The following is a 56389-nucleotide window of genomic DNA, read 5'->3' as shown; positions in this document are numbered from 1 at the left end:
GTGCACGACGCGGAGGCCGTGGGCTCGCCGGAGCCGCCGGGCGGGACGTTCAGCGTGGGCTGACGCGGGCCGGTCGCCGGGCGGGCCGGGAGATCAGAGGGTCCGGGGGTGCAGGAGGGTCAGGAGCTCTTCAGGGGCCGGAGGGAGCTCATGATCTTCTTGATGATGTCGTCGGACACCTCGTCCTCGGTGCCCGTGGCGCTGTAGAGGCACCACGTGGCCAGGTCGCCGTTGACGTCTTTGTACGTCACCGTCACGGACTTGGCGCTGGTGGCGCAGTGGTGCTTCTTCGCGACGCCCGTGACCGTGGCCGACGCGGAGGTGCCGCTCAGGCCGTGGTCGCTCTTGAACTCCTTGCCCTTGGAGTAGTTGAACTTGCCGGTCTTCTTCTGGTCGAAGCCCCAGAAGAGCCAGTTCAGCGCCTCGTTCTCGGCGGCGTCGGCCTCGCTCTTGGCGCCCTGGGCGCCCTTGGTGCCGGCGGCGACGGGGGTGGCGTCCTTCTCGCAGCGGTCCTCGTTGAAGTAGGCCACGCCGGACATGGAGATGCCCTTGCCGTTGGGCGGGAAGGAGTGGTCGTCCTCGTCCTGGAAGCCGAAGCTCGTCCCGGGGGAGCCGACCTTCCACTCCTTCGGGACGTCGAAGGCGATGTGCCGCTTGCTGTTGGAGACGACCTTCCAGCCGTCGATCACGGGCTTGACCTCGGCGTTCGCCCGCGGGTTGTCCGCCGGGTCCTCGCTGGCGCTCTGGGGCGGCGCCGCCGAGGAAGCGGACGGGGCAGCGCTCGGCGACTTCGCCGGGTCGCTGTGCGCCACGTTCTCCTTGTCGTCGTCCTTCAGGACGACGACACCGGTGATCACGGCGGCGGCCACCACGGCGACCGCCGCGGTGATCGCGATGATCGTGGTCCGCTTGCGGTTGTCGCGCGGCGGCTGCGGCGCGCCGGGCGGGGCCGGCACCTGCCACTGCTGGCCGCTGCCCGGCTGCCCGGGCTGCGGCGGGCCGGGAGGCTGCTGCTGGTACGGGTTCGCCCCCGGGGCGGCCGGCGGCGGGTAGGCCGGCTGCTGGTACGGGTTGGGCTGCTGGTAGCCCGGCTGCGCGCCGGAGGGCGGGCCCGGCGGCGGGCCCGGCGTCTTGTACGGATTGGAGTCCTGCGGGTTCTGCTCGCCCCCGGGCGGCTGCTGTCCTGGCCACATGGCCGATAACCATAGAGGCAGATGGTGATCCCGGTGAGCCCACCCCTTCCCCGCCGTTGCTACTGGCTGGTAACTTGCGGGTATGTCTGAGACCAGCACCCCGCCCTCGATCGGCGACATGCTCCTGGCCACCGTGCCCATGGCCAAGACCCTCAACCTCGTCTTCGAGGAGGCGGGAGCGGAGCGCGCCGTCGTCCGCCTGCCCGACCAGCCCGACTACCACAACCACGTCGGGGGCCCGCACGCCGGCGCGATGTTCACCCTCGCCGAGTCCGCGAGCGGCGCGATCGTCCTCGCCGCCTTCGGCGACCAGCTCTCGCGCGCGGTGCCGCTCGCGGTCAGCGCCGAGATCGGCTACAAGAAGCTCGCCATGGGCCCCGTCACCGCCACCGCCGAGCTCGGCCGCCCGGTCGCCGAGGTCGTCGCCGAGCTGGACGCCGGCGGCCGTCCGGAGTTCCCCGTCCACGTGGCGATCACCCGCGAGGACGGCGCGGTGACCGGCGAAATGACGGTCGTCTGGACCCTCCGGCCGAACAAGTAGCCGTACCGTCGCAACCCGCGGGCGCCTGAGGGAGTCCTCTCCTCCAGTAGGCTTCCCGGCGTGCGCCCTCGCGGCGCACGCCGGGAAGAGATCGTCAAACCGGGGAGGAACCGGCGTTGCACATCCAGGAGTGGCTCGAAACGGTACCGGCGATCGCCGTCTACCTCTTGGTGGGCGGGGTCATCGGTCTGGAGAGCCTGGGTATTCCGCTTCCCGGTGAGATCGTCCTCGTCAGTGCCACGCTGCTGGCCGCCACCCAGGACCACATCAACCCGTGGGTGCTGGGCGCGTGTGCCGTCGCGGGGGCCATCATCGGCGACTCCATCGGCTATCTCATCGGCCGCAAGGGCGGCAAGCCGCTCCTGGAGTGGCTCGGCCGCAAGTTCCCCAAGCACTTCGGCCCGCACCACGTGGCCACCGCCGAGCGCTCCTTCCAGAAGTGGGGCATGTGGGCGGTCTTCGTCGGCCGCTTCATCGCCCTGCTGCGCATCTTCGCCGGCCCGCTCGCGGGCGTGCTGAAGATGCCGTACTGGAAGTTCCTGATCGCCAACGTGCTCGGCGGCATCGTCTGGGCCGGCGGCACCGTCGCCGTGATCTACTCCGTCGGCAAGGTCGCCGAGGAGTGGCTGAAGAAGTTCTCCTGGCTCGGCCTGCTCGCCGCCGTGCTCTTCGGCCTCGGCTCGCTGGTCGTCATGAAGATGAAGGCGAAGAAGGCCGAGGCGGCCCATGCCGCCGACGCGGCCGAGGCCCGGCCCGAGCCGGTCGGCACCGCCGACTGACGGCAGTCGCTTCTGAGCGAGCAGCCCCCGGATCCGCACGGCGGATCCGGGGGCTGCTCGTTTTAGTGGCCTCTTAGCGAATGAGTGACCTCTTAGCGGCTTCTCAGCCGCTGCGGCTCGCGTCCTGGGTGATGCTGAGGCGGACCAGGTCCGCCAGTGTGGGCGCCGGGCGTTTGGCGCGTATGCGGCGCAGGTAGGTGCCCACGGTGTGGACGCTGATACCGAGTCGCCTGGCCGTCTGGTGGTAGGTGAGCCCCGCGCCGATGTGGGCCAGCACCTGCCGCTCGCGGGGCGACAGGCGCGGCGGTCCTGCCGGGAGGCTGCGGCCGGGCATCTCGTCTCCATGGGGCTGGCGGAGCCGCGCGGCATGGGTGACCTGCGGCCGGCAGCGGGCGGAGTTCCCCCACCCGCGCGACGCTTTAGAGGGATCTAACCACGAACTCTGCTAAATGCAAGCAAAAAAGAGTGACCAGCCGGTCAATATCCCCTTAATCAAAGGCTTGTCGGCTGTCAAGTCCCCAACTTCCGCGGCTCCAGCGCCGCTTCGAACCGGGCGAATGTGAGAGGCGCCGCCGACCGCGGCACACAGCCCGGAGCGACCGGAGGGGGACCGCGCGTGGGGCACTTCCGCCTGCTCGTCGTCGGCAACGGCATCTCGGCGTACGGCAGCTACCTGAACATGGTGGCGCTGAACGTCTTCATCTACCACGTCACCGGCAGCGCGCTCACCGCCGGCCTGTTCATGGCCGTACGCCTCGTGACCAGCGTGCTCGCGGGCTTCGTGGCCGGGCGCCTGGTCTCCACCCGCGACCGCAAGGGCCTGATGGTGGGCGCCGACGTCACGCAGGCGCTCGCCCTGCTCGCGCTGCTGCTCGCCCCGGACGGCGCCCGCGTCGGGCTGCTCTTCGCCCTGGCGGTGATCACCGGGTCCTGCGCGACGCTCTCCCAGGTCGCGCTGCGCAGCAGCGTGCCGGAGATCGTCGGGGCCGAGCACCGGGCCCGGGCCAACGGCCTGCTCGTCACCGGCCGCTCGCTCGCCATGATCGCGGGTTTCGCGTCCTCGGGCCTGGTCGTGGCGCAGCTCGGCTACTCCACGGCGTTCGCCCTGGACGCCGTCACGTTCGTGATCTCCGCGGGCGTCCTGTTCCTGCTACCCGTACGGACCCGGGCGGCCGCCGAGGACGCTCCGGAGGCCGGGTCGGCGGGCGCGGAGGGGGAGAAGGCCGGTGCCGCGAGCGGCTTCGCCCGGATGCTGCTGCGCACGGCGCCCCTGCTCGCGGTGATGATCGCCGTCCGTGCGGTGGACGGGCTGGGCTCCTCGTCCCACAACGTGGCGCTGCCCATCTACTCGGACGGCCTGGATCCCGCTCACCCGGCGACGTTCATCAGCCAGTTCTGGGCCACCTGGGCCATCGGCAACATCGTCGCGCAGCAGCTGTTCGGCCGGGTCACCAAGCGGACCGGCCGCACCCCGGGGGAGCGGGCGTTCGCGCTCGGGGCGTGCCTGATGTCGGCGGCGTTCATCGTCGTCTTCGCGGGCCTGCCCACCGTGCCCACCATCATCGCCGCGCTGGTGGCCGGCATGGCCGACGGCTTCACGGAGATCGTGTACGTCTCCCGCCTCCAGGCCGCCCCCGACGCCGAGCGCGGCCGGCTCTTCGGGCTGTCCGCCTCCGCCGAGAACACCGGCTTCGGCCTCGGCATGATCGTCAGCGCGGCCCTGCTGGAGTCGTTCTCGCCGCTCCAGGTCGTGGCCGCCTTCCACGGGCTGGCCATCGCCCTGTGCGCCGTCCTGCTCGCCGTCCTCCTCGGCCGCGGCAGGACCTCCGCCCGGAGCCAGGACCGGCCCGGCGGCCGGGACGACCGGGCGGCCCGGGACGTATCGACGGCGGAAGGCCGCAACTCATGAGACCCACGCCCCACCCCCATCTCGACCCCCGCCTCCACGAACACGGTGCCGACCGGGCCGTGGCCGTCATCGGGCTGGCCTTCCGGCTGCCGGGCGCGGACACCCCCGAGGAGTTCTGGCGCATCATCCGCGACGGAACGGACTGCATCACCCGCTTCACCGGCGAGGAGCTCGCCGCGGCCGGAGTGCCCGCCGAGCGCTACGAAGACCCCGGCTTCGTCGGCGCCTCCGGGATCCTGGACGGCATCGCCGGCTTCGACGCCCCGCACTTCGGGATGAGCGCCCGCGAGGCGCAGCTCACCGACCCGCAGCAGCGCCTGCTCCTGGAGTGCGCCCAGCACGCCCTGGAGGACGCCGGGTACCCGGACGAGCGCGACGGCGGCAGGACCGGCGTCTACGCCACCGCGGGCTACCACCTGTACACGCTGGAGACCTACCAGCTCAACAACGTCCTGCCGAGCACGCCCGTCACCGACTGGATGGCAGGCATGCAGATCCTGACCGGCAACGCCCCCGACTTCACCGCCACCCGCATCGCCTACCGGCTCGGCCTCACCGGACCCGCCGTCAATGTCCAGACAGCCTGCTCCAGTTCGCTCGTGGCGGTCCAGACGGCCGCGCAGGCGCTGCTCGCGGACGACTGCGACATCGCCCTCGCCGGCGCCACGGCCGTCCACGTGCCCCAGGTCCTCGGCTACCAGTACGTCAAGGGGTCGATCCTCTCGAAGTCCGGCCGGCTGCGCGCCTTCGACGCGGGCGCCGACGGCACCGTCGGCGGCACGGGCGTCGCCGCCGTCGTCCTGAAGCGGCTGGACCGGGCGCTGGCCGACGGCGACACCGTGCGCGGCGTCATCCGCGGCTGGGGCGTCACCAACGACGGCGCGGACAAGAAGGCGTACAGCGCGCCCAGCGCCGGCGGCCAGCGCGCCGCCGTCCGCCGCGCCCTGGACCGGGCCGGCGTCGGCGCGGACACCATCGGCTATCTGGAGACCCACGGCACCGGCACCCTCAAGGGTGACCCCATCGAGTTCGACGGCGCCACGGCCGCCTACCGCGAGGACACCGACCGCGCCCAGTACTGCGCGCTCGGCTCGACGAAGGCCAACATCGGCCACCTCGACGTGGCTTCCGGTCTGGCCGGCCTGATCAAGACGCTGCTCGTCCTGGAGCACGGCGTCATCCCGCCGATCGCGAACTTCACCACCCCCAACCCGCTGCTCGCCCTGGACGGCAGCCCCTTCTACATACCGGCCACCGCCCGGCCCTGGCCGGAGGAGGGCCACCCGCGCCGCGCGGGCCTGACCTCCCTCGGCATCGGCGGCACCAACGTCCACCTCGTCCTCGAACAGGCCCCCGAGCCCGCGCCCCGCCCGGCCGCCGCCGCGGCTCCGCCGGACGTCCTCCTGGTCTCCGGCAGCAGCGAGGAAGCGCTGACCGCCAACGCCCGCGCCTTCCGCGACCGGCTGCGGCAGCGGCCCGGCACCCCGCTCGCCGACCTCGTCACTACCGCCGCGCTCGGCCGCACCCACGGCCGCCACCGGCTGGCCGTCCGCGGCAGCACGCCTGCCGCGCTCGCCGCTGCCCTCGACAGCCGGCTCGCGGGCACGGACTCCGCGGCCGTCACGGCCGGGACGGCCCCCCGGGGCGGCCCGCCCGGCGTCGTCTTCCAGTTCACCGGCCAGGCCAGCCCGTACCCGGGCATGGCCGCGGACCTCTACGAGCGCTTCCCCGCCGTCCGCGACGTGCTCGACGCCTGCGAGCGCCACCACCGCGACCTCGGCGGCGGCTCCCTGCTCGACGGACTCCTCGGCGCCGCCGGAGCGGCCCCCCTCTGGGCCACCGACACCGCCCAGCCCGCCCTGTTCGCGTTGCAGTGCGCGCTCACGCGGCTGTGGCAGGACACCGGCGTCGCCCCCGGCACCGTCACCGGGCACAGCGTCGGCGAGTACGCGGCCCTCCACGCCGCCGGAGCCCTCACGCTGGAGGACGGCCTGCGCCTGACCGCCGAGCGGGGCCGGCTGATGCAGAAGCTCTGCGCCCCCGGCGCGATGGCCGCCGTACCGCTCACCCGCGGCGCGGCCCTCGCCCTCGCCGCCGAAGTCCCCGGCGCGGAGCTGTCCGTGGCCAACGGCGAGCGCTCCCACGTCCTCGCCGGGCCCGTCGCCGCCGTGGACCGGATCCTCGCGCTGCTGGAGGGGCGCGGCACGCCCGGCGAGCGCCTCCCGGTGGAACGGGCCTTCCACACTGCCCTCATGGAGCCGATGCTGGAGGATTTCCGGGCGGTGCTCGGCGAAGTCACCTTCCGCCCGGTCCGGATCCCCTTCGTCAGCGGTATCGACGGGGCGCTCCGGGCGCCCGGCTGGACGCCGGACACCGCCTACTTCCTGCGCCACACCCGGGAGCCCGTGCGCTTCGACAAAGCGCTGCGCACCGTGGGCGCGCGGACGCCCGCGGCCGTGGTCGAGATCGGCCCCCACACCACGCTCAGCGGCCTGGCGCGCCGGGCCCTGCCGGACGCGCGCGCCCTGCCCTCGCTGCGCCGCGGCTCCGGTCTCGGCGCCCTGTGGGCCGCGGCAGCGGGCCTGCACTGCGCGGGCGCGGACCTGGACTGGCGGCCGCTGCTGGCAGGCTGCGGCGGCCGCCGGATCCCCCTGCCGGGCTACCGCTTCCAGCACAAGGACTACTGGACAGGGCCGGAGTTGACGGCCGTACGTACCGGAACACCAGCGACAGATGGAGCCACTGTGGTACAGCACCAGGCAGCGGTCGAGCGGGTCGTCCGAAGCATCGTCGAGTCGGCCGCACGGCACCTCGGGCACGACCCGGACGCCATCACCGGCGAGACCTCCTTCTTCGACCTCGGCGCCGACTCGCTCCAGATGATCAGCGCGCTGCGCGAGCTGGAGCAGGAGTACGAGGTCAAGGTCTCGATGCGGGAGCTGTTCGAGGAGACCGGGACGCCGTTGCGGCTCGCGGAGCTCATCGTGAGCCGGATGCCGGGGGAGGCGGCCGGGGCGGCCGTACCCGCGCCGGAACCGGAACCGGTCGTTCCCGTAGCGCCCGTAGTGCCCGTGGCGCCGGCAGTTCCCGCCGTCCCCGAGCCCGTCGCCCCGGCGGCCGGCGCCCCCGAATACGCCACGCGCCGTGAGCTGGAGGACCTCGCCCACAAGCTCCAGCAGATATCGCAGATACAGCTGCAAATGATGTCCCAGCTCTCCCAGCTGCTGGCCCTCCAGACAGCCGCCGCGACGTCCAGGCTCAACGGCACGGCGGCGGTGTCCCGGTGACCGGCCTCGACGCCGCCTCCGCGGCCCTCGACCAGGACCTCGCGGCCATGGCCGAGCTCTCGCGGCGCATCGCCGAGCAGCTCGGCACCGGCCCGGCGGGGGATTCTCCGGACACGACGTCGCCGGGCGCGGAGGAACCGGCGGCTTCGGGCGAGCCGGCAGCCCCGGCCGGGGCGGCGGCCGCGGAACAGGAAGCCGCCCCGCGCCGCGTGCACGGCCCCCGGGTCACCGTTTCGCGCGCCTCCGGCATGGTCCGGGGCGACGGGCCGCGCGCCCAGCAGGAGCACCTGGCCGACCTCGTACGCCGCTACACCGCGAAGACCCCCACCTCCAAGCAGCTCGCCCAGCGCTACCGCCGCGTCCTCGCGGACAGCCGCGCCGTCGTCGGCTTCCGCAGCGGCACGAAGGAGATGCTCTACCCCATCGCCGGCCGCCGGGCGAGCGGCGCCCGCCTCCAGGACGTCGACGGCAACGAGTACGTCGACATCACCATGGGCTTCGGCGTGCTCCTCTTCGGCCACGAGCCGGAGTTCGTCGGCGAGGCCGTCCGCGAGCACCTCTCCCGCGGCATCCAGCTCGGCCCCCGCAACGCCGAGACCGGCGAGGCGGCCGAGCTGCTGGCCGGGCTGACCGGCCTGGAGCGCGTGGCCTTCGCCAACTCCGGCACGGAGGCCAACTCCGCGGCGATCCGCCTCGCCCGCTCCGCCACCGGCCGCAGCAAGATCGTCACCTTCCTCGGCGCGTACCACGGCCACGCCGACACCGTCCTCGGGCGCCCCTCCGGCTCCCCGGAGAGCCGGCTCACCGTGCCCGTCTCCCGCGGCATCCCGGACAGCGCCGTCGCGGACCTGATGGTCCTCGACTACGGCAGCGACGCCTCCCTGGAGGCCATCGCGCAGCACGCCGGCGACATCGCCGCCGTCATCATCGAGCCCGTGCAGAGCCGGCACCCCTCGCTGCAACCCGTCGAGTTCGTCCGCAAGCTGCGCGAGCTCACCGCCCGCCACGGCATCGTCCTCATGTTCGACGAGATGCTGACGGGCTTCCGCCCCGCGCTCCGCGGCGCCCAGGAGCTGTACGGCGTCACGCCCGACCTCGCGACCTACGGCAAGCTGCTCGGCGGCGGCTTCCCCATCGGGGCCATCGCCGGCCGCGCCGACATCATGGACGGCGTCGACGGCGGCTACTGGTCCTACGGCGACGACAGCTACCCGCCCGCGGACACGACGTTCTTCGGCGGCACGTACATCCAGCACCCGGTGTCGATGGTGGCCGCACGGGCCGTCCTCACCCACCTCAAGGAGCACAGCCCGCGGCTCCAGGAGCGGCTCAACGCGCGGACGGCCGAGCTGGCCGGGACGCTCAACGCCTTCTTCGAGGCGGAGGAGTTCCCGCTGCGGATGAGCCACTTCGGCTCGCAGTTCCGGTTCGACCACCGGGCGGACATGGAGCTGCTCTACCACCACCTGATGCTGCGCGGCGTCCACGTGTGGGAGTGGCGGAACTTCTTCCTCTCCACCGCGCACTCCGACGGCGACCTGGAGTTCATCGCGGACGCGGTCAAGGGCTCCCTGCGCGAGCTCCGCGGGGCGGGCTTCTTCCCGGGCACGCGCGTCGCGGCGCCGGCGGCGCCGAAGGCGCCGGTGCCCGATGACGCGGCAGCGTCCGTGGCGGAGATGGTCACCATGGCCGCCAGAGCGCCGGAACCTGAGCGGCCGTCCGGTCCTCGTACCGCCTCCATGGCCTGGAACGCGGCCGCGGCCACATCGGCCGTGCCGCAGAGATCCCCCCGCACCCCGGATTTCAGCGTCTACTTCTTCGGCGACTACCCCGAGGACGGCGACCAGCAAGGCAAGTACGAACTGCTCATGGAGACCGCCCGGTTCGCCGACCGGAACGGGTTCCACGCCCTCTGGATGCCCGAGCGGCACTTCCACTCCTTCGGGGGGCTCTTCCCCAACCCCGCCGTGCTCGCCGCCGCCCTCTCCCGGGAGACCGGCCGCATCCGCCTCAACGCCGGGTCCGTCGTGCTGCCGCTGCATGACCCGATCCGGGTCGCGGAGGAGTGGTCGATGGCCGACAACCTCTCCGGGGGCCGGGTCGGCATCGGCATCGCCAGCGGCTGGCACGCCAACGACTTCGTCTTCTTCCCCGGCCGCTTCGGCCGGCACAAGGAGACGATGTACGAGCAGCTGGAGCAGGTGCGGCGGTTCTGGCGGGGGGAGCCGCTGCGCCGGGCCACCGGGGACGGCGAGGCGGACGTACGGCTCTTCCCGCGGCCCGTCCAGGACACTCCACCGATGTACACGGCCGTGGTCGGTAACCCGGCCTCGTTCGCGCTCGCGGCCCGCCACGACCTCGGCATCGTCACCAACCTGATGACGCAGAGCGTCGAACAGCTCGCGGAGAACATCGCGCTGTACCGCCGCACCCGCGAGCAGCACGGCCTGGACCCGGCCGCCGGCCGCGTGGCCGTCCTGCTGCACACCTACCTCGCCGCTCGCCACGACACGGCCCGCGCCGAGGCGTACGAGCCCCTGTCGCGCTACATGCGGGCGTCGCTGTCGCTGTTCGGCGGCGTCACCAACAGCCTCGGGCACAACGTGGACCTCTCCTCGCTCAGCGAGGACGACCTCGACGTCGTCTTCCGCCGGGCCTACGACCGCTACTGCGACCAGCGGGCCCTGATCGGCACCGTCGACTCCGTCTCGCCCGTGGTGGACGCGGTCACCGCGGCCGGCGCCGACGAGCTCGTCTCGCTCGTCGACTTCGGCGTCGCGCCCGGCGAGCTGCGCGCGAGCCTCACCCACCTCGACGCCCTGCGCCGCCGCCGTCAGCAGGGTGCGGAGAAGGCCCCCGCACCGGCCGCGCCCGCCGTCCTCACCCCCGCCCCCGTAGAGGCCCCGCTCTCCCCGGGCCAGCAGCGGATCTGGTTCCTGGAGCGCATGCTGCCGGGCCGCACCGCCTACAACGAGACCAAGGCGATCCGCCTCGACGGCCCGCTGGACGTGCCCGCCCTGCGCGCGGCGCTGCGCGGCCTCGTGGCCCGCCACGAGGGCCTGCGGACCGTCTTCCGGGAGACCGGCGGCGAGCCGCGCCAGGTCGTCCGGCCGCCCGCCGAGCCCGACTTCGCAGTCGTGGACGGCACGGGGCGCGGCGAGGAGGCCGTGCGGGAGACCCTGGCTGCCGAGAGCGCCCGCCGCTTCGACCTCGCCGAAGGGCCCCTGTTCGTCACCCGGCTCGTGAAGCTCGCCGACGACGCGCACGTGCTCGTGCTGTCGATCCACCACATCGTCGTCGACGCGGCCTCCGCGACCGTCCTCACCCGCGACCTGTCGGCCCTCTACCGCTCGTGGCGCGACGGCACCGACACCGGGCTGCCCGTCCTCACCTGGTCCTACGCCGAGCACGCCCGCGCGCAGGCCGCGGCTCTGGAGGGCGAGGAGGCCGCGGCCGACCTGGCTTACTGGCGCGAGACGCTCGACGGCGGCCTGCCCGTCCTGGACCTGCCCACCGACCGGCCGCGCCCCGCGGTCATGACGTCCAACGGCCGGGCTGTCTTCCGCACGCTGGACCCCGGGCTCTCGGCGCGCCTGCGCGAGCTGAGCCGGGCCCGCCGCAGCACCTTGTTCATGACCCTGCTCGCCGGGTACGCGGCCATGCTGCACCGCGTCACCGGGCAGGACGACATCATCATCGGCACCCCCGTCTCCGACCGGCCGCAGCGGGCCGGTGACCTGCTCGGGTTCTTCGTCAACACCCTGGCCCTGCGCTTCGACCTCTCCGGGGACCCGTCGTTCGCCACGCTGCTGGACCGGGTGCGCGGCCGCGCCCTCGACGCGTACGACCACGCGGGCGTGCCCTTCGAAGCGGTCGTGCGCGAGCTCGCGCCGCCGCGGGTCACGGACCGCACGCCCGTCTTCCAGGTGCTCGCCGAGTTCCAGAGCAGCGAGCCGTTCCGCTTCGAGCTGCCGGGCGTGGAGGCGACGCCCCTGGACGCGGGGCCGGACAAGTCCCTGACGGACTTCACCGTCTACTTCACCGACCAGCCGCAGGGCATCCGCTGCCACCTGGAGTACAACACCGACCTGTTCGACCCGGAGACCGCCGAGCGGTTCTTCGCCACCTTCCGGGACCTGCTGGCCGCGGCCGCCGAGGCACCGGAGGCCCCGCTGTCCCGGCTCGCCGCGCCGCCCGCGGCCGACGGCTCCGGCGCGGGCGCCACCGCACCGGCCGCGCCCGGCGGCCCCGTACCGGCGCAGTGGGAGCGGGGACCGCGCCGCCCCGTGGAGGACGTCCCCGTCCACGAGCTGGTGGCCCGGCAGGCCGCGACGGCTCCCGGTGCCACCGCCGTCCTCGACGGCGACCAGGTCCTGACGTACGGTCAGCTGGAGGAGCGGGCCGGCCGGCTGGCCGCCGTGCTCCGGGAGCGGGGCGCGGCCGGCACCCCCGTGGCCCTGTGGCTGCCGCGCTCCGCCGGCCTCGTCGTCGCCATGCTCGCGGCCCTCAAGGCCGGCAGCCCGTACGTGCCGCTGGACCCCGCGCTCGGCCGGGCCCGCGCCGAGAAGGTCATCGCCGAGTCCGGCGCCCGCGTCCTCATCTCCCCGCAGGACGGCGCGGCGCTGCTGCGGCTGCCGGAGGGCGTCGCCGTCGTGTCGCCCGGTGACAGCCCGGCGGGCGCCTTCGCCTCCGCCGCCCCCGCCGCCGACGGCGAGTCGCTGTGCTACGTCATCTACACGTCGGGCAGCACCGGCATGCCCAAGGGCGTCGCCGTGCCGCACCGCGCCGTCGCCGACCTCTGCGCGTGGCACCACCGGCGCTTCGGCTTCACCGCCGCCGACCGCAGCGCCGTCGTCTGCAGCCAGAGCTTCGACGCCTCCGTCCTGGAGGTGTGGCCCGCGCTGACCGCGGGCGCCTCGCTGACCGTCGCGGGCGACGCCGTACGCAAGGACCCGCTCGCCCTCGCCCGCTGGTACGCGGCTCAGGGCGTCACGTTCTCCATCCTGCCCACGGCCCTCGGCGAGACGCTGCTCCAGCTCGCGCCGGACGCCCAGCCGCCGCTGCGCCACCTGCTCATGGGCGGCGACGTGATGCGCACCCGGCCGCGGCCCGGCACGCCGTACGAGGTCGCCAACGTCTACGGACCCACCGAGGTCACCGTGCTGTGCACCGTCGAAACCGTCGCCCCGGGCGGCGGGGCCGACGGAGCCGGCGGTTCCGGCAGCGAGCCCGAGGAGATCGCGATCGGCCGCCCCGTCGACAACGTGCGCCTGCGCGTGCTGGACGAGTCGGGCACGCCGGTTCCGGTCGGCGCCGTGGGGGAGCTCCACGTCGGCGGGCCGGGCGTGGCCCGCGGCTACCTGCACCGCCCTGACGCCGACGCCGGGCGCTTCCTGCCCGACCCCGATGGCGGCCCGGGCGCCCGCCTCTACCGTACGGGCGACCTCGTGCGCTGGACCGCGGACGGGAAGCTGCAGTTCCGCGGCCGCACCGACGACCAGGTGAAGATCCGCGGCTTCCGCGTCGAGCCGGAGGAGGTCTCCCGCGCGCTCAACTCCCTGGAGGGGGTGCGCGAGGCCGTCGTCCTGGCGCGCCGCAACGGCCGGGGCGAGGCGTACCTCGCCGCGTTCGCCGTCCCCGCCGACCCGGTGGGGGACGCCGAAGGCGACCGGCAGGCCTTCGCCGACCTCATGGCCGACGCCCTGGCCGAGCGGCTGCCCGAGTACCTCGTGCCGCGCGCCTGGACGGTCCTGGCCGCGCTGCCCGTGACCGCGGGCGGCAAGCTGGACCGCGCGGGGCTGCCCGCCCCCGACCTGGTCACGGCCGCCCCCGCCGCGCCCTCGGTACCCCGGACGCCGGGCGGCGCCGGAACCGTTCCCTCCGGTGACGTCGAGCGGCGGCTCCGCGCGCTGTGGGCCGCCGAGTTCGGCACGGACGCCGGCTCCATCGCGCCCGACGTCTCGTTCTTCGACCTGGGCGGCCACTCGATCACCGCGATCCGGCTGGTCAACCGGGCCCGGGAGGAGTTCGGCAGCGAGTACCCGATGGTGCGCTTCTACGAGCAGCCCACGCTGCGGGCCATGGCCGCGTTCTTCGCGGGCACGCCCTCCGGCGGCGAGGACGCTCCGGATGTTCCGGGTGTTCCGGGCGACGCCGTCGAGCACCGGGTGCCCGCCACCGATCAGCAGGTGCACTTCGCCCGGGTCCAGCAGGGCCACGCGCTGCCGCAGGTGTTCAACGTCGCCATGCGCCTGACCCTCACCGGCGACCTGGACGTGGACGCCCTGCGTACCGCGCTCACCCGGCTCGTCGCCCGGCACGAGGGCCTGCGCACCCGCATCGTCCCCGACGGCGACGACTGGCAGCAGGAGATAGTGCGGGCCCGGCCCGTAAGCCTGCCCATCGAGGACCTGACCGGGCTGCCCGCCGGGGAGCGCGAGGCCTCGGTGGAGCGGATCTCCACCGAGGCCGCCGAGACGCCGTTCGACCTCGCCGCCGGGGCCGGACCGGCGCTGCGCCTGCTGCGCTCCGGCGAGCGCACGTGGGTGCTGCTGTTCGTCCTGCACCACGCCGTGTGCGACGGCTGGGCCGTCAGCCTGATCCTCAAGGAGCTGGCCGCGCTCTACGGTTCGGCCGCCGAGGGCCTGCCCGACGGGCTGGCGGCCGACCCGTGCCAGCCGGGTGCGTACGCGCGCTGGCAGCGCGAGCCGGCCGACCGCGCCGTCGAGGAGCGCAAGCTGGCGTTCTGGAGGCGCGAGCTGGACGGCGCGCCGTTCGGCGTCGCCATGCCGCTCGACCGGCCGCGCCCCGAGCAGCTGAGCGGGCGGGGCGGCGTCGTGATGTTCACGGTGCCCGCCGACGTCCGCGCGGACGTCGACCGGCTGGCGCGGCGCCGCGGGGCGACGCCCTACGCGGTCACCGCGGCGGCGCTGGGCCGGCTGATGGCCCGCGGGTCCGGCCAGTCCGACGTGGTCTTCAACGTCTCCTACGCCAACCGGTGGCGCCGCGAGTTCGAGTCGCTCGTGACCTGTGCGACGTCCGGGTTCGCGCTGAGAGTGCGCGACGGGGAGGCCGCCTCCTTCACCGCCCTGGTCGACCAGGTGGCCCGCACGTCGGTCGCGTGCATCGACGCGTTCATGCCGCCGCGGGACCTGGCCCCGCTGCTGCGGGAGCGGTACGGGGTGGACATGCCGGACCGGCTCGCGGTCGGCTTCGCCTACCAGAACTCGCTGGAGACCGACATCGAGCTGCCGGGCGTGGCCGTGGCGATCGAGGACCTCGCGCCCGAGGCCGCCCGCGCGGAGTTCACCTTCGGTCTCGTCCCGGCGGGCGACGTGCTCGTGGGGATGGCCGAGTACTCCTCCGACCTGTGGGACCGGGCGACGGTCGAAGGCTGGATGCGCGACTACGTCGGGCTGCTGCGCGACGAGGTCCGGGCGGCCCTCGCGGAGTGACCCGCCCGGCCGGCCGGTGGGGTGAAGATCACAGGTCACCCCGGCGGCCGGCCGGCACCCGGCCGACTACCGTGTCCGGGTGCCGAAGAACAGGAACGCGTTCTCTTCCGACGCCTCCGCGGCCCTGCGCGCCTGGGGGCGTCGCGCCGCGTCGCGCGCGGTCCACGGCGGCTGGCGGTGGATCCAGCGGGCCGGCGCGGTGACCGCCGAGCACCCCGGCCCGTACCGCTTCGGCCGCATCGGCACCGCCACGAAGCTGGCGTTCCCGCTCGGTACGGTCTTCGGCGAGCGGTGGATCGAGCTGGGCGACCACTGCATCATCGGCGAACAGGTCACGCTCACCGCCGGCATGATGCCGGGCCTCGACCTCGGGCCCGACCCGGTGCTCCGCCTGGGCAACGGCGTGGTCCTCGGCCGCGGCAGCCACGTGGTGGCTTCACAGCCGGTGACCTTCGGCGACGACGTCTTCTGCGGCCCGTACGTCTACGTCACCAGCGACAACCACTCCTACGACGACCCGCACCAGCCCATCGGCAGGCAGTGGCCCCGCAGCGCGCCCGTCTCCATCGGCTCCGGCAGCTGGCTGGGCACGGGCGCGGTCATACTGCCGGGCGCCCGGCTCGGCCGGAACGTGGTCGTCGCCGCCGGCTCGGTGGTCCGCGGCGAGGTCCCGGACCACGCGGTGGTCGCGGGCGCCCCGGCCAAGCTCGTCCGCCGCTGGCAGCCGGCAACGGGCTGGATCCCGCCCCTACGAACGGCCCCTCCGATACCGATCCCCTCGGAAATGACAGCGGACCAGCTCAAGGCCCTGACAGACCTCCCACCGGAGGCGTCGTAGCCGTAGGGCTGAGCGGGGCTCGGCACGGCCGGATCGCTGTGGGGTGGTGCTCCGCCGTCGCGGCGGGTGGGCGACGCGGCGAGGTCCCCTGACCGGAGACCGGCGGCCGCCCCGGCACCGCCGGGCCGTCACGTGGCCGCGTGCCGAAAAAGATCCCCCGCCGCCACGGCGAGAAGCCACCTCGGCGAGAGTCCGGCGGAATGCTCGGATGCCGGTCCCGCCGTCCCCGTCAGCCCGCTGCGAGCAGCACCGTTCCCACCAGGGCCAGGCCCGCCCCCGCAGCCTGCACTGTCCGGAGCCGTTCGCTCAGAACGCCCCGCGCGGCCAGCGCCGTCACCACGGGGTAGAGCGACGCCAGCACCGCGGCCACCGTGACCGGCCCGCTCCGCGCCGCGAGGCTGTACGTGCCGTTGGCGGCCACGTCCGCGAGGCCGACGAAGGCGAGCGCGGGCAGCGCGGAGCGGATGCCGGCCCAGCCGTCCTCCGGCAGGGCGGGCGCGCCGCGGCGCACGGAGGCGAAGAGCGTGCCCGCGCCGACCGCCACGTTGCACACGCGCTGGACGAACAGGGCGAGGAACAGCCCGGTGAGGTTGTGCGAGGCCTCGGCTATCAGGGCCATCACGGAGCCGAAGCCGACCGCGGCGACGAGGGTGAGCAGCAGGGTCTGCCGCTGCACGGGCGCGCCGCCCATGCTCGGCCCGCTGGCCAGGACCACGCCCGCCACGGCGACCGCGATGCCCGCGAACTGGAGGACGCCGGGACGCTCGCCGAGGACGAGGCCGACGCCGAGCGGCACGGCGACACCGCCGAGCGCGCCGAGCGGCGAGACGACGCCCATCGGGCCCAGGGCCAGCGCCTTGTAGAAGGCGAGCATGGCCGCGGGGCCGACGACGCCGGCGGCGACCGCGTACCAGAGCTGCGGCCCGGCCTCGGACCAGCCGCCCGTGCCGACGACGATCGCCCCGAGGACGCCGACCGCCAGCAGCTGCGAGACCAGGACCACGGTCAGGGCGGGGATGCGGCGGGTGAGCAGCCCGCCGCCGAAGTCGGCCAGCCCCCACAGGAAGCTCGTGGTCAGGGCGAAGACCGCCGTCATGGGAAAACCTCGCAGTACAGTGTGGTGAACAATGCAGTGCAGCACACCGTAGTTCACTATCTTCGACTTCGATATTAAATATATTCGACCTAAGAGGCAGAGATGGCGACGGACCTCGACCGGCTCACCCAGTCGCTCGCCCGCAACCTCAAGCGCTGGCGCGCCGAGCGCCACCTCACCCTCGACGCCCTGGCGGCCCGCTCGGGGGTCAGCCGCGGCATGATCATCCAGATCGAGCAGGCCAGGACGAACCCCAGCGTGGGCACGACCGTCAAGCTCGCCGACGCCCTGGGCGTCAGCATCACCACGCTCCTCGACCAGGATCAGGTCGCCCGTGTCCGCCTCGTGCCCAGGGAAGAGGCGGTGCGCATGTGGTCGACGGAGGCGGGCAGCCACACCACGCTGCTCGTCGGCGCCCAGGGCCGCGGCCCGGTCGAGCTGTGGGACTGGCGCATCGCCCCCGGCGACGCCAGCGCATCCGACCCGCATCCGCCCGGCACGCTCGAACTGATCACCGTCACCGCCGGCGAGCTCACCCTCGTCGTGGACGGCGAGGAGCACGCCGTGCCCGCCGGCACCTCCGCGGCGTTCGAGTCGAGCGTGCCCCACACGTACCGCAACGCCGGCGACGTGCCGGTGGAGATGACGATGGCCGTGGCCATCGCCCCCGCACACTGACGCCCCCGCGGAGCCGGCCGGCGCGCGCCGAGACCGAGGTCGGAAAAAGGTCACGAAAACCGTCGTGGCAGCGATGTCACCGTGGTTTCAAATCCCTCAGCCTCCGCCAAGGTCAGCGTAGGTGCTGGTCAGGGGGTACCCCTTTCGTGTAGGCCCGTCTCACCTTGATCCATTCGTGTCGCGCCGACGACCAGTGCGTGTGGACCAGACGTGGACCAGGAATCTTGTTGATCCGACCGCAACTGCCCAGCTCTGGTGGGACCCTGTGGCCCATGAGGCGTGGGGACATCGGGGGAGTCGTGGCAGCCTGTTCAGCTGCCGTGATATTGGCGGCAGGCTGCTCGGGGCCATCCGATGAAGTCAGAGCGGGACCATCTGTAACCGCAGGGCCGCCCGGCCGCCCCACCGCCGTGGCTGACTGTTTGTGGCACAGGAGCCATTCCGCGGCCAGTCTCGGCTCCCCCGCTGTGCGTTGCCGGCTGAGGAGTCCGAGGCCGGGTACCACGGCACCTTGACGGGGACGGTTGGCCGGGCCATCGTCTGTGCAACCAGACGCAACCGAGTAGGCAGGGGGCAAGGTCATGGCTCTACTGTTCTTCGGTAAGGACCCGAACACCAACGGTGACGACTGCCCGACGGTGTGGGTGGATGGCAAGAGCGCCGATCTCGTGGTTCAGGGGTGGAAGGCCGACGGCGAGACCGAAGAAGAGTGCCGTACGGTGGGCCACATCCCCGACACGGAAGCAGTGATCCGGATTCCGGCGCGTATGGTGCCGCTGATCAGGAAGGCGTGCGATGAGGCCGAACAGCGTTCCGCCGTTCAGTGACCTGATCAAGGAGTGCTACCGGTCGGCCGTTCATCTGGAGCTGCGGGATACGTACAGCGTCGCCTCGGAGGCCGACGACTTCGCGGAGTGGCAAACATGCGGACGGATCACGCCCGAGTCGGTTGAGCGTCGCCGTCCCTGGCATGACCTGGTGCGGGACACGGTGGCGCGCGGTGTGGTGATGCGTCGAGCCCGGGTGGTCTCTGTGCCTGTCAGTGAGTACATCCGCTACGAGCACGCCGGCACGTATCTGAACGTCGAGGCCGGGGAGGCGGTTCGTTGGCTGCCCCGAAGGGACGCGGCCACGCTTGCTCTGCCGGGTGCGGACTTCTGGCTGTTCGACGACCGGCTGATTCGCTTCGGCCACTTCAGTGGTGATGGTGCGTCGGCAGGGCACGAGCTGTGCGACGACCCGGCGGTGCTCAAGCTATGCGCTGAGGCGTTCGAGGCGGTCTGGCAGCGCGCCACACCCCACGAGGCGTTCGCTGTCTAACGGCGTCAGCGGACGAGTCAGCTCATGCCCACGTATCAGTCATCGAGCGTCGAAGCAGCGCGCAAGGCAGTGGCGGCGAAGCTGCGTGAGGTCCGTCTCGACGCCGGGCTGACAGGGCATGAGCTGGCCGTACGTTGCGGGTGGAACAAGTCCAAGTCCTCGCGCATCGAGAATGCGCGTACGCCCCCTTCTGATGCGGACGTCCGGGCCTGGTGCGCGGCATGTGACGCCGACGGCCAGGCGGCGGACATCATTGCGGCGTCGCGCTCTGCCGACTCCATGTACCTGGAGTGGAAGCGTTTGCAGCGCACGGGCCTGCGGCGGTTGCAGGAATCCCGTATCCCGCTCTATGAGCGTACGAAGCTGCACCGCGGCTATGCGTCACACGTCGTACCAGGCTTGTTTCAGACGCCCGCGTACGCGTCCGCGTTGCTGTCGGTCATCCGCCGGTTCCATGGCACCCCGGACGACACGGCCGAGGCTGTGGACGCCCGCATGGCACGGGCGCGTGTCCTCCAAGAGGCAGGGCATCGGTTCACCCTGCTGATTGAGGAGTCGGTACTGAGGTACCAGATCGGCGATGCCGAGACGATGGCCGGCCAGTTGGGGCACCTGCTGTCGGTCATGTCGCTTCCCGCTGTCTCCGTCGGGATCATCCCGTTCACGGCGCGGAGCCGCGGCATGTGGACCCTGGAGGGCTTCAACATCTTCGATGACGAGCGGGTCCACGTGGAACTGCTGACGGCCCAGGTGACGGTCGCTGCACCGGGTGAGGTCGCGATGTACGTCAAAGCGTTCTCCGAGCTGCGGGACCTGGCCGTGTACGGGACGCCGGCCCGAGCTGTGGTGACCGCAGCACTCGACTCACTCCGGTGAAGAACTCGCGTGCAACAACGTAGAACTCGCTAGGGCGGCGGACGTTCGTGCTCCTAGCGTGTCGTCATTCGGACGACGCGAGGAGCGGGGATGTGCACTCGTAGGACGACCATGTCACCGGCCCCCCACCTGGGGTTGCCAACCTTTGAGCCGCCGGACCCGGTGCCCGGCTGTGATGAGTGTGCGAGATTGGCGGGCACCCGGTTGGATGCCCGGACGGCGGGTGACTACACGACCGTTACGGACTGCGATATCCGGATGCGCAGGCACTCGGAGGGGCACCGGTGAGCCGGGTCTTTCGGTTCGTGCCGTACACGATCACGCAGGACGAGGCGGTGTGTCCCGAGTACATCGCGGAGTGCGTGGCCGGCGACGAGGAGGAGTGCGGGGCGCACTCCGGCCGGTTCGTAGATCGCGGTGACGTCGAGGCGTGGATGTTCGGGCATGCCCGGGACTCGGGGCACCGGCCGTTTCGGCGGACGTTCACCGACTTCGCCGACGTCGGCCAGGACCAGGCCGGTGAGGAGGGCCGGGACCGGGGTGAGCGGGCCGGGGGCGTCACGATCGCGCACGGGTTCCCGGTCACGGCCTACGTGCTGATCATGGATCGTCTGGGACGCATGTTGCTGGTGCACCCGGCGAAGGCCGACGGGCCGTGGCATCTGCCGGGCGGGATCGTTGAACCGGGGGAATCGCCCCTCGACGCCGTCCGGCGGGAAGTCCGTGAAGAACTCGGCCTCACCTTCGATACCCACATCTGGCAGTTCCTCGCCGTCGAGTGGCTACAGGCCGCCCGCCCCGAGCGGCGCGACCGGCTGTCCTTCCTCTTCACCGGACCTCGTCTGTACTCCAGTGACGACGGCCACATCGTCCTGCAACGCGAGGAGCTCGATGCGTGGCGGTGGGAGTACACCGGCTCCGCGCTCGAACTGCTCCACCCCCGACTGTCCGCACGCGTCGCACGAGCACTGCGCACCCATCGCACCCATCGCGCTCATCCCGTCAGTTACCTGGAAGCCAGGAACGAGGAGGCCACACCATGACCGACTTCCCCGAACGCACCCTCCGGATCGGCACCCGCAGTTCCCCGATGGCGCTCGCCCAGGTCGAACAGGTCTCCGCCCTGCTGCGCAAGCATGAGCCGGAGCTGACCATCGACGTGGTGCCGGTGACCACGGAGGCCGACAAGTGGCAGGGCGACCTGGCCCAGCTCGGCGGCAAGGGCCTGTACGTCAAAGAGATCGACACCATGCTCCAGCGTGGCGACGTCGACATGGCCGTCCACTGCGTCAAAGACGTCCCCGGCGACCGGCCCCTGCCACAAGGGCTGATCTTCGCCGCCTACCTCCTCCGGGACGACGTGCGTGACGTTCTGCTCTTCCCGGAGGGCTCCGGCCGGCAGACCCTTGATGACCTGCCGCCGGGCTCCGTCGTGGCCACCTCTGCCGTGCGCCGCAAAGCGCAGATCAACCGGGTGCGGCCCGATCTCAGCGTCGTACGGGTCCGCGGCGCGGTCGGCTCGCGGGTCGAGAAGCTCGACGGCAAGAGGAGGGTGGATGCCGAGCTCGACGCGATGGTCCTCGCCACCTCCGGACTGGAGCGACTCGGGATCGCGCACCGCGGGCGCCAGGTGTTCAGCGTGGAGGAGATGCTGCCCGCGGTCGGCGCCGGCACGCTCGGCCTGGAGTGCCGCCGGGACGATGCGGCCGTGGCGGCGCTGCTGGCGCGGCTCAATGACGAGCGGACCATGACCGAGATCACTGCTGAGCGGGTCATGCTGCACGGCTTGCGCGGGCACTGCAACAGCCCCATCGCCGGCCACTGCATCACCGACCCTGATGGACAGCTTTCCCTGCGGGGGATGGTCTTCTCCCGCGATGGGTCGAAGTTCGTTCACGCCCACATCTGGGGTGAGAGCGACAACGACCCCGCCACCCTCGGCACCCGCGTTTGTGCCGAGCTCCTGAGGCAGGGAGCCCGCGACATCATCGAGGGCATCCCGCACTGACCACCCCTCCTGGAGTCTGCGGACCAGGCGCGGACCACGAGCCCCGTTCGAACGGCTCAGACGGCAGGCTGTCCCCGCATCGTTCCAGGTGAATCGATGCGGGGAGAGTTGCCCGAGCGGCCTGAGGGAACGGTCAGGAAAGTCGCGCCCCGCGCTCGTCGCGGAGCCGTAGCGAGTTCAGTTCGATCGCCGGGCAGCGGTCCATCACCATGTCCAGGCCGGCCGCGCGCGTCCGCTCGTACGCCGCCTCGTCGACGACCCCCAGCTGGAACCAGACCGCCCGGGCGCCGATCGCGACCGCCTCGTCCGCGACGGCGCCCGCGAGGCTGCTGTTGACGAACACGTCCACCACGTCGACCGGGAAGGGGATGTCCGCGAGGCGGGCGTAACCCGGCTCGCTGTGCACCGGCTCCGCCTTCGGATGCACCGGCACGACGCGCTTGCCGTGGCGGCGCAGCACCTCGGCGACGCCGTAGGCCGCCCGCTGCCGGTTGGACGACAGACCGACCAGCGCCCACGTGTCGCCGGTCTCCTCGATGATCTTCCGGATGATCCCCGGTTCCGCGTACATGCCCGCTCAACGATCATCCCCCCGTCACCATTCCCCGGCCGGCGCATAGGCTGGCGGGATGACGGAGCAGTACCGGACGGTCGCGCGCGAGGGCGTGCACGAGATCGAGATCAGCAAGTCGCGCTTCATCTGCGCGCTCGCGCCCGCCGCTACGGAGGAGGAGGCGCAGGCGTTCGTCGCGCGCATCCGCAAGGAGCACCCCACCGCCCGCCACCACTGCTTCGCCTACGTGCTGGGCGCCGACGGATCGGTGCAGAAGGCGAGCGACGACGGTGAGCCGGGCGGCACCGCCGGCGTGCCGATGCTCCAGATGCTGGTCCGCCGCGAGGTGCGCTACGCCGTCGCCGTCGTCACCCGCTACTTCGGCGGCGTCAAGCTCGGCGCGGGCGGGCTGATCCGCGCGTACGGGGGCGTGGTCGGCGAGGCGCTGGACGCCCTCGGGACCGTCACCCGGCAGCGCTTCCGGCTCGCGTCCGTCACCGTCGACCACCAGCGCGCCGGGAAGCTGGAGAACGACCTGCGGGCGACGGGCCGCGCCGTGCGCGAGGTGCGCTACGGCGCGGACGTGCGGATCGAGGTGGGGCTGCCCGAGGCGGACGTCGAGGGCTTCCGCGCCTGGCTCGCGGACACCACGGCCGGCACCGCCCGCCTCGAACTCGGCGGCGAGGCGTACGGGGACGCCTGAGCCGCCGGCCCCGCCCCTGCCTGACCCGCGCCCCCGCCTCGGCCCCCCTACGCGTAATCCTCCAGCCGGGCCAGCGCGTAGCCCTGCTCCGTGACCTTGCGCAGCACGGTGCGCAGCATGTCGCACATGGTGCCGCCCCACGCCTTGGGCCCGTTGAAGTGGGTGAGGATGATGTCGCCGGGGTGGAACCGCTGGTCGTCGTGGCGGAAGTCCATCCGGTCCGCGAAGGCCTCCTCGTTCCACAGCGGCGCGGCCCGCGTGCCGCACTCCTCGGCGACGGCGAGGGTGTCGGCGTCGAAGTCGCCGAAGGGCGGCCGGAAGAGCGTCGGCCGGACGCCGATCTCGCGCTCCAGGATGTCCTGCTGACCGCAGATCTCCGTGTACTGCTCGTCCTCGGAGATGTGGTTCATCTGCGGGTGGTGCAGCGTGTGGTTCTGGATCGAGACGCCCAGCGCGTGCAGGTCGCGGAAGTAGCCGTAGTCCTCGGCCGCGGACTCGTCGGTGAGGAAGGCGCTCAGCGGGATCTGGAGGTCCCGCACCATGTCCAGGAACTCCCGGTCCTTCGCCGCCCCGTCGTCGATCGTCAGGAACGCGATCTTCTGGTCGGTCGGCACGTGGGCGGGCGCGGGGATGAGGTCCGGGCCCTGGTCCGCCCACTCCGGCGTGGTCAGCCGGGGCTTCTCCCTCGGCGGGGACGGCGCGACGAGCGGTGCCTGGTCCAGGCCCCAGCGCTGCGCGGCGGCCAGCCGCTGCTCGGGCGTCAGCTTGACCTTCGGCGGCGCCGGTGCCTGCTGCTCCTGGTCCTGCTCCTCCCGCCCTTGCTCCTCACGGCCCTGCCGTTCCTGTCCCTGCTGTTCCTGCCCCTGCCGGCGGGCCTGCCCCTTGAGCTGTCCGAGGCCGGCCGCGTCCTGGCCGTCGCGCGCGCCGGGCAGGGCCGCGTCGCCGCCCGCGCACGCGGCGGCGCCGGCGAGCAGCAGGAGCAGGGTCAGGACGAGGGGGAGGGGGCGGCGTATGCGGTGGTGTGCGCCACGGCCGTGCCGAGCAAGGACATTTCGTATGAGTCGCATATTTCCGGATCTTTTCAGCGGGTCGGGTGCCCCGCCCGTCCGGTACGCCCATCGGGGCGCCGTGCTCGGCCACTCGGGGCCGTGCCCGGCCACCCCTCCGCAGATGGAACACTTGGGGCCCGTGAGGATCCTGCATACGTCCGACTGGCACCTGGGCCGCTCGTTCCACCGCGTGAACCTGCTCGACGCCCAGCGCGCCTTCATCGGCCACCTGGTGCGCACCGTCCGGGAGCGGCAGGTGGACGTGGTGCTCGTCGCGGGCGACGTCCACGACCGGGCCGTCCCCCCGCTCGGCGCCGTCGCCCTCTTCGACGAGGCGCTGCACCGGCTCGCGGACCTCGGCGTGCCCACGGTCATGATCTCCGGTAACCACGACTCGGCCCGCCGCCTGGGCGTCGGCGCCGGGCTCATCGACCGGGCCGGCATCCACCTGCGCACCGACCCCGCGGGCGTGGGCACCCCCGTCGTCCTCGCCGACGCCCACGGCGACGTCGCCTTCTACGGCCTGCCCTACCTGGAGCCCGCCCTCGTCCGCGAGGAGCTGGGCGCGGCCCGCGCCGGCCACACGGACGTCCTCGCCGCCGCCATGGACCGCGTCCGCGCCGACCTCGCCGCGCGGCCCGCCGGCACCCGCTCCGTCGTCCTCGCCCACGCCTTCGTCACCGGCGGCACCGCCAGCGACAGCGAGCGCGACATCACCGTCGGCGGCGTCGCCCAGGTCCCCGCCGCCGTCTTCGACGGCGTCGACTACGCCGCCCTCGGCCACCTCCACGGCTGCCAGACGATCACCGAGCGCGTCCGCTACTCCGGCTCCCCGCTGGCCTACTCCTTCTCCGAGGCGGACCACCGCAAGACCATGTGGCTCCTCGACCTCGGCGCCGGCGGCACCCTCACCGCCGCCGAGCGGATCGACTGCCCCGTGCCGCGCCCCCTCGCCCGCATCCGCGGCCGCCTCGACGACCTGCTCCGCGACCCGGCCCTCGCCCGGCACGAGGACGCGTGGGTCGAGGCCACCCTCACCGACCCGCACCGCCCCGACGAGCCCATGGCCCGCCTCGCCGAGCGCTTCCCGCACGTGCTCAGCCTCGTCCTGGACCCCGAGCGCTCGCCGCAGGACCCCCTCGCCTCGTACGCCACGCGCCTGCGCGACCGCAGCGACCAGGAGATCGCCGAGGACTTCGTGGCCCACGTCCGCGGCGGGCTCGCGGCCGACGACCGTGAACGCGGCATCCTCACCGCCGCCCTCGACCACGTACGGCTCACCGAGAGCTCCGAGGAGGCGGGCGCCCGATGAGGCTGCACCGGCTGACGATCACCGCGTTCGGCCCCTTCGGCGGCACCCAGCACATCGACTTCGACGCGCTGTCCGCCGACGGGCTCTTCCTCTTCCACGGCCCCACCGGCGCCGGCAAGACCTCCGTCCTCGACGCCGTCTGCTACGCCCTCTACAACGAGGTGCCCGGCGCCCGCCAGGGCACCGCCGGCAGCCCGGTGCTGCGCAGCGACCACGCCGGCGACGACACCCTCACCCAGGTCGTCCTCGACCTCACCGTCGCCGGCCGCCGCCTGGAGATCACGCGCCGCCCCGAGCAGCTGCGCCCCAAGAAGAAGGGCACGGGCTTCACCAAGGAGCGGGCCGCGAGCGAGCTGCGCGAGCACCGCGACGGGAAGTGGGAGGGGCTCAGCCGCTCCCACCAGGAGATCGGCGAGGAGGTCAAGCAGCTCCTCGGCATGAGCCGGGAGCAGTTCTGCCAGGTCGTCCTCCTGCCCCAGGGCGAGTTCGCCCGCTTCCTCGGCGCCAAGGACACCGCCCGCGGCGACCTGCTCGGCAAGCTCTTCGACACCGGCCGCTTCGCTGCCGTCGAGAAGCGGCTCGCGGAGCTGCGCCGCGCCGCGGAGACCGGCGTACGGGCCGGCGACGACGGGCTGCTCGCCCTCGCCCACCGGATGCGCCAGGCCGCCGGCGACCCGTCGCTGCCCGAGGTGGGCACGCCGTCGCCCGCCGCGGCGGCCGAGGGCGGTGCCGGCGCACCTGCCGGCCGTACCCGCGGCGGCGTCCCGGCACCCCGCGCCGCGAAGCAGTCCGCCGCCGGGCAGGCCGTCCCCGCCCAGCGCGCCGCCACGGCCCCGCTCGCCCCCGGCGCCCCCGGGCTCGCCGAAGCCGTCCTGGAGTGGGCCGCCCTCGCCCGCAGCGGCGCCCGGGAACGCCGGGACGCCGCCGCCGTCGCCGCGCGCACCGCCGAACAAGCCCACCGGGCCGCCCAGGACCACGCCGACGCCGTACGCGAACTCGCCCGGCTCCAGCACCGGCACGCCGAGGCCCGCCGCCGCGCCGACGCCCTCGCCGCCCAGCGCGACGCGCACGAGGCCGGCCGCGAGCGGATGCGGCGGGCCCTCGCCGCCGACGGCGTCGTCCCCGTCCTGGAGATGCGCGCCGAAGCCGACCGCGCCCACCGCGCGGCGGCCGCCGCCGAGCAGCGCGTCCGCGCGGCCCTCCCCGAGGACCGGCGCGACGCGGGCGCCGGACAGCTCGCCGCCCTGGAGCGGCAGCTCCGCGAGGAGCTCGGCTCCCTGGCCGCCGCCCGCCGCGCGGAGGAGCGCGCCGCCGGAATCGAGGTCCAGCTGCGCGCGCTGGAGCGCGAGGCCCGCGCCGGCGAGGACGAGCTCGCCGAGCTGACCGGCTGGCTCGACGGCTGGGAAGCGCTGCGCGCCGCCTGCGAGCAGCGCGTCGAGACCGCGCGCGCCGAAGCCCACCGAGCAGACCGGCTGGAGGCCGGGACCGGCCCCCTCCGCACCCGCCTGGCCGCCGCCCGCGAACGCGACCGCCTCACCGCGGCCGCCGCCGCGGCGGAGCGGACGCTGACCGGCGCCCGAGAACGGGCCGTCGCCGCTCGCGCCACCTGGCTCGACGTCAAGGAGCGCCGCCTGGACGGCATCGCCGCCGAGCTCGCGGGCGAGCTCGAAACCGGCGTGGCCTGCAAGGTGTGCGGAGCCACCGAGCACCCCGACCCGGCGCGCGCCGCGGCCGGCCGGGTCGACCGCGCCGACGAGGAGGCCGCCCTGGCCGCCTTCCAGCGCGCCGACGGCGTACGGGAGGAGGCCGCCCGCGACCTCCAGGGGCTCCGCGACTCCCTCGCCCGCGCCGAGGCCGACGCGGGCGAGGCCACCGCCGCGGAGCTCGAAGCGCTCGCCGGCGACCTCGGCCGCTCCCTGGCCGCCGCGCGCGCCGCGGGCGCGGACCTGCACGCGGCCCAGGAGGCCCTCCGGCAGGCCGAGCGCGAGCACGACCTGCGCCGCGAGGCCCGGCAGGCCGCCCTGACGCGGGCCGCCGCCCGTACGACCCGCCGCGAACAGCTCGGAAACGACCTGGCCGCCCTGGAGGAGGAGCTGGCCCGGGCCCGCGCCGGCGAGACGTCCGTCGCCCGCCGCGCCGCCCACCTGGAGCGGCAGCTGGACCTCCTGGCCGGCGCCGTCGAGACGGTCCGCGCCGCCGCGGACGCCGCTGGCCGGCTCAAGGAGGCCGACGCCCGCCTCGCCGACGCCGCCTTCCGCGCCGGCTTCGGCAACCCCGCGCTCGCGGAGGAGGCCGTGCTCGGCGCGGCGGCCCGCCGGGAGCTCCAGGAGAGGCTCGACGCCCGGGCCCGCGAGGAGGCCGCCGTCGCCGAAGCCCTCGCCGACCCCGCGGCCGTGGACGCCGCCGCACATCCCGCCGCCGACCCCGGGGCGGCCGCCGCCGCCCTCGACGCGGCCGCGGCGAGGCTCCGCGACGCCTCCGTCGCCGAGGTCGCCGCCCGCACCCGCTGCAAGGACCTGGACCGCCTCTCCGCCGCGGCCCTCACCGACGCCCGCCGCCTCGCCCCGCTCCGCGAGGAGCACCACCGCGTCGCCGAACTGGCCGCGCTCGCCGCGGGCACGTCCACGCGCAACGAGCGCCGCATGCGCCTGGAGTCGTACGTCCTGGCCGCCCGCCTCGAACAGGTCGCGGCCGCCGCGACCGCCCGGCTCCGGCGCATGTCCGCCGGCCGCTACACGCTCGTCCACTCCGACGCCCGGGCCGGCGGCAACGCCCGCTCGGGCCTGGGCTTGCACGTGATCGACCACTGGACGGGCCGGGAGCGCGACACCGCCACCCTCTCCGGCGGCGAGACCTTCTTCGTCTCCCTCGCCCTCGCCCTCGGCCTCGCCGACGTCGTCACGGAGGAGGCGGGCGGCGTACGGCTCGACACCCTGTTCATCGACGAGGGCTTCGGCAGCCTCGACGAGCAGACCCTGGACGAGGTGCTGGACGTCCTGGACGCGCTGCGCGAGCGGGACCGCGCCGTCGGCATCGTCAGCCACGTCGCCGACCTGCGCCGGCGCGTGCCGACCCAACTGCGAGTGGTCAAGGGCCGGTCGGGCTCGACCGTACGGCACGAAATCGCCGGCGGCGCGCAGCACGACTGACCGCACCGCACGGGGCTCCGGCCTGTGGGCGCCGGTGAAGACGGGCCGGCGTCCGATCGGCGCTTCGCGCTCGGCAGGACCGGGAGCAGGACAGGCCGTTCCTGAAGGCCGGGCCTTCAGCGACCGATCGCGCGTCGGGGGAGGGGAGAGGAGTAGACGATGCTGGTGGTCACCGACCCCAGCGCGCCGATCCGGCCCGCGACCTCCTCCAGGTGCCGCATCGACCGCGCCGCGACCTTGATCATGAAGCAGTCGTCGCCGGTGACGTGGTGTGCCTCCAGGATCTCCTGCGTGGTCTCCAGCAGGTCGTGGAAGGGCTTGTAGTTGCCGTTGGGGTAGCGCAGCCGGACGAAGGCGAGGACGGGCATGCCCAGCTTCTCCGGGTCGACGACGGCCGTGTAGCCGCCGATGACGCCCGCCTCCTCCAGTCTGCGCACTCGCTCGGTGACGGCGCTGGAGGACATGTTCACGATCCGCGCCAGCTCGGCGTAGCCGACGCGTCCGTTGTGCTGGAGGGCGTCGAGGATGCGCCAGTCGGTGGCGTCGGGGGAATAGCCGGTCATGGGCGATGTCTAACAGTGAAATCACCGGTAACTCAAGAGTTTTGCCGAGGATTGACGGTTCTGCTCGGTGATCTTGGGCCGTAGATTCACTGCCATGACCACCCCTGCTCCCGCCCCCGCAAGCCGCGTCATGGCCGTGCCGCCCGCGCCCTCCGCCGATGCCGCCGCGTACTTCGCGGCCCGGCTCGCCTTCCACACCGACGTCGCCGACGTGCACGCCGCCCTCGCCGCCGGTGCCACGGACTTCGTCGTCGTGGACTCCCGCTCCACCGCGTCCTGGGACCAGGGCCACGTCCCCGGCGCCGTCCACCTGCCCACGGCGCAGATCCCGCAGCTGGCCCGGCAGTTCCTCGACCCCGCCGTCCCCGTCGTCGTCCACTGCTGGGGCCCCGGCTGCGACGGCGCCACCCGCGCCGCCCTGGCCCTCGCCCGGCTCGGTTACCGCGTCAAGGAGATGCTGGGCGGCATCGAGTACTGGATCCGCGAGGGCTACGCCGTAGAGACCGCCGACGGCACCCGGCAGCTCCCGCCGGACCCGCTGACCGCCCCGCTCGCCGCGGACGACTGCGGCTGCTGACCGGAGGCGGGGCCCCGGAATCCCAGGTCCCTGGGCGCTGCCGATCCCGGCACCCGGCCGGTACCGTGGTGCCATGCCGGCACTCAACATCGAATTCACGGAAGAGGAGCTCGCGGCCATCCGCGAGGCCGCTGCCGCGGACGGCAAGAGCATCAAGGCGTACGTGCACGACCTGTCCGTGCGCGAGCAGCAGCGCCGCCGCTTCGTGGAGCGCGCCGCCAAGTTCTGGAACGAGCACATGGCGGAGTTCGACGCCGCCTTCCCCGAGGAGGCTCCCCCGTCCACGGGCGGTGCCGCCGCCTGATGCCGCTGCTCATCGACCTGCCCTGGCTCCTCGGAGTCCAGGAGCAGAAGCTGTACGAAGAGCCCGCCGTCCACGACTACACCGCCCTCGCCGCCGCCGTCTCCCGGCACGCCTTCGACGTCGCGAAGTTCGACCACGAGCCCGACGCGGCCTGGCGCGCGGCCGCCCTGATGCACACCCTCGTCCGGCTCCAGCCGCTGCCCGTGCGCAGCAGCCTGTACGCCTGCATGGTCGTCGTCGCGTACATGGCCGCGGCGGGCGAGGGCATCGACCCGCCGTACGGGTCGATAGTGGACCTCGCGCGCGACATCAAGGAGTACCGCGTCGACGTCTACGAATGCGCCGACCGCATCCGCACCTGGCGGATCTGACGGCCCGCAAGCGGAAGCAGAAGCGGAAAGGGAGGGGCGGGCCCGGGGGCCCGCCCCCCGCCGTCACAGCACGGACAGCTCGGCCACCAGGTCGTCCAGGCCCAGCGAGCCCTGTGACAGCGCCGCCATGTGCCAGGCCTTCGCGTCGAAGGCGTCGCCGTGCGCGGCGCGGGCCGCGTCGCGGCCGGCCAGCCAGGCCCGCTCGCCCAGCTTGTAGCCGGTCGCCTGGCCGGCCATGCCGAGGTAGCGGACGACCTCGCTCTCCACGTAGTCCGAGGGACGCCCGCTGTGCAGGTCGCAGAACTCCTGCACCAGCTCCGGCGTCCAGCGCTCACCGGGGTGGAAGGGGGAGTCCGCCGGGATCTCCAGCTCCACGTGCATGCCGATGTCCACGATCACCCGGATGGCGCGCCACATCTGCGCGTCGAGGTAGCCCAGCCGGCGCTCGGCGTCCGTGAGGTAGCCCAGCTCGTCCATGAGCCGCTCCGCGTACAGCGCCCAGCCCTCGCAGTTGGCGCTGACCCCGCCGAGGGTGACCTGGTAGCGCGAGAGCTGATCGGCCACGTGCATCCACTGCGCGAGCTGGAGGTGGTGGCCCGGGACGCCCTCGTGGTACCAGGTGGACACCAGGTCGTAGACGGGGAAGCGGGTCTGACCCATGGTCGGCAGCCAGGTGCGGCCCGGCCGGGAGAAGTCCTCCGACGGCTCGCTGTAGTACGCGGCCGCCGCGCCGCCCGGCGGGGCGATGCGGGACTCGACCCGCTTGACCCGCTCGGCCAGCTCGAAGTGGGTGCCGTCCAGTGCCTCGATGGCCTCGTCCATCAGATTCTGCAGCCAGACCCGCACCTCCTCGACGCCCTCGATGTGCGTGCCGTGCTCGTCGAGGTGGGCCAGCGCCTCCCACGGCGTCTTCGCGCCGGGCAGCACCTTCTCCGCCTCGGTGCGCATCTCGCCCAGGAGGCGGTGGAACTCCGACCAGCCGTACGCGTAGGCCTCGTCGAGGTCGAGGTCCGTGCCGTTCCAGTAGCGCGACCAGCGGGCGTAGCGCTCGCGCCCCACGACGTCCGGGGCGCCTTCGACGCCCGGCGCGTAGACGTCGCGCAGCCAGTCGCGCAGCACGACGAGGCTGCCCGTCGCGGCGGCCGCCGCCGTGTCCAGCTCGGTGCGCAGCTCCTCCGGGCCGTCCGCGGCGAAGTCGCCGAACCAGCCGCTGCCGGTGCCGATCCACTCCTCCAGCTGTGTGAGGTTGGCGGCGACCTGGCGCGGGCCGGCGGGCAGCTTGCGCTCCAGGCCCTCGGCGAGCGAGGCCCGGTAGCCCTCCAGGGCCGCGGGCACGGCCCGCAGCCGCTCGGCGATCGCCGCCCAGTCCCCGGCGGTGTCGGTCGGCATCATGGTGAACACCTCGCGCACCGAGTGCAGCGGCGAGTGGATGTTGCTGACGGCGCGCAGGTACTCGTCCGCCTCGTGCACCGCGAGCTCCGCGGTCAGGCGCTCGCGCAGCAGCCGGGCGCAGCGCCGCTCGATGCCCGCGTCCGCGCCGGGCTGCCGCTCGGCCTCGGCGAGGCGGTCGAGCGTGGCGCGCGCGAGGTCGGCGACGGCCCGCGCGCCCGCCGGGGAGAAGTCCGGCAGCCGGGTCGCGGACGCCGGCACCCCCAGATAGGTGCCCGTGATGGGGTCGAGTTCGGTGTACGCGTCGACGTAGGCGTCGGCGACCTGGCGGGGGAGCAGCGTGCTCGTATCGTTCGGCATGCGGACATCCTCGTACGGAGGAGTACGCCGCGTCACCGGGTATTTGCAGGTCCGGCGCCGGCGGGCGGGCGGAATGTCATGGTGCGGGCGGAAGCGCCGGAACGGGGGCCGGGGCGAGCCGGACGGTGACGACGAGCGTGCCCTCCTCGACCTGGTAGTCCAGCGGCAGGTCCAGGGCGCGCATCGCCGCGACCATGCCGGTGTTGGAGGACCGCGTGACGGCGTAGACGCTGCGGCAGCCGTCCGCCACGGCCAGCTCGACCAGGCGGCCCAGGAGTTCGCCGCCGACGCCGCGCCGCTGCCAGTCGTCCTCGACGAGCAGGGCGACCTCCGTCTCGTCGCCGTCCCACAGCAGGTGGCCCAGGGCCACGAGGCGGCCCGTCGCGGTGTACGCGGCCAGGGTGCGGCCGAAGCGCGGGCTCAGCAGGTGGCGCAGGTAGCGGTCGGCGTCGCCGGCCGGGCCGTGGTAGCGCTGGGCGAGCGTCGCGGCGGAGCAGCGCTCCTGCATGGCGCGGGCCGCGGCGAGGTCCTCGGCGCCGGCGCGCCGGATGGTGATCTCGTTGCCTTCGGGCAGGGTCAGGACGTCGGCGCGCGGCGGGACGCGCGGGCCGAGCCGGGCGTCGAGCTCGACGAGGGCGCGGGCCCGGGCGAATTCGGTGGGCGTGAACGGCAGGTACGGGCGCTCGATGGTGATGGTGCCGCCGGAGGGGTCGCGCAGCCGCATCACGGTCTCCTCCCACACCCCTTCCGCCGGGACCTGCCCGGCGGTTTCGCCGCCGCCGCGCGGCGAGCGGGCGGGCACGGAGCGGATCGTGCAGCGGCCGAAGAGCCGGCGCAGTGCGAGCGGGAGTTCGGCGGCGTCGAGCGCGGTACGGGTGGCGAGGTTGAGGACCCGGGTCGGCGCGTCCACGAGGTCGTGGGCGTCGGCCCGCTCCAGCCAGGTCTCGCGGCCGCCGCCCGCGGCCGCGGCGTCGGCCAGGTGTGCGGCGGCCAGGGCGGCGGGGGCCCGCAGGAGGAGTTCGTCGACGACGCCGTCGGCCAGGGGGTGCGTTTGCAGGGAGAGGATGTCGACCTGCTGTCCGGCCAGAGCCGTGCACAGGGCGGCCAGGCTGCCGGGCTCGTCGCGCACGGTCGTGCGCATCCGCCACAGGGTGGTGCCGGTGGCGTCTTCCGCGGCGGGGTCCTGCCGCGGCTGCTCCGGCTGCTCCGGCTGCATCGATTGCTTCGGTTGCTTCGGCTGAGGAGTGCGGCCGCGGCTGCTGGTGCGCCGCGCCCACCAGGTGTGGAAGGCGGTGGTGGCGAGCAGGGCGGCGGCCGAGGAGGCGAGGAGCACGGGTCCGTCGGAGCCGTGGACGACGGTGTCGGCCACGGTGTCGGCGGCGGCGACCGCGGTGAAGAGGGCGGCCAGCTCGACCATGTCCCGCCGCCAGCGATGGGGGCGGTGGGGGTGCGCAGTGGTCTCGTCCGTCATGGGCACCACCCTGACGGAGGGGTGTTGCGTGATCACGAACAGCGCGTGTCCGGTGAGTTAATCGACTCGTTCTCGCCAATTGCCCCATTTTCGGCCATGCGGACAGCGCAACCAGTTGCGTACGGGTCTACGCCCCGTCCGGCATGGACTCCCGCGCGTGGAGGTCGGCAAGTGCGTCCTCGATGCCCCGGTGGAACGTCGGGTACGCGAAGATCATGTGCCGCAGCGTCTCCACGGGCACCTCCGCCTGGACGGCGACGGCCAGGCCGTACATCACCTCGCCGCCCATGGGCCCGGCCGTCGTCGCTCCGACGAGCACCCCGCGGTCCGCGTCCTCGACCAGCTTGACCAGGCCGTCGTTGCCGGCCTTGTGGATCCAGCCGCGCGCCGAGGACGGCACGCGCGACAGGCCGGTGCGCACCCGCAGCCCCTTCTCCCGCGCCTGATGCTCGGTCAGGCCCACCGCGCCGATCTCCGGGTCGGTGAACGTCACCCGCGGCAGGGCGCGGTAGTCGGCGTGGGGGCCGGGTTCGCCGAGGATCGCGCGGATGGCGACCTCCGCCTCGTACATCGCCACGTGCGTGAAGGCGCCGTGGCCCGTCACGTCGCCCACGCCCCACAGCCCGGGTGCGGCCTGCATCCGGCCGTCGACGGCGAGGGCCCGCCCGCCGGGGTCCAGGCCGACGCTCTCCAGGCCCAGCCCGGCCAGGTCCGCGCGGCGGCCGGTGGCCACCAGTAGCTGATCTCCCGTCAGCTCGGTGCCGTCCTCCAGCGCGAGCACGAACCTGTCGCCCTCGTGCCGCACGCCGGCGGCCCGGGCGCCCGTGCGCAGGACGAGCCCCTCCCGGCCGAGCACCTCGGCCAGCAGGGCGCCCGCCTCCGGCTCCTCGCCCGGGACCAGCCGGTCCATGGCTTCCACGATCGTGATGTGCGTGCCGAAGCGGGCGTAGACCTGGGCGACCTCCAGGCCGATCGCGCCGCCGCCGAGCACGAGCAGCGAGCGCGGCGCCTCCTTCGCCGAGACCGCGTCCCGGTTCGTCCAGTAGGGCACGTCCGCGAGGCCCGGCACCGGTGGGATCTGCGGCCGCGAGCCCGTCGCGAGCACCACGCCCAGCCGGGCCTCGAACCGCGAGCCGTCGCCGGTGCCGCCCTCGACCGCCACCCGGCGCGGGCCGGTGAGCCTGCCGCGCCCGCGGACCAGGCGGCCGCCCTTGCCGGTGAGGCGGTCGGCCGCCACCTGGTCGTTCCAGTCGTCGGTGGCCTCGTCGCGGATCCGGGCCGCCACGGGCGCCCAGTCGGGCACGACCTGCCCGGTGGACCCCGCCATGCCGGGCACGCGCCGCGCCTCGGCCAGCAGGTTCCCGGCGCGGATCATCATCTTGCTCGGCACGCAGCCCCAGTACGGGCACTCGCCGCCGACCAGCTCCGCCTCGACGCCCACCACGCTCAGCCCGGCGTCCGCGAGCCGGCCAGCGACGTGCTCACCACCCGGTCCCAGCCCGATGACGACGACGTCCACCTGCTCGGCCATGGCAAGCCACCTTCCGCTCGGGTCGGCCGGACAGCCCCACCTTCCCACCAGCCGCCGACGGCGTCACCCCGTTCCTGCCGTGGAAGCCCCGCCCTCCAGGGCGGGGAGGCCCGGATCGCCATGCCGCTCGGACGAGTAGGGATGTCCGGACGCGCCCTGTTGTCACTGACCCCCGCTACGCTGAACGGGCTAGGACGACGCCGCGGACGGCCGAGGAAGCCGCTGCGGACAGCCGAGATTCCGGGCCCGCCCGGCACGCCTACCGGCTTCGTGCGGTCATTGTCCGACGCGCCCCGGCTGGAGCACCTTGGTGAACAGCACCGCGCCGTCCTCGTCCCGCAGCCGTACGGTCAGCTCGCCGCTGTCGCCCGCGATGGCCACCTCGCCGAAGAACTGACTGCCCTGCCCGGGCGGGACGTTGGCCGTGGCGGGCGCCTTGAGGAACACCTGCCGCGGGCCGAACGTGCCGTCCAGCGCGTTCGCCGGGAAGCCGCCCGCGTTCAGCGGGCCCGAGACGAACTCCCAGAACGGCGCGAAGTCCTTGAACGCCGCCCGCTCCGGCTCGTAGTGCTGCGCCGAGGTGTAGTGCACGTCGGCCGTCAGCCAGACCGTGCCGGTGATCCGCCGGTGCTTGACGTGCCGCAGCAGCTCGGCGATCTGGAGCTCGCGGCCCAGCGGCGCGCCCGGGTCGCCCTGGGCCACCGCCTCGAACTTCTCGGGCCCGTCGGTGACCACGAGGCCCAGCGGCATGTCGGAGGCGATCACCTTCCACACGGCGCGCGAGCGCGACAGCTCCCGCTTGAGCCACTCCAGCTGGCGGGCGCCCAGGATGCCCTGGGTGTCGTCGGGCGTGCGGCCGGGCGAGTTCGCGTTGCGGTACGTGCGCATGTCCAGCACGAACACGTCCAGCAGGGGGCCGTGGCGCAGGACGCGGTAGACGCGGCCGTCGCCGTCCTCGCGCTGGGTGGAGATGGGGAAGTATTCGGAGAAGGCCCGCCGCGAGCGGGCGGCCAGGGCGTCGGCGCTCTTCTCCGCGTAGCGCGCGTCGTCCAGGAGCTGGCCCGGGTACCAGTTGTTGTGCACCTCGTGGTCGTCCCACTGGACGACGGTGGGCACCTCGGCGTTGAAACGGCGCAGGTTGGTGTCCAGGAGGTTGTAGCGGAACGCGCCGCGGAACTCGGCCAGGGTCTCGGCGACCTTCGCCTTCTCCTCCGTGGTGACGTTCCGCCAGATGCTGCCGTCCGGCAGGGTCACGGACGGCGCGATGGGGTTGTCGGCGTAGATGTTGTCGCCGCTGCACAGGAAGAAGTCCGGTGCGAGGCGGCGCATGTGCTCGTAGATGCGGTAGCCGCCGCGGTCGGGGTTGATGCCCCAGCCCTGCCCGGCCAGGTCGCCGGACCACAGGAAGCGCACGTCCGAGCGGCGGGCGGGCGCCGTACGGAAGGTGCCGTGGACCGGGCGGCCGGTGCGGCGCGGGTCGTCCGGGTCCGCGAGCAGCACGCGGTAGTGGATCCGCTCCCCGGGCGGCAGCCCGTGCAGCGCCGTGCGGCCGGTGAAGTCCGTGTCCGGGCCGACGAGCGGGCCCGCTATGCGGCGCACCTTGCGGAACGACTCCGTGGCCGAGGTCTCCACGATCATCCGGGCGCGCCGGTCGGCGCGCACCCACACCAGGCCCGACGAGGACGTCACGTCACCGGTCTGCACGCCCCACCGCGCCTCCGGCCGCCCGGACAGCGCCAGGGCCGGTGCCGTGCCGGCCGCCGCGGGCAGCGCGGTGACCGCGGCGGCGCCCGCCGCGCCCCGCAGGACGGCTCGTCTGCCCACGCCGAACCCGGGCCCGTGCGCCATGGAAGTCCTCCTCTTTCCGTGTTCCTGACGGTGTGTTCCTACCGGCGCGAGGTGCCCGGCGGCCGAACGTGCAGTGAACATGAGGTGCCTTGCGCGGCCCCGGCGTCAACGGGGCACCCCGGCACGTCGTCGTCCGGGGTATATGTCCCGTATCAAAGCGTGGCTACCGGTATCTGTTGGTCTGTGATCCCACGAATCCGGTGGCGCCGCGCCGCCACCGCAGCAGCCCTGTGCCTGTCCGCCGCCCTCGCTCCCGCCGCCGCCCCGGCCTCGGCCGCGCCGCCGCCCGTGCCGCACGACGCGCCGGAGGCCCCCTCGGCGTCCGTCGCCAAGGAGGAGCTGGCCGGGCTCACCGTCGAACTGCCGCACTCGATGGCCGGTTACAGCCGTGCCAAGTTCCCCCACTGGATCAAGCAGATGGGCACCTGCGACACCCGCGAGGTCGTCCTCTCCCGCGACGGCCAGGACGTGAAGACCGACGACCAGTGCCGCTCGGTCTCCGGCCGCTGGCACAGTGCCTACGACGGCAAGGACTTCACGGTCGCCGGCCAGCTCGACATCGACCACATGGTGCCGCTCGCCAACGCCTGGCGTTCGGGGGCCGACTCCTGGTCCACCGACCAGCGCAAGCGGTTCGCCAACGACCTGACCAACCCTCAGCTGTTCGCCGTGTCCGCCGCCTCCAACCGCGCCAAGGGCGACCAGAGCCCGGACCAGTGGCGGCCGCCGCTGGGCGCCTACTGGTGCTCGTACTCCCGCGCCTGGACCCACGTCAAGCACGTGTACAAGCTCAGCGTGACCCAGAGCGAGCAGGACACCCTTGCTGCCATGCTGGACACATGCGACCGATGAGCAGCACGAGCAGCAGCCGGTGACCGGCGAACGGCCCGGCGGGCCCTTCGTGGACCAGGTGACCGCCGGACCGGGCGGGGCGATGACCGATGACGTCGGCGTCATCACCGGCGACCTCACCGTCGCCACCGCCGCCCTGCCCGGCGGAAAGGCCCGCGTCGACGTCCAGTACACCGGGGCCGAGGAGTGGTACACCCTCACGGGCAGCCCGGTGCCCGTCCCCGGGGACGGGCTGGCGGCCCTCCACGGCCGGGTGCTCGCCCGCATCCGCGAGGGAGGCGCCGCGGAAGTCCCCCGCTGAGCCCCCTCGCGCCCCCGCCGGGACCCCCGCAACCCCCACTATGATCACCGTCGGCCGGAAGTGATCATGCTTCCGGGCCCGGACCGGGTCACGGGGAAATGCGGGGGAACACATGCGCAAGACGGTCACCTGGACGGCGCTGGCCGTGACGGCGGCCACGCTGGTGACGGGCTGCGGGACCGGGCTGGGCACGGGCGGGAGCGGCGCCGCCGCCGCGGCACCCCGCCAGGCCGCCGCGGCCCAGGGCGAGCCGGCCGTGCGCCGGGTGACTTTCGAGCTCCTGGGCACGGGCTCCTCCCAGGTCACCTACGTGGCCCGCGAGCGCAACGCCACCGAGCAGGTCTCCCTGCCGTGGACGAAGACCCTCGACGTCATCTTCCGCGACACCGACCCCGAGGAAGGCGTCCTGCTGGCCCTGGTCCCCGGCTCCGTCTACGGCACCGGCCCCGAGCACGACGACAAGTTCGCCACCCCGCCCTGCGTGATCAAGGTCGACGGCAAGCAGGTCGCGGCCGACAAGGGCGGCAGCTCCGTCCGGGGCTGTGAGTACACCCTGAAGCCGGCGCCGTAGCTCGTAGCAAGCTACGAACGAGCCCCGTGCCGGAGTCTGCAACAACCGACAGTAGACTCGGCAGCGTGTCTGTGAAGCCCCGCATCCCCAATGTCCTGGCCGGCCGCTACGCCTCCGCCGAGCTGGCCGTCCTGTGGTCCCCCGAGTACAAGGTGACGCTGGAGCGGCGGCTGTGGCTCGCCGTCCTGCGCGCCCAGAAGGACCTGGGGATCGAGGTGCCGGACGCCGCCCTCGCCGACTACGAGCGCGTCCTCGACCAGGTCGACCTCGCCTCGATCGCCGAGCGCGAGAAGGTCACCCGGCACGACGTGAAGGCCCGCATCGAGGAGTTCAACGCCCTCGCCGGCCACGAGCACATCCACAAGGGCATGACGTCCCGCGACCTCACGGAGAACGTCGAGCAGCTCCAGATCCGGCTGTCCCTGGAGCTCGTCCGGGACCGCTCCGTCGCCGTCCTCGCCCGCCTCGGCAAGCTGGCCGCGGAGAACGCCGAGCTGGTCATGGCCGGCCGCTCCCACAACGTCGCCGCCCAGGCCACCACCCTCGGCAAGCGCTTCGCCACCGGCGCCGACGAGCTCCTCGTCGCCTTCGCCCGCCTGGAGGAGCTCCTCGGCCGCTACCCGCTGCGCGGCATCAAGGGCCCCGTCGGCACCGCCCAGGACATGCTCGACCTCCTCGGCGGAGGACCTGAAGGGACAGCCAAGCTCGACGAGCTGGAGCGGCGCATCGCCCACCACCTCGGCTTCGCGCAGGCCTTCACCTCCGTCGGCCAGGTCTACCCGCGCTCGCTCGACTACGAGGTCGTCACCTCCCTCGTGCAGCTGGCCGCCGCGCCCTCCTCGCTCGCCAAGACCATCCGCCTGATGGCCGGGCACGAGCTGGTCACCGAGGGCTTCAAGCCCGGCCAGGTCGGCTCCTCCGCGATGCCGCACAAGATGAACACCCGCTCCTGCGAGCGCGTCAACGGCCTCATGGTCATCCTGCGCGGCTACGCCTCCATGGCCGGCGAGCTCGCGGGCGACCAGTGGAACGAGGGCGACGTCTCCTGCTCCGTGGTGCGCCGCGTGGCCCTGCCGGACGCGTTCTTCGCGCTCGACGGCCTCATGGAGACCTTCCTCACCGTGCTCGACGAGTTCGGCGCCTTCCCGGCCGTCGTCGCCCGTGAGCTGGACCGCTACCTGCCCTTCCTCGCCACGACCAAGGTGCTGATGGCGGCCGTGCGCGCCGGGGTCGGCCGCGAGGTCGCCCACGAGGCGATCAAGGAGCACGCCGTGGCCTCCGCGCTCGCCATGCGCGAGCAGGGCGCCGAGCGCAACGAGCTCCTCGACAAGCTCGCCGCCGACGAGCGGATCCCGCTGGACCGGGCCGGCCTCGACGCCCTGATGGCCGACAAGCTGTCCTTCACCGGCGCCGCCGCCGCCCAGGCCGGGGTCGTGGTCTCCCGCATCGAGGAGATCGCCAAGCGCCACCCGGAGGCCGCCGCGTACGCGCCGGGGGCGATCCTCTGACACCCGCCGAGCTGGAAGCCGCCCGCGACCGCCTCGTACCCGACGTGGTCGCGGACGGCCTCCGCGTTCTCTTCTGCGGCATCAACCCGGGCCTGATGACGGCGGCCACCGGCCACCACTTCGCCCGCCCGGGCAACCGCTTCTGGCCCGTCCTGCACGCCTCGGGGTTCACGCCGCGGCAGCTGCGGCCCGCCGAGCAGGAGGAACTGCTCGGCTACGGGCTCGGCATCACGAACGTCGTCGCCCGGGCCTCGGCGCGGGCCGACGAGCTGAGCACCGCGGAGTACGTGGAGGGCGGCCGCATCCTCACGGAGAAGGTGCGGCTGCTGAAGCCGCGCTGGCTGGCGGTCGTCGGCGTGACCGCCTACCGCGTCGCCTTCGGCGACAAGCACGCGAAGATCGGCCCGCAGGAACGGACGATAGGCACGACCCGCATCTGGGCCCTGCCCAACCCGAGCGGCCTCAACGCCCACTGGCCGCTGCCGAAGATGGCGGAGGAGTTCGCCCGGCTGCGGGTGGCTGCCGCCGGCGATGCCTGAACGCGGCCTGATCATGTCCGGCACCGCCGGACCGCGCCGTCGTGACCGAGCGCCGTTGCGGCGGAGGGGAGCGTGCGGTCCGGCGCCGGGAGGCAGGCGTCCGGCTCGCCGGGGCCACCTCCAGGGCCCCGCACGGTGACGAGGCCGTCGGTCACGAATCCCGGCGGTGCAGGGACCACCAGCCCGCTGCCGCTGCGAGGGCCGTCCACGTGGCCATCACGGCCATCCCCGACCAGGCCCCGAGCGGGCCCTCGGGGGCGGGGTGCAGGATCTGCTGACCGGCCCGGTCCGGGAGGTACGCCACGAGCCTTCCGATGCCGGACACCCCGGCGAAGACCGGCGAGATCAGGAAGACCACGGGCGTGAGCAGGGACAACGCCCCGACCTGGCTGCGGACGACCGCGGCCACGCCCGCCGAGAACATGGTCAGCAGCGTGAGGTACAGACCGCAGCCGATCGCCGACCGCAGCGCGCCGGGCGCCCCCAGCCCCACCCCGTACTCGCCGAGCAGGCCCTGCGCGCCGAGGAAGCAGCCGAAGCCGGTCGCCAGGCCCACCGGCAGGGCGGCGGCGCCCACGACGAGCAGCTTGCCGCCGAAGAACAGGCCGCGGCGCGGGACGGCGGCGAGCGAGAGCCTGATCCCGCCTCCGGCGTACTCCCCGGCGACCGCCATCACGCCGAAGCAGACGGCGGCGATGTGCCCGAAGTTGAGGCCGTAGTACGAGCCGTACACCGGCTCGAAGTCCGCATGCCTCGCCTCGGCCTTGCCGACCATGGCGTGGACCAGCAGCGTGACGCCGACCGTGCAGATGAAGGCGGCGAAAAGGGCGACGAGCAGGGACCGTACGGAACGGATCTTCACCCACTCGGAGCGGAGGACGGGCGCGAGGGCGGTCATGACGGCGTTCCTTCCTGGTGCGTGAACTCGGTGGAGCCGGCGGTCAGGGCGAAGTAGGCCTCCTCCAGCGAGGCGCTCCCGCCGACGAACTCGTCCAGGGGCGCGTCGGCCAGCAGCCGGCCCCGGCCCAGGACCACGAGGTGGTCGGCGGTCTGCGCCATCTCGCTCATGAGGTGGCTGGAGAGGAGGACGGTCCGCCCCTCCCCGGCCAGGCGCCGGGCCAGCCGGCGCAGCTGGAGGATGCCTTCCGGGTCGAGCCCGTTGGCCGGCTCGTCGAGCAGCACCACGGGCGGGTCGCCGAGCAGCGCCGCGGCCAGGCCGAGCCGCTGCCGCATCCCGAGGGAGAAGGTGCGCACGCGCCGCCGGGCGGCGGTCGCGAGCCCGGTCTCCTCCAGCACCGCGTCGACGCGGCGGGCGGGGATGCGGTTGCTGAGCGCGAGGGTGAGCAGGTGGTCGCGTCCGGTCCGGGCCGGGTGGGCGGCCGAGGCGTCCAGCAGCGCGCCGACGTGCCGCAGCGGCTCGGCGAACGAGGCGTACGGCCTGCCGCCGACGAGGGCGGTCCCGGAGGTGGGCCGGTCGAGGCCGAGGAGGATGCGCATCGTGGTGGACTTGCCGGCGCCGTTGGGGCCCAGGAAGCCGGTCACCCGGCCGGGCCGGACGGTCACGGTGAGCCCGTCAAGGGCGCACACCGGGCCGTACCGCTTGGTGAGTCCGCGAATCTCGATCAAGGTCATGGCTCAAGGCTCGCGCCGGGGCCCGGGCCGGCACTTCCCCCGCGCGTGGGGACCGCCTCCCCCACGCGGGGGAGGGCGCCGCCCGCGGGCCGCTGGAAGGATGACGATCATGATCGCCCTCCTGCGCCCGCTGACCCGAGCGGTCACGTACACCCGCTGGCTGCACCTGGTGATGGCGGCGGTCGTCGCTACCGTCTTCGCGTTCGTGTCGCCCGGGCTCGGCAACGTCAACAGCCCGGCGGCCGCCTGGCTGCTCGCGGTGCCGCTGCCCTTCCTGGTGATCGCGGCCATGGTCCCGGGGGTGCGGCTCTCGGAGGGCATGCAGGCGCAGTTGCTGCTGTTCCCGGCGGGGAGACCGGCAGGGAAGCCGGTGGGGAGGCCGGTGGGGAGGCCGGACGCGGAGCCGCCGCACTTCACCCCCGCGCGCTCGGCGTCCTGGGCGGACCGCCGGCGCACGGCGATGTGGCTGATCGTGCGGTACGAGGCGGGCGTGGCGACCGCGTTCCTCTCGGTCCACGCACCGACGCTGGCGGTGAGGCTCATCGGCGGCGCCGCCGGGAGCGGCCCGGTGCGCGTACCGCCGTGGAGCCCCGCGCCGGGCGGCCACTGGTCGTACGCCGTCCTGGGCCTGCTCGTGGCCGTGCTGTTCGTCGCCTTCGCCGCCCTGGCGGGGGAGTTGCAGGCGCGCGCCGCGCGGGCGCTCCTCGGCCCGTCCGCGGCCGAGCGGCTGGCCGCGCTGGAGGAGCGGACGGAACGGCTGCTGGAGCACAACCGGCTCGCCCGCGAACTGCACGACTCCGTCGGGCACGCGCTCACGGTCGCCGTGGTGCAGGCGGGCGCGGCGCGCGCGGCGGGCTCGCCCGCGTTCACCGAGCAGGCCCTGGCCGCCATCGAGGAGACGGGGCGGCACGCGCTGGAGGACCTGGAGCGCGTCCTCGCGGTCCTGCGCGAGGACGCGCCCGGGCCGGCGGCGGGCCGCCCGGGCCTGACCGACGTCGAGCGGCTGCTCACCGCAGCCCGGGGCTCCGGCGCCGAGGTCACCGCCGACGTCACCGGCGCGCTGGAGGCCGTGCCGGGCCCGGTCTCGCGCGAGGGCTACCGCATCGCCCAGGAGGCGCTCACGAACGTGGTGCGGCATGCGGGCCCCGTGCCGGTCTCACTGCGCATCACGGTCCGCGCGGACGCCCTGGAGCTGGACATCCGCAACCCCCTTCCAGGGGCCGCGGGCCACGCCGTCAGCGGTGCCGTCAGCAGTGCCGTCAGCGGTGGCGGCAGCGGCCTGCGGGGCATCCGCGAACGCGCCGCGCTGCTCGGCGGCCACGCCGAGACCGGGGTGCACGAGGGGGTGTGGCGGGTACGGGCGGTGCTGCCGCTGGGGGCGTAGGGCGCGCCCGGCGGACCGTCAGCGGGACGGATCCTGCCGCCCACTGGCGGGCAGCCCCGGAACCGAAACGTGCTCACTTAGAGTGCCCCCGTGCCGATAACTGTTCTGCTCGTCGACGACGAGCCTCTCGTCCGTGCGGGCCTGCGCGCCATCCTGGAAGCGCAGCCCGGCATCGAAGTCGCGGGCGAGGCCGCGGACGGCGCGGCCGTGGTCCCGATGGTCCGTCAGCTGCGGCCGGACGTCGTCGCGATGGACGTCCGCATGCCGCTGCTGGACGGCATCGAGGCGACCCGCGCCGTCCTGCGCACCGTGGACCCGCCGCCGAAGATCGTGGTCGTGACCACCTTCGAGAACGACGAGTACGTCTACGACGCCCTGCGCGCGGGCGCCGACGGCTTCCTCCTCAAGCGCTCCGCGCCCGCCGAGATCGTCCAGGCGGTCCGCACGGTCGCGGCCGGCGACTCGCTGCTGTTCCCCGCCGCGCTGCGGCGCCTCGCGGCCGGGCGCGGCAACGAGCGGGCCCGGGCGGCCATGGAACGGGCGGCCCTGACCGCTCGCGAGGCCGAGGTGCTGCGCCACATGGCCCGCGGCCTGTCCAACGGGGAGATCGCCCAGGCCCTGCTGCTCGGCTCCGAGACGGTGAAGACGCACGTCAGCGCGGTGCTGGCGAAGCTCGGGGCGCGGGACCGCACCCAGGCGGTGATCGCCGCGTACGAGTCGGGGTTCGTGACCCCCGGCTGATCCTCGGGCTGATCCGCCCGGCCGCCCCCCGGCCGGGTCCCGAGGCTCGCCGCGGGCCACCGCACCGGATACGATCCGGCCAGTAGGCAAAGGACGCGTAAACGCGAGGAGGCGGCGACGTTGGGGCGGCTCACCGGCGGGGACCCGTCCCTGCTGCGGCGGATCAACTCGGCCGTGGTGCTGCACGCGCTCCGTACGGCCGCTTCTCCGGCGTCCCCGCTGGCCGCCGCGCCCACCCTCACGGACCTGGTCAAGGTCACCGGCCTGTCCCGGCCGACCGTGGAGGGCGTGGTCGAGGGCCTGATGGAGTCCGGACTGGTGGTGGAGGCGCCCGCCGAGGACGGCGAGGCCCGCCGCCAGGGCCGGCCCGCGCGCCGCTTCCGCTTCCGCGTCGAGGCGGGCCACCTGCTCGGCATCGAGATCGGGCCGCACCGGATCGCCGCCCTGATGGCCGACCTGAGCGGCCGCGTCATGGGCTCGGCGTCCGTGGACGTCGCGGAGACGGCCCCGGCCGACGAGCGGCTGGACCGCGTGCGGGAGGCCGTCGCCGACCTGCTGGCGCGCTCGGGCGTGCCGCGCAGCGGGCTGCGCGCGGTCGGCGTGGCCACCCCGGGCATCGTCGAGGCCGACGGTACGGTCCGGCTGGGCACGGCGCTGCCCGGCTGGACGGGCCTGCCGCTGGGGGAGCGGCTGCGCCGCTCGTTCCGCTGCCCGGTCCTCGTGGAGAACGACGCGAACGCCGCCGCCGTCGCCGAGCACTGGAAGGGCGCGGCCACCGGCTCCGACGACGTCGTCTTCGTTCTGGCGGGGCTCAGCCCGGGGGCCGGCTCGCTGATCGGCGGGCGGCTGCACCGCGGCTTCGGGGGCGCGGCGGGCGAGATCGGCGCGCTGCACCTGCTGGGGCGCGAGGCCACCCCGGAAGAGGTGCTGTCCACGACGGGCGAGCCGCTGCACCCGCTGGACGAGGCGCAGGTCGCGCAGGTCTTCGCCCTCGCGCGCGAGGGCGACGAGCGGGCCGCCGCGGCCGTGCAGCGCTTCATGCGCAGGCTGGTGCACGACGTGGCCGCGCTGGTGCTGGCCCTGGACCCCGAACTGGTCGTCGTCGGAGGCTGGGCGGCGGGCCTGAGCGGCGTCCTGGAACCGCTCCGCACGGAACTGGCCCGCTACTGCCTGCGGCCCCCGCAGGTGGTGCAGTCGATGCTGGGGGAGGCGGCAGTGGCCACGGGGGCGCTGCGCTTGGCGCTCGACCACGTGGAGAAGCAGTTGTTCGCGGTGGAAAGCACGGTCACCGCGCGGCGGTGAGGTCCCCTCTTCGCCGGGCTGAGCCGCGGTTCGGGGCCGCCGGGACGGCCCATTGCGGATGGGCGCCGGCGCGGCGGCTCCGGTATGCGGGGGTCGCGACCGGCCGGCGAAGCCGTCACAGCAGTGGCTCTGCCGCGGGATCACGGCACTGGCCGGGCAAAGATGCCCGCCGCGACGGCGTCGAGCCACCACGGCGAGGGTCCGGCGGAATCGCAGGCCCGCCGCAACCGGTACGCCGGGCGCGAGCCGCCGCAAGCGCGCCGTCAGCCCGCCGCCAGCAGCTGTACCCCCGTCTCACCGAAGGTGAGCCGGCACGTGTCCGCCCGGTACGTCGCGACGGCCACCGCCGCCGTGGCGCCCTCGGTGAAGTAGCGCGTGGTGACGAGGAGGACGGGCGCCCCGGGCAGCCGGTCGAGCTGCTTGGCGTCCTCGGCGCGGGCCGAGCCCAGCTCCACTGCGCGGTCCTGGCCCTCCAGGGCGAGGCGCTGGAGCTCGCGCAGGACCGTCCGGGCGCGGGCGGCGCCCGACGCGGTGTCGATCGCGGCGAGGCCGGGGACGGAGTGCCCGGGCACGTAGAGCAGTTCGGCGGCGACGGGCTGGCCGTGCGTCCGGCGGATCCGGCGGACGGTGTGGACCGGCCGCCCGGCGGGCGTGCCCAGCAGCCGGGCGACGGCTGCGGGCGGGGCCGCCTCCAGGCAGTCGACGGCCTGCCAGGAGTCCGCGGTGGTGCCGGGCCACGCCTGCTCGGCGTCGCCGACGGCCACGCCCACGCGGGGCGGGGCGACGGTGGTGCCGACGCCGCGGCGCCGCTGCAGCCGCCCTTCGAGCTCCAGTTGTTCGAGCGCCTGCCGGAGCGTGGCCCGTGCGACGCCGAACCGGGCGGCGAGCTCCCGCTCGTTCGGCAGGATCTCACCCACCGCGAATTCGGAGTCGAGCGCCTCGCTGAGGACGGTCTTCAGGTGCCAGTACTTCGGCTCCGGCACCGTGTCGAGCTGCGTGGTCCCCACCCTGATCCTCCGCAAAGCATTTTGCGCGCTTCTTTATTAAAGGTTGTTGCAGTATGGCGACCATAGGACGGTGCCCGGACTTGGTCAAGACCAATGCCCCGATTACCGTACGGGCGGAAGACATCGGAAGACACAGACGAGGGGGACGGGGCGATGGATCAGGTCACGGTGGTCACGGGAGGCGGCCGGGGGATCGGCGCGGCGGTCGCGGTGCGGCTGGCGCGCGCGGGTCACAGCGTGGGCATCGGCTACGAGCACGCGCGCGAGGCCGCCGAGGCGACGGCCGAAGAGGTGCGCGCGGAGGGCGTCCGCTGCGTGGTCGTCCAGGCCGACACCAGCGTGGAGAGCCAGGTCGACGCGCTGTTCGACACGGTGCGCGCGGAGCTGGGCCCGGTCACGGGGCTGGTCAACAACGCGGGCGTGACGGGCCTGCTCGGCCGGTTCACGGAGACGCCGGTGGAGCGGATGCGCAGGGTCGTCGACGTGAACGTGACGGGCGCTCTGATCTGCGCCCGCCGCGCGGCGCTGGAGATGTCGACCCGGCACGGCGGCGAGGGCGGTGCGATCGTGAACATATCCTCGGCCGCGGCCACCCTCGGCAGCCCCGGCGAGTACGTGCACTACGCGGCGAGCAAGGCGGCCGTCGACGCGATGACCATGGGCCTGTCCAAGGAACTCGCCGAGGAGGGCATACGGGTCAACTCCGTACAGCCCGGGCTGATCGTCACGGACATCCACGCGTCGATGGGCTTCCCCGACCGGCCGAAGCACAAGGCCGCCGTCGTGCCCATGAGCCGCGCGGGGCAGCCGGACGAGGTCGCGGGGGCGGTGGCGTGGCTGCTGTCGCCGGAGGCGTCGTACACGACGGGGGCGGTGCTGCGGGTGGCCGGCGGCCTGTAGGCGGCCGGCCGGCTGTGCGGCGAGGCGGCCGGCTATGCGGCCAGGCCGCCGAGCTTGTCGGGGTTGCGCACCAGGTAGACCGCCACGATCCGGCCGTCCGCCACGTCGAGGGTGAAGGCGGTGTCCGGGCGGCCCCCGGACAGGACGAGGGCGCCGGGCCGGCCGTTGATCTCCAGGAAGCGGACCTCCGCCTCCGGCCGGGGCTGGTGCGCCACCGCGTACAGGAAGCGCCCGACCTTGTCCGCGGTCTCGATGACGCGCAGCGGCGCCTTGACCTTGCCGCCGCTGTCGCCGACGAGCCGCACGTCGGGCGCGAGCAGCTCCAGCAGGTTCTCGATGCTGCCGCCCGTGGCCGCCGCGAGGAACTTCTCGGTGAGGTCGCGCTGCTCGGCCGGGTCCACGGTGAAGCGCGGCCTGCGCTCGTCGACGTGGCGGCGGGCCCGGCTCGCGAGCTGCCGCACGGACGCCTCCGAGCGGTCGAGCGTGACGGCGATCTCGCCGAAGGGGAAGCCGAAGGCCTCCCGCAGGACGAAGACCGCCCGCTCCAGCGGCGACAGGGACTCCAGGACCACGAGCACGGCGAGCGAGACTGAGTCCGCCAGCACCGCCCGCTCGGCGGTGTCCGGGACGGCCGGGCCGTAGTCGGTGGCGATCGGCTCGGGCAGCCAGGGGCCCACGTACGCCTCGCGCCGCGCCTGCACCTGGCGCAGCCGGTCGACGGCCAGCCGGGTGGCGACCCGGACGAGGTAGCCGCGCGGGTCGCGCACGTCCCCGCGGTCGGCGCCGGACCAGCGCAGCCACGTCTCCTGGACGACGTCCTCGGCGTCGGTGACGCGGCCCAGCATGCGGTAGGCCACCCCCGTCAGGACGGAGCGGTGTTCCTCGAAGGCCTCGAGCGCGGCGTCACAAGCGGTCACCGGGCCATCGTACGGCTCTTCGCACAGGGTCTACCCTGCGGTAACTCTTACTGACATCCTGTCTCAATACCTCAGCGGTCACTCCAGGATGACGAGGAGCCACCCATGGCCGACACGGTCGTCTTCCCCATCGACACCCCCGCCGGACGGCGGACGGCGGAGGTGTCCTACGAACGGCTCGGCGGCGGGGAGCCGCTGGTGCTCCTGCACGGCATCGGCCACCACTTGCAGGCGTGGGACCCGGTCGCCGGCATCCTCGCCGCCGAGCGCGACGTCATCGCCGTCGACCTGCCCGGCTTCGGCGCGTCCCCCGCGCTGCCGGACGGCGTCAGCTACGACCTGCGCGGCGTGGTCCCCGTCCTCAGAGGGCTGTTCGAGGCCCTGGACCTGGACCGGCCGCACGTCGCGGGCAACTCCCTCGGCGGGTTGCTGGCGCTCCAGCTCGCCCACGAGAAGCTCGTACGGACCGCGGTCGCGCTCTCGCCCGCGGGCTTCTGGACCGAGGCCGAGCGCCGCTACGCCTTCGCCGTGTTGCGCGCGATGCGGCGGGGCGCCGAGTCGCTGTCCCCGCAGGCCGTGGCCCGGCTGGCCCGCACGGCCGCCGGGCGCGCGGCGCTGGCCGGCACCATCTACGCCCGCCCGGGCCGCCGTTCGCCCGACGCCGTGATGGCCGAGACGCGGGCGCTGCGCGAGTGCGCCGGCTTCGCCGCCACCCTCGCCGGCGGTCGGCGTGTCCTGTTCACGCACGACATCGCGGACGTCCCCGTGACCGTCGCGTGGGGTACGCGCGACCGGCTGCTGCTGCGCCGCCAGGGCGTCCGGGCCAAGCAGGTGATCCCCGGGGCTCGGCTGATCCGGCTGCCCGGCTGCGGGCACGTGCCCATGAACGACGACCCGGCGCTCGTCGCGAGAGTCATCCTCGACGCGACGCGCTGAACGCGGGCCGAGCTGTCCGTCTACGTGTTGGACCAGTCGCGCGTGGACAGCACCAGGCGGTAGCCGTCGGGGTCCTCGATTGTGACGCCCCACGTGTCCCAGTAGGGGTTGTGGGCCTCGACGCGCCTGCCGCCGTACGCCTCCAGGCGGTCGACGAGCTCCTGCGGGACCTCCTCGGCGACGTAGACGACCAGGAGGTCCTCCACGGTGGGCACGGGGCGTACGAACTCGCCCTCCGAGACGACCAGTTCGAGGTGCCAGCCCGCGTCCGGCCAGCCCAGCATCAGCAGGGAGTGGTCCTCCCGGGGCGGGGCGTCCGGGGCGGCCTCGTGCCGGTAGAGGACCGACAGGCCGAGCCCCTCGGTCCAGAACCGCTCCGCCGCCGCGAGGTTGCGGGACGGGCGGGCGATGCGCACGTGGGCCTTGCCGTCGACAGGCACGCGGTTTCTCCTTCGCTCGGGAACACCGGGATCACCGGGATCGCCGGCAACACTGGGAACATCGGCAACATCGGGGACATTGGGAACGCCGGACGATCTCCGTCTGACCTGCACGGATATCATCGACCGGACAGCCCGTGGGCCGTCAATGGGGCCTCTGGGCAGCACCGTGTCAGGAGAGCCATGCCGTCCGCCGCCCAGCCCCGTGTCCTCTACGTCACTGACCTCGCCTACCCGGCGCGCGGACGCAGGTACTGCGACGAGGACATCTTCCTGTCCTCCCGGCTGCGCGAGGACTTCGACATCGCCCTGTGCCACCCGCTCGACGCCGCCGCACTGATGGACGCCTTCGACGCCGTCGTGGTCCGCAACAGCGGGCCCGTGCTGCACTACCAGGCCGCGTACGACGCCTTCGCGCGCCGCGCGGCCGAGGGCGGCGTGCGCGTCTACAACCAGCTGACCGGCAAGGCCGACATGGCCGGCAAGCAGTACCTGCTGGACCTGACCGCCGCCGGATTCCCCGTCATCCCGACCGTCGACCGCGCCGAGGACGCCGGCCGCCTGCCCGCCGCCGACGAGTACGTGGTCAAGCCGAAGCTCGGCGCGGACTCCATAGGCCTGCGCTTCGTCCCGCGCGAGGAGCTCGCGGACCTCTCCTACGGACCCTCCGGCAGCGTTCTCGTCCAGCCGCGGATCCGCTTCCGCTACGAGGTGTCGTTCTACTTCGTCGACGACGCCTTCCAGTATGCCCTCCACGCGCCCGACCCCGACCGCCGCTGGGAGCTCGTGCCGTACGAGCCCACCGCCGAGGACCTGGCGTTCGCGCAGCGCTTCGTCGACTGGAACGGCATCGAGCACGGCATCCAGCGCGTGGACGCCTGCCGCACCCCCGAGGGGGAGCTGCTGCTGGTCGAGCTGGAGGACCTCAACCCGTACCTGTCCCTGGACCTCGTGGACCCGCGGACGCGCGACGCCTTCGTCGACGCCCTCAAGGCCGCGCTGCACCGGCTGCTGGAGAGCTGAGCCGTTAGAGGGGCCTTGGCGGGCTTACGGCTGAGCCCGCAGCCACCCCGTCACGTCGCCGGTCGTCGCGGCCCCGCCGGCCGGCGGCGTCACCCAGAACGCCCGGCCCTCGTCCGCGCTGAAGTGCGCGCCCGTCCGGCCGTCACCGGACGAGCGTCCCGTCAGGCGGCGCCCGATCCACGGCACGAGGTGCTCGCGCGTGAAGCGGGCGTCGGAGGCGCGGCGGGCGGCCCAGCCGGGCCGGACGGCCGGGGGCAGCGTCGCGCGCCAGTCGGCCTCCGGCTCGTGGCCGAGCGCCTGCCACACGGCCTCGGCCACCCGCCGGTGTCCCTCGGCGTTCAGGTGCAGGCGGTCGTCGGCCCACAGCCGCGCGTCGCCCAGCACCTCGGCGCCGAAGAGGTCCACGACCACGGCCTCGTGCCGCTCCGCCAGCGCGTCGACGAACGAGAACAGCTGCTCCATGCGGGGGCGGAACCGCTCCAGGACGGGGCCGCGCCGGCCGGGGCTGCGCATCAGCACCAGCTGCTTGCAGCTCGGCGCGAGCCGGTCGGCGGCCTCCGCCAGCCGGGCGCACACCTCGTCCACGTCGCACTTGGGCCGCAGCACGTCGTTCAGGCCGCCGACCAGCGTCACCACGTCCGCGCCCAGCTCGGCGGCCGCCGCGGACTGCTCGTCCGCGATCTGGCCGATCAGCTTGCCGCGCACGGCGAGGTTCGCGTAGCGGAAGCCGGGGCTACGGGCCGCCAGCCGCGCGGCGAGGAGATCGGCCCAGCCCCGGTAGGAGCCGTCCGGCAGCCCGTCGGACATGCCCTCGGTGAAGGAGTCCCCGACCGCGACAAAACTGGTGTAAGTGGCATTCATCTGCATGGCGCGGGCGATCCTACTCCTCCGGCCCGACCCTTGGCCGCCCCGGCCCGGGCTGATGCCGCCGGCGCATTCGGCCTGTCCGGCGGGATGGCCTGTACCGTGCCGATTCCCCGGAAGCGCCGTGTCCCCCTGCCGGCCCGTAGGCAGGGGGACAGGGGGACAGGGTCGTTCAGGTCGTACGGTCAGATCACTTGCAGGTCGCGATTCCGATGGCGAGGCCGCCGAGGGCACCGGGCATCGCTCCGGCGCCGCCCGCCTCGATGGTGCCCACGAAACCCCCGATGATTCCGGCGACCATCTTGTCCCTGATGCAGTTCAGCTTCTTGTCTTTGTCCTTGTCCTCATCCTTGCCGTCGGAAGCGGTACGCATCGCGAGGACCGTCTTCTTTGCAAGGGCTGTCTTCGCAGCCACGGTGCCGACCGGGGCGGGGTCCGCGGTGCCGACGGAGAAGACCGGCGGGGTCACGGTGCCTTCGATGGTGCTTCCGGTGACGCCGTCGATGATCTGGGTGACTTTGTTCCCGTCGACGGATGTGTTGATCTTGTGGGTGGTGCCGTCGGTGGCCTTGACCGTTCCGGGAAGAATCGTCGCGATCGTGCTGCCGTCGCTGTCGTCGATGGCCCGTACACCGCCCTTGTAGGCGGTCAGGTGGGTGCCCTTCGGCATGTCCACGGTGTTCGTCGTGGTCGCGGCGAGGGCGGCGGGCTTGACGTCCGGGCTGCCGGTGCCCGTGCCGGTGCCGGGTGCGGTCGTGCTGGTGCGGGCGACGTACATGGTGGATCCGGCCGCCGAGTTGATGACGGGGACGGTGACGGTCGCGTCCGTGGTCCACGGCTGGTTGTCGGTGTCGAAGGTCCACGTGCCGGTGACCTTCTTGCCGACGGCGGCGAAGTCGACCCATCCGTAGCTCTTGGCCGGGACGTCGATCGCGATGCCGTTCACGGTGGTCTCGTCGGAGGTGTAGGTCTGCGTCGCGGTGAGCTGGCTGGAGATCATGGCCTGGACCGGGGCGGAGACACCGACGGAGGTCGACACGCCCGCGGAGTACGCCTGTGCCCAGCCGGAGTGGTAGATCGTGGTGAAGACCTGCTTCATGGTGCCGCTGGTGTCGTTGTACCAGACCGACGAGGCGGGCTGGCGCGGCAGGACCTCGGGCTGCCCCTCGGACTTCTGCGTCCACGAGCAGGTGGAGGTCTTCTTGGAGCACAGGTCGGCGTAGTAGTCGAGGGCGAGCTTCCGCGCCTCGGCCGCCTTTGACGCGGGGACCGTCCATTCCTGGCTCGCGCTGCCGTTGCAGACGTTGGGCTGGGCGAGGATGCCCCACAGGTGGAGCCCGCCCCGGTTGTCCATGCACCACTCAGTGCCGCTGCGGTCGTCGCGGCGGACGATGCCGAAGGTGTTGGGCTTGCCGTCGACGGGGCGGAAGTTCCACTGCTCGCCGTCCTTGCCGCAGGACTGCTGAACGGCGGGCTGGGTGGCGTAGATGCACTTCCCGGAGGAGGTGCTGGCGATGTTGAACGTGCCGGGGGCGCCGAGCTTGATCAGCCGCCAGTTCCGGTAGTTGGTGCCGTCGGGAGTGACGGAGATCTGGTTTCCATCGTTGTTGCCGGTCGCGTTGAGGGTGCCGTCCGGATTGGTGAACGTCCAGGCATCGGAGTCCGCGGCCTGCGCGGTGGTGGCGGTGGCGATGACGCCGGCGCCGGTGGTGAGCATGAGCAGGGCGAGGAACGGGGCCGCTATGAGGCGTCTGACGCCCCTGGGGTGTCTAAGCATGTGACCTTCCGTGGTGACTCCGTGAACTTCCTGTGAAGCATGACGAGCCTATGAAGACCCCGGACACGTCGTCCGCCCCTTTGATCATTTGGCCTGATATCAGCCACGGGGTGGTCGCAGTCCTCACGCCAGGAGTTTGCACGGGCCGATGAAATCGGACTGAAAACACGGAAGATGACGATGACGGGGGAGTGCCCTCGTACCTCATGGCCGCCGCCCGCCCGCCCGCAACCGATGGCTGCAGGGAGCCGCTTGTCCGGTGGCGGCACTGATACGAGCACACGGCCGTGGACGTGATTCACCGAGCATGGCTTTCGTCAGCCGCCTGAGGGCGACCGGTTTCGGGGCGGAGGTGGGTCAGGAGAGGCGGAAGGCGGTGGCCAGCATGCTCATCTGGGCCCTCAGGAGGGTTCGGGCGTGGTGGCCCATGCCCGCGTACTGGCCGGACACTTCCAGGTGGGCGGTGCCGTGCAGGTGGGACCAAGCGAGCACCGGGCCGGCAAGGGCGCAGCCCGCGTTCGGGTCGTCGGGGGTGAGGCCGGCGTACTCGCGCAGCCAGTCGGCGGCCGTTTCGTCCTGGTGCAGCCAGGCGGTCATTTCGTCGACGACCGGCTGGACCGTATCGGTGGGCCGGCCGGTGGCGAAGACCTTCACGAAGGGGCCCATGCCGGCGCGGGCGCGGCGCACTGTGTCGGGCGGGGCGGCGTAGCCGGGGATCGGGTTGCCCTGGATCAGCAGGTAACGGTGGGGTTCGGTGACGGCCCAGTCGAGGTGGGCATCGGCCAGGCGGTGCAGGGCGGCGGCGGGACTGCCGGGCAGGTCGGCGGCCGCGTGCCGGATCGCGGCGGCGATGTCGTCGTAGGCGTCCCGGACCAGGGCGTGGAGCAGGTCGTCGCGGCCGGCGAAGTACCGGTACAGGGCCGGGCCGGACAGCCCGATCTCTTTGGCGATGCGTGTGAGGGCCACGGCGGAGGCTCCGCCCTCGGCCAGCTGCGCCAGGGCGATCTCCTTGATCCGGGCGCGGGTCTGCTCCCGGTAGCGGACCCGGGGGCTGGATGCTGCGGCGGCCATGACGGTCCTCCTGTGCTGTCTGTCCGGTGTCCCGGGTCCGGAGAACTCGGTAGACCTTGCCCGAACCGCACCCGAGAGAGTTATGGTGTCTAACAGATGTGATTCATCGTAACGCGCAGGCCGCCTCGCGCGGATCACAGCCCGTACGAAGAGCTGGAGGACATCTCTCATGAACGCCGCTGATTTCCACGTCGTCCTGGGTGCGGGCCCCGCAGGCACCGCCGTTGCCACCGAACTCGCCCGCCGTGGGCACGGGGTCCGTCTCGTCGACCGCTCGGGGGCCGGGGAGCCCATCGACGGAGTCGAACGTCGCAAGGGCGATGTGAGCACCATCGAGGGAGCGCTGACGGCGATCGAGGGCGCCGGTGTCGTCTACCACTGCGTGAATGTCGCCTATCACCTACAGGTCGAGGTGATGCCCGGCATCCAGGACGCGATCCTCGGCGCGGTGGAGACCGCCGGGGCGCGCCTCGTCGTCCTTGACACCCTCTACCCCTACGGCGAAACCCACGGTCAGGTCATGACCGAAGACACCCCCTGGAACGCGACCGGCGCCAAGGGCAGGATGCGGGCCGCCCTCGACGAGAAGTACCTGGCCGCGCACCGTGACGGCCGAGCCCGTGTCGTGCTCGGCCGCTCGGCGGACTTCGTCGGCCCCGGCGTGCTCAACTCCACCCTGGGCGGCGCCGTCTTCCCCGGCGCCCTGACCGGAACCGACGTGCTGGGCCTGGGTGACATCGACCTGCCTCACAGCTACACCGACATCCGCGACGTCGCCGCCGGCCTGGCCACCCTGGGGGAACGTCCCGACGGCGACGGCCGCGTCTGGCACCTGCCCACCGCCCCCACCCGGTCCACCCGCGAGATCTTCCAGCAGATCGAGCGGAAGGTCGGGCAGCCCCTGAAGATCACCATCATGAGCGAGCCGCGCCCCTTCGGGCCGTTCGACGAGGTGTTCATAGACTCCTACGCCGAGCTGTTCTACCAGCACACCGAACCGCAGGTGATGGACTCCACCGCGATCCAGGAGACCTTCGGTATCAAGCCGGTCGCCTTCGACGCGACCCTGGACGACACCCTCGCCTGGTACCGGGCCTTCCTTGCCCGGGCCCGGCACTGACCGCAGACACCGGAGCCCTCTGAACCCTGCAACGCTGCGGTTGAGCACCGGCCCGGTCTTGCAGTGAGCGCGGGCTCGCTGCAAGACCGGGCCGGATGCGCCAACAGCGGCCGAGGGCGTCGCCGGTGTGCGTTACTGGGCCGGGCGGCCTGCCAGTTCGCGTAGTACTCCAGCAGCGTTTCGCTATCTGGCCTGGTCAAAGGCGTCGTCGGGAGTGCAGTGGTCCGGTCGTGGATCAGGGGCGGTCCGGCCGGACCGCCCCTCCAGCGTGTGGGGCGGGATCTGGCTGGCCGGCTCCGGTGCCGACAGCCTTCCAAGGTGATCGACGAGTATGCGGACGTAACG

At 73.4% G+C, this 56389-nt stretch carries 49 protein-coding genes (1 of these 49 cut by a window edge); 31 read left to right on the top strand and 18 right to left on the bottom strand.

Features of this window, described 5'->3' with window-relative positions:
* Positions 1-63, top strand: partial view of a spermidine synthase gene (locus D7231_RS28135; RefSeq protein WP_120758431.1) — the end only. The gene continues 762 nt to the left of window position 1, outside the view; the window shows 63 of its 825 coding nt (coding positions 763-825); its start codon lies off the left edge, out of view; the stop codon is at positions 61-63.
* A gap of 56 nt (positions 64-119) precedes the next feature.
* Here D7231_RS28135 and D7231_RS28130 read toward each other — a convergent pair whose 3' ends face one another.
* On the bottom strand, positions 120-1193 hold the full coding sequence (locus D7231_RS28130; protein WP_120758375.1) for a DUF8017 domain-containing protein: 1074 nt from the start codon (positions 1191-1193) through the stop codon (positions 120-122).
* 82 nt (positions 1194-1275) lie between these two features.
* On the opposite strand from D7231_RS28130, the gene D7231_RS28125 reads away from it, so the two are divergent.
* Both D7231_RS28125 and D7231_RS28120 read left to right on the top strand, forming a co-directional pair.
* Complete coding sequence (locus D7231_RS28125; protein ID WP_120758374.1) at positions 1276-1734, top strand: DUF4442 domain-containing protein; 459 nt, start codon at positions 1276-1278, stop codon at positions 1732-1734.
* Positions 1735-1850: 116 nt separating this feature from the next.
* Positions 1851-2513, top strand: coding sequence for a DedA family protein (locus D7231_RS28120; RefSeq protein WP_120758373.1), 663 nt, complete (start codon positions 1851-1853; stop codon positions 2511-2513).
* Between the two features lie 103 nt (positions 2514-2616).
* On the opposite strand, the gene D7231_RS28115 is transcribed toward D7231_RS28120, so the two are convergent.
* Positions 2617-2847, bottom strand: coding sequence for a response regulator transcription factor (locus tag D7231_RS28115; protein WP_120758372.1), 231 nt, complete (start codon positions 2845-2847; stop codon positions 2617-2619).
* 282 nt (positions 2848-3129) lie between these two features.
* On the opposite strand from D7231_RS28115, the gene D7231_RS28110 reads away from it, so the two are divergent.
* From D7231_RS28110 to D7231_RS28095, 4 genes are all read left to right on the top strand, one after another.
* Positions 3130-4422 (top strand): MFS transporter, encoded by a 1293-nt coding sequence (locus D7231_RS28110; RefSeq protein WP_120758371.1) that lies wholly within the window; start codon positions 3130-3132, stop codon positions 4420-4422.
* The gene (locus D7231_RS28105; RefSeq protein WP_120758370.1) at positions 4419-7709 is read left to right on the top strand and encodes a type I polyketide synthase; all 3291 of its coding nucleotides are present in this window, start codon (positions 4419-4421) and stop codon (positions 7707-7709) included. Before D7231_RS28110 ends, D7231_RS28105 begins: the two co-directional genes overlap by 4 nt.
* Before the next feature lie 47 nt (positions 7710-7756).
* A complete protein-coding gene (locus D7231_RS28100) occupies positions 7757-15163 on the top strand; it encodes a non-ribosomal peptide synthetase (RefSeq protein WP_120758430.1) in 7407 nt (2468 codons plus the stop codon).
* A 79-nt stretch (positions 15164-15242) separates the two neighbouring features.
* Entirely contained in the window at positions 15243-16001 is a 759-nt protein-coding gene (locus D7231_RS28095) for an acyltransferase (RefSeq protein ID WP_120758369.1), read from the top strand.
* Between the two features lie 229 nt (positions 16002-16230).
* Here D7231_RS28095 and D7231_RS28090 read toward each other — a convergent pair whose 3' ends face one another.
* The gene (locus tag D7231_RS28090; RefSeq protein ID WP_120758368.1) at positions 16231-17097 is read right to left on the bottom strand and encodes a DMT family transporter; all 867 of its coding nucleotides are present in this window, start codon (positions 17095-17097) and stop codon (positions 16231-16233) included.
* Between the two features lie 102 nt (positions 17098-17199).
* On the opposite strand from D7231_RS28090, the gene D7231_RS28085 reads away from it, so the two are divergent.
* The 6 genes from D7231_RS28085 to hemC all read left to right on the top strand — a co-directional run bounded on the left by D7231_RS28085 (position 17200) and on the right by hemC (position 21979).
* Entirely contained in the window at positions 17200-17775 is a 576-nt protein-coding gene (locus D7231_RS28085) for a helix-turn-helix domain-containing protein (protein WP_120758367.1), read from the top strand.
* 581 nt (positions 17776-18356) lie between these two features.
* Positions 18357-18602 (top strand): hypothetical protein, encoded by a 246-nt coding sequence (locus tag D7231_RS28080; protein WP_120758366.1) that lies wholly within the window; start codon positions 18357-18359, stop codon positions 18600-18602.
* Entirely contained in the window at positions 18571-19095 is a 525-nt protein-coding gene (locus D7231_RS28075) for a DUF6879 family protein (protein ID WP_120758365.1), read from the top strand. Before D7231_RS28080 ends, D7231_RS28075 begins: the two co-directional genes overlap by 32 nt.
* Positions 19096-19119: 24 nt before the next feature.
* Positions 19120-19971, top strand: coding sequence for a helix-turn-helix domain-containing protein (locus D7231_RS28070; protein ID WP_120758364.1), 852 nt, complete (start codon positions 19120-19122; stop codon positions 19969-19971).
* Positions 19972-20255: 284 nt separating this feature from the next.
* A complete protein-coding gene (locus tag D7231_RS28060) occupies positions 20256-21014 on the top strand; it encodes an NUDIX domain-containing protein (protein ID WP_120758362.1) in 759 nt (252 codons plus the stop codon).
* The gene (hemC, locus tag D7231_RS28055) at positions 21011-21979 is read left to right on the top strand and encodes a hydroxymethylbilane synthase (RefSeq protein WP_120758361.1); all 969 of its coding nucleotides are present in this window, start codon (positions 21011-21013) and stop codon (positions 21977-21979) included. The genes D7231_RS28060 and hemC overlap by 4 nt, the downstream gene beginning before the upstream one ends.
* 133 nt (positions 21980-22112) lie before the next feature.
* On the opposite strand, the gene D7231_RS28050 is transcribed toward hemC, so the two are convergent.
* Complete coding sequence (locus D7231_RS28050) at positions 22113-22550, bottom strand: CoA-binding protein (protein WP_120758360.1); 438 nt, start codon at positions 22548-22550, stop codon at positions 22113-22115.
* A 58-nt stretch (positions 22551-22608) separates the two neighbouring features.
* Between D7231_RS28050 and D7231_RS28045 the strand changes: the two genes are divergently transcribed.
* The gene (locus D7231_RS28045) at positions 22609-23235 is read left to right on the top strand and encodes a YigZ family protein (protein ID WP_120758359.1); all 627 of its coding nucleotides are present in this window, start codon (positions 22609-22611) and stop codon (positions 23233-23235) included.
* Positions 23236-23282: 47 nt separating this feature from the next.
* On the opposite strand, the gene D7231_RS28040 is transcribed toward D7231_RS28045, so the two are convergent.
* Entirely contained in the window at positions 23283-24302 is a 1020-nt protein-coding gene (locus tag D7231_RS28040) for a polysaccharide deacetylase family protein (RefSeq protein WP_120758358.1), read from the bottom strand.
* A gap of 121 nt (positions 24303-24423) precedes the next feature.
* Here D7231_RS28040 and D7231_RS28035 point away from each other — a divergent pair, with 121 nt between their 5' ends.
* Positions 24424-25596, top strand: coding sequence for an exonuclease SbcCD subunit D (locus D7231_RS28035; protein ID WP_120758357.1), 1173 nt, complete (start codon positions 24424-24426; stop codon positions 25594-25596).
* Positions 25593-28745, top strand: a complete 3153-nt coding sequence (locus D7231_RS28030; RefSeq protein ID WP_120758356.1) for an AAA family ATPase — start codon at positions 25593-25595, stop codon at positions 28743-28745. Before D7231_RS28035 ends, D7231_RS28030 begins: the two co-directional genes overlap by 4 nt.
* A gap of 116 nt (positions 28746-28861) precedes the next feature.
* Here the strand turns inward: D7231_RS28030 and D7231_RS28025 are convergent, their stop codons facing one another.
* Complete coding sequence (locus tag D7231_RS28025; RefSeq protein WP_120758355.1) at positions 28862-29308, bottom strand: Lrp/AsnC family transcriptional regulator; 447 nt, start codon at positions 29306-29308, stop codon at positions 28862-28864.
* Between the two features lie 94 nt (positions 29309-29402).
* Between D7231_RS28025 and D7231_RS28020 the strand changes: the two genes are divergently transcribed.
* The 3 genes from D7231_RS28020 (at position 29403) to D7231_RS28010 (ending at position 30560) form a co-directional block, all read left to right on the top strand.
* A complete protein-coding gene (locus D7231_RS28020; protein WP_120758354.1) occupies positions 29403-29885 on the top strand; it encodes a rhodanese-like domain-containing protein in 483 nt (160 codons plus the stop codon).
* A 73-nt stretch (positions 29886-29958) separates the two neighbouring features.
* Positions 29959-30189 carry a hypothetical protein gene (locus D7231_RS28015; protein ID WP_030364380.1) on the top strand — a complete coding sequence of 77 codons (231 nt, stop codon included), beginning with the start codon at positions 29959-29961 and terminating at the stop codon, positions 30187-30189.
* Positions 30189-30560, top strand: a complete 372-nt coding sequence (locus D7231_RS28010; protein WP_030364379.1) for a hypothetical protein — start codon at positions 30189-30191, stop codon at positions 30558-30560. The genes D7231_RS28015 and D7231_RS28010 overlap by 1 nt, the downstream gene beginning before the upstream one ends.
* Before the next feature lie 63 nt (positions 30561-30623).
* Here the strand turns inward: D7231_RS28010 and D7231_RS28005 are convergent, their stop codons facing one another.
* The 4 genes from D7231_RS28005 to D7231_RS27990 form a co-directional block, all read right to left on the bottom strand.
* A complete protein-coding gene (locus tag D7231_RS28005) occupies positions 30624-32309 on the bottom strand; it encodes a DUF885 domain-containing protein (RefSeq protein ID WP_120758353.1) in 1686 nt (561 codons plus the stop codon).
* A 76-nt stretch (positions 32310-32385) separates the two neighbouring features.
* Complete coding sequence (locus D7231_RS28000) at positions 32386-33780, bottom strand: GNAT family N-acetyltransferase (RefSeq protein WP_120758352.1); 1395 nt, start codon at positions 33778-33780, stop codon at positions 32386-32388.
* 127 nt (positions 33781-33907) lie between these two features.
* A complete protein-coding gene (locus D7231_RS27995) occupies positions 33908-35311 on the bottom strand; it encodes a dihydrolipoyl dehydrogenase family protein (RefSeq protein WP_120758351.1) in 1404 nt (467 codons plus the stop codon).
* Between the two features lie 276 nt (positions 35312-35587).
* Positions 35588-37159, bottom strand: coding sequence for an alkaline phosphatase D family protein (locus tag D7231_RS27990; protein ID WP_120758350.1), 1572 nt, complete (start codon positions 37157-37159; stop codon positions 35588-35590).
* 186 nt (positions 37160-37345) lie between these two features.
* On the opposite strand from D7231_RS27990, the gene D7231_RS27985 reads away from it, so the two are divergent.
* The 5 genes from D7231_RS27985 (at position 37346) to mug (ending at position 40930) form a co-directional block, all read left to right on the top strand.
* Complete coding sequence (locus D7231_RS27985; RefSeq protein ID WP_241999962.1) at positions 37346-38011, top strand: HNH endonuclease family protein; 666 nt, start codon at positions 37346-37348, stop codon at positions 38009-38011.
* Between the two features lie 82 nt (positions 38012-38093).
* The gene (locus D7231_RS27980; RefSeq protein ID WP_228775506.1) at positions 38094-38312 is read left to right on the top strand and encodes a hypothetical protein; all 219 of its coding nucleotides are present in this window, start codon (positions 38094-38096) and stop codon (positions 38310-38312) included.
* 112 nt (positions 38313-38424) lie between these two features.
* Positions 38425-38883, top strand: coding sequence for a hypothetical protein (locus D7231_RS27975; RefSeq protein ID WP_120758348.1), 459 nt, complete (start codon positions 38425-38427; stop codon positions 38881-38883).
* Positions 38884-38948: 65 nt separating this feature from the next.
* Positions 38949-40391, top strand: coding sequence for an adenylosuccinate lyase (gene purB / locus D7231_RS27970; RefSeq protein ID WP_120758347.1), 1443 nt, complete (start codon positions 38949-38951; stop codon positions 40389-40391).
* Positions 40388-40930, top strand: coding sequence for a G/U mismatch-specific DNA glycosylase (mug, locus tag D7231_RS27965; RefSeq protein ID WP_120758346.1), 543 nt, complete (start codon positions 40388-40390; stop codon positions 40928-40930). Before purB ends, mug begins: the two co-directional genes overlap by 4 nt.
* Before the next feature lie 151 nt (positions 40931-41081).
* On the opposite strand, the gene D7231_RS27960 is transcribed toward mug, so the two are convergent.
* Positions 41082-41828 (bottom strand): ABC-2 transporter permease, encoded by a 747-nt coding sequence (locus D7231_RS27960; RefSeq protein WP_120758345.1) that lies wholly within the window; start codon positions 41826-41828, stop codon positions 41082-41084.
* Positions 41825-42562, bottom strand: a complete 738-nt coding sequence (locus tag D7231_RS27955) for an ABC transporter ATP-binding protein (protein WP_120758344.1) — start codon at positions 42560-42562, stop codon at positions 41825-41827. Before D7231_RS27955 ends, D7231_RS27960 begins: the two co-directional genes overlap by 4 nt.
* Positions 42563-42671: 109 nt before the next feature.
* On the opposite strand from D7231_RS27955, the gene D7231_RS27950 reads away from it, so the two are divergent.
* The 3 genes from D7231_RS27950 to D7231_RS27940 all read left to right on the top strand — a co-directional run bounded on the left by D7231_RS27950 (position 42672) and on the right by D7231_RS27940 (position 45989).
* Positions 42672-43946: a sensor histidine kinase gene (locus tag D7231_RS27950; protein WP_120758428.1), complete on the top strand. Its 1275-nt coding sequence runs from the start codon at positions 42672-42674 to the stop codon at positions 43944-43946.
* Between the two features lie 90 nt (positions 43947-44036).
* On the top strand, positions 44037-44687 hold the full coding sequence (locus D7231_RS27945) for a response regulator transcription factor (RefSeq protein WP_120758343.1): 651 nt from the start codon (positions 44037-44039) through the stop codon (positions 44685-44687).
* Between the two features lie 120 nt (positions 44688-44807).
* Positions 44808-45989, top strand: a complete 1182-nt coding sequence (locus D7231_RS27940) for an ROK family protein (RefSeq protein ID WP_120758342.1) — start codon at positions 44808-44810, stop codon at positions 45987-45989.
* A 263-nt stretch (positions 45990-46252) separates the two neighbouring features.
* On the opposite strand, the gene D7231_RS27935 is transcribed toward D7231_RS27940, so the two are convergent.
* Positions 46253-46996: a GntR family transcriptional regulator gene (locus D7231_RS27935; protein WP_120758341.1), complete on the bottom strand. Its 744-nt coding sequence runs from the start codon at positions 46994-46996 to the stop codon at positions 46253-46255.
* A gap of 153 nt (positions 46997-47149) precedes the next feature.
* Between D7231_RS27935 and D7231_RS27930 the strand changes: the two genes are divergently transcribed.
* The gene (locus D7231_RS27930; RefSeq protein WP_120758340.1) at positions 47150-47896 is read left to right on the top strand and encodes an SDR family oxidoreductase; all 747 of its coding nucleotides are present in this window, start codon (positions 47150-47152) and stop codon (positions 47894-47896) included.
* 32 nt (positions 47897-47928) lie between these two features.
* On the opposite strand, the gene D7231_RS27925 is transcribed toward D7231_RS27930, so the two are convergent.
* Complete coding sequence (locus D7231_RS27925) at positions 47929-48813, bottom strand: RNA polymerase sigma-70 factor (protein WP_120758339.1); 885 nt, start codon at positions 48811-48813, stop codon at positions 47929-47931.
* Positions 48814-48918: 105 nt separating this feature from the next.
* Here D7231_RS27925 and D7231_RS27920 point away from each other — a divergent pair, with 105 nt between their 5' ends.
* Positions 48919-49749 carry an alpha/beta fold hydrolase gene (locus D7231_RS27920; protein ID WP_120758338.1) on the top strand — a complete coding sequence of 277 codons (831 nt, stop codon included), beginning with the start codon at positions 48919-48921 and terminating at the stop codon, positions 49747-49749.
* Between the two features lie 20 nt (positions 49750-49769).
* Here the strand turns inward: D7231_RS27920 and D7231_RS27915 are convergent, their stop codons facing one another.
* On the bottom strand, positions 49770-50189 hold the full coding sequence (locus D7231_RS27915; RefSeq protein ID WP_120758337.1) for a VOC family protein: 420 nt from the start codon (positions 50187-50189) through the stop codon (positions 49770-49772).
* A gap of 183 nt (positions 50190-50372) precedes the next feature.
* Here D7231_RS27915 and D7231_RS27910 point away from each other — a divergent pair, with 183 nt between their 5' ends.
* Positions 50373-51212 (top strand): ATP-grasp domain-containing protein, encoded by an 840-nt coding sequence (locus D7231_RS27910; RefSeq protein ID WP_120758336.1) that lies wholly within the window; start codon positions 50373-50375, stop codon positions 51210-51212.
* Between the two features lie 24 nt (positions 51213-51236).
* Here the strand turns inward: D7231_RS27910 and D7231_RS27905 are convergent, their stop codons facing one another.
* From D7231_RS27905 to D7231_RS27895, 3 genes are all read right to left on the bottom strand, one after another.
* Complete coding sequence (locus tag D7231_RS27905) at positions 51237-52079, bottom strand: SGNH/GDSL hydrolase family protein (RefSeq protein ID WP_120758335.1); 843 nt, start codon at positions 52077-52079, stop codon at positions 51237-51239.
* 187 nt (positions 52080-52266) lie between these two features.
* On the bottom strand, positions 52267-53853 hold the full coding sequence (locus D7231_RS27900; protein ID WP_120758334.1) for an RICIN domain-containing protein: 1587 nt from the start codon (positions 53851-53853) through the stop codon (positions 52267-52269).
* Between the two features lie 357 nt (positions 53854-54210).
* A complete protein-coding gene (locus D7231_RS27895; RefSeq protein WP_120758333.1) occupies positions 54211-54924 on the bottom strand; it encodes a TetR/AcrR family transcriptional regulator in 714 nt (237 codons plus the stop codon).
* A gap of 169 nt (positions 54925-55093) precedes the next feature.
* Between D7231_RS27895 and D7231_RS27890 the strand changes: the two genes are divergently transcribed.
* Complete coding sequence (locus tag D7231_RS27890) at positions 55094-56044, top strand: NAD-dependent epimerase/dehydratase family protein (protein ID WP_120758332.1); 951 nt, start codon at positions 55094-55096, stop codon at positions 56042-56044.
* The last annotated feature ends 345 nt before the right edge of the window (positions 56045-56389 follow it).

The organism is Streptomyces klenkii (assembly GCF_003626645.1).
Taxonomy (GTDB): Bacteria; Actinomycetota; Actinomycetes; order Streptomycetales; family Streptomycetaceae; genus Streptomyces; species Streptomyces klenkii.
Note: the sequence above shows the minus strand (reverse complement) of the source record. Positions and strands in the feature narration are given on the sequence as shown.

What these genes read in the sequence shown, in the direction of transcription:
- D7231_RS28130 (WP_120758375.1), bottom strand. Translation starts at nt 1,193, where the DNA reads ATGTGGCCAGGACAGCAGCCGCCCGGGGGCGAGCAGAACCCGCAGGAC.
- D7231_RS28125 (WP_120758374.1), top strand. Translation starts at nt 1,276, where the DNA reads ATGTCTGAGACCAGCACCCCGCCCTCGATCGGCGACATGCTCCTGGCC.
- D7231_RS28115 (WP_120758372.1), bottom strand. Translation starts at nt 2,847, where the DNA reads ATGCCCGGCCGCAGCCTCCCGGCAGGACCGCCGCGCCTGTCGCCCCGC.
- D7231_RS28105 (WP_120758370.1), top strand. Translation starts at nt 4,419, where the DNA reads ATGAGACCCACGCCCCACCCCCATCTCGACCCCCGCCTCCACGAACAC.
- D7231_RS28100 (WP_120758430.1), top strand. Translation starts at nt 7,757, where the DNA reads ATGGCCGAGCTCTCGCGGCGCATCGCCGAGCAGCTCGGCACCGGCCCG.
- D7231_RS28090 (WP_120758368.1), bottom strand. Translation starts at nt 17,097, where the DNA reads ATGACGGCGGTCTTCGCCCTGACCACGAGCTTCCTGTGGGGGCTGGCC.
- D7231_RS28085 (WP_120758367.1), top strand. Translation starts at nt 17,200, where the DNA reads ATGGCGACGGACCTCGACCGGCTCACCCAGTCGCTCGCCCGCAACCTC.
- D7231_RS28080 (WP_120758366.1), top strand. Translation starts at nt 18,357, where the DNA reads ATGGCTCTACTGTTCTTCGGTAAGGACCCGAACACCAACGGTGACGAC.
- D7231_RS28075 (WP_120758365.1), top strand. Translation starts at nt 18,571, where the DNA reads ATGAGGCCGAACAGCGTTCCGCCGTTCAGTGACCTGATCAAGGAGTGC.
- D7231_RS28070 (WP_120758364.1), top strand. Translation starts at nt 19,120, where the DNA reads ATGCCCACGTATCAGTCATCGAGCGTCGAAGCAGCGCGCAAGGCAGTG.
- hemC (WP_120758361.1), top strand. Translation starts at nt 21,011, where the DNA reads ATGACCGACTTCCCCGAACGCACCCTCCGGATCGGCACCCGCAGTTCC.
- D7231_RS28050 (WP_120758360.1), bottom strand. Translation starts at nt 22,550, where the DNA reads ATGTACGCGGAACCGGGGATCATCCGGAAGATCATCGAGGAGACCGGC.
- D7231_RS28045 (WP_120758359.1), top strand. Translation starts at nt 22,609, where the DNA reads ATGACGGAGCAGTACCGGACGGTCGCGCGCGAGGGCGTGCACGAGATC.
- D7231_RS28040 (WP_120758358.1), bottom strand. Translation starts at nt 24,302, where the DNA reads ATGCGACTCATACGAAATGTCCTTGCTCGGCACGGCCGTGGCGCACAC.
- D7231_RS28030 (WP_120758356.1), top strand. Translation starts at nt 25,593, where the DNA reads ATGAGGCTGCACCGGCTGACGATCACCGCGTTCGGCCCCTTCGGCGGC.
- D7231_RS28025 (WP_120758355.1), bottom strand. Translation starts at nt 29,308, where the DNA reads ATGACCGGCTATTCCCCCGACGCCACCGACTGGCGCATCCTCGACGCC.
- D7231_RS28020 (WP_120758354.1), top strand. Translation starts at nt 29,403, where the DNA reads ATGACCACCCCTGCTCCCGCCCCCGCAAGCCGCGTCATGGCCGTGCCG.
- D7231_RS28015 (WP_030364380.1), top strand. Translation starts at nt 29,959, where the DNA reads ATGCCGGCACTCAACATCGAATTCACGGAAGAGGAGCTCGCGGCCATC.
- D7231_RS28010 (WP_030364379.1), top strand. Translation starts at nt 30,189, where the DNA reads ATGCCGCTGCTCATCGACCTGCCCTGGCTCCTCGGAGTCCAGGAGCAG.
- D7231_RS28005 (WP_120758353.1), bottom strand. Translation starts at nt 32,309, where the DNA reads ATGCCGAACGATACGAGCACGCTGCTCCCCCGCCAGGTCGCCGACGCC.
- D7231_RS28000 (WP_120758352.1), bottom strand. Translation starts at nt 33,780, where the DNA reads ATGACGGACGAGACCACTGCGCACCCCCACCGCCCCCATCGCTGGCGG.
- D7231_RS27995 (WP_120758351.1), bottom strand. Translation starts at nt 35,311, where the DNA reads ATGGCCGAGCAGGTGGACGTCGTCGTCATCGGGCTGGGACCGGGTGGT.
- D7231_RS27990 (WP_120758350.1), bottom strand. Translation starts at nt 37,159, where the DNA reads ATGGCGCACGGGCCCGGGTTCGGCGTGGGCAGACGAGCCGTCCTGCGG.
- D7231_RS27980 (WP_228775506.1), top strand. Translation starts at nt 38,094, where the DNA reads ATGACCGATGACGTCGGCGTCATCACCGGCGACCTCACCGTCGCCACC.
- D7231_RS27975 (WP_120758348.1), top strand. Translation starts at nt 38,425, where the DNA reads ATGCGCAAGACGGTCACCTGGACGGCGCTGGCCGTGACGGCGGCCACG.
- D7231_RS27960 (WP_120758345.1), bottom strand. Translation starts at nt 41,828, where the DNA reads ATGACCGCCCTCGCGCCCGTCCTCCGCTCCGAGTGGGTGAAGATCCGT.
- D7231_RS27955 (WP_120758344.1), bottom strand. Translation starts at nt 42,562, where the DNA reads ATGACCTTGATCGAGATTCGCGGACTCACCAAGCGGTACGGCCCGGTG.
- D7231_RS27950 (WP_120758428.1), top strand. Translation starts at nt 42,672, where the DNA reads ATGATCGCCCTCCTGCGCCCGCTGACCCGAGCGGTCACGTACACCCGC.
- D7231_RS27930 (WP_120758340.1), top strand. Translation starts at nt 47,150, where the DNA reads ATGGATCAGGTCACGGTGGTCACGGGAGGCGGCCGGGGGATCGGCGCG.
- D7231_RS27920 (WP_120758338.1), top strand. Translation starts at nt 48,919, where the DNA reads ATGGCCGACACGGTCGTCTTCCCCATCGACACCCCCGCCGGACGGCGG.
- D7231_RS27910 (WP_120758336.1), top strand. Translation starts at nt 50,373, where the DNA reads ATGCCGTCCGCCGCCCAGCCCCGTGTCCTCTACGTCACTGACCTCGCC.
- D7231_RS27905 (WP_120758335.1), bottom strand. Translation starts at nt 52,079, where the DNA reads ATGCAGATGAATGCCACTTACACCAGTTTTGTCGCGGTCGGGGACTCC.
- D7231_RS27900 (WP_120758334.1), bottom strand. Translation starts at nt 53,853, where the DNA reads ATGCTTAGACACCCCAGGGGCGTCAGACGCCTCATAGCGGCCCCGTTC.
- D7231_RS27895 (WP_120758333.1), bottom strand. Translation starts at nt 54,924, where the DNA reads ATGGCCGCCGCAGCATCCAGCCCCCGGGTCCGCTACCGGGAGCAGACC.
- D7231_RS27890 (WP_120758332.1), top strand. Translation starts at nt 55,094, where the DNA reads ATGAACGCCGCTGATTTCCACGTCGTCCTGGGTGCGGGCCCCGCAGGC.